52 protein-coding genes (2 of these 52 only partly in view) are annotated in these 55737 nt (G+C 71.7%); 21 read left to right on the plus strand and 31 right to left on the minus strand.

What is annotated here, in order from left to right; translation table 11 throughout:
• The 4 genes from ACWA7K_RS12330 to ACWA7K_RS12345 form a co-directional block, all read right to left on the minus strand.
• Positions 1-980: the 5' portion of a chlorophyllide a reductase iron protein subunit X gene (locus ACWA7K_RS12330; protein WP_456161701.1), read on the minus strand. Its footprint begins 43 nt before the window's first position; 980 of the gene's 1023 nt are visible here — the first part of the coding sequence; it begins with the start codon at positions 978-980; its stop codon lies off the left edge, out of view.
• Positions 977-1930 (minus strand): chlorophyll synthesis pathway protein BchC, encoded by a 954-nt coding sequence (bchC, locus tag ACWA7K_RS12335; protein WP_456161702.1) that lies wholly within the window; start codon positions 1928-1930, stop codon positions 977-979. Before bchC ends, ACWA7K_RS12330 begins: the two co-directional genes overlap by 4 nt.
• Before the next feature lie 142 nt (positions 1931-2072).
• Entirely contained in the window at positions 2073-3221 is a 1149-nt protein-coding gene (locus ACWA7K_RS12340) for a methyltransferase (RefSeq protein WP_456210125.1), read from the minus strand.
• Between the two features lie 21 nt (positions 3222-3242).
• Positions 3243-4148, minus strand: a complete 906-nt coding sequence (locus ACWA7K_RS12345; protein ID WP_456161704.1) for a polyprenyl synthetase family protein — start codon at positions 4146-4148, stop codon at positions 3243-3245.
• Positions 4149-4265: 117 nt separating this feature from the next.
• Between ACWA7K_RS12345 and crtD the strand changes: the two genes are divergently transcribed.
• A complete protein-coding gene (gene crtD / locus ACWA7K_RS12350; RefSeq protein ID WP_456161705.1) occupies positions 4266-5897 on the plus strand; it encodes a 1-hydroxycarotenoid 3,4-desaturase CrtD in 1632 nt (543 codons plus the stop codon).
• A gap of 212 nt (positions 5898-6109) precedes the next feature.
• Positions 6110-6808, plus strand: coding sequence for a carotenoid 1,2-hydratase (locus ACWA7K_RS12355; protein WP_456161706.1), 699 nt, complete (start codon positions 6110-6112; stop codon positions 6806-6808).
• Between the two features lie 265 nt (positions 6809-7073).
• Here the strand turns inward: ACWA7K_RS12355 and ACWA7K_RS12360 are convergent, their stop codons facing one another.
• From ACWA7K_RS12360 to ACWA7K_RS12380, 5 genes are read right to left on the minus strand one after another with little or no spacing between them, the layout of a single operon-like run.
• A complete protein-coding gene (locus tag ACWA7K_RS12360; RefSeq protein ID WP_456161707.1) occupies positions 7074-7202 on the minus strand; it encodes a hypothetical protein in 129 nt (42 codons plus the stop codon).
• 14 nt (positions 7203-7216) lie between these two features.
• Positions 7217-8263 carry an NAD(P)H-binding protein gene (locus ACWA7K_RS12365; RefSeq protein WP_456161708.1) on the minus strand — a complete coding sequence of 349 codons (1047 nt, stop codon included), beginning with the start codon at positions 8261-8263 and terminating at the stop codon, positions 7217-7219.
• A complete protein-coding gene (gene hemA / locus ACWA7K_RS12370; protein WP_456161709.1) occupies positions 8250-9596 on the minus strand; it encodes a glutamyl-tRNA reductase in 1347 nt (448 codons plus the stop codon). Before hemA ends, ACWA7K_RS12365 begins: the two co-directional genes overlap by 14 nt.
• Positions 9593-10645 carry a phytoene/squalene synthase family protein gene (locus tag ACWA7K_RS12375; protein ID WP_456161710.1) on the minus strand — a complete coding sequence of 351 codons (1053 nt, stop codon included), beginning with the start codon at positions 10643-10645 and terminating at the stop codon, positions 9593-9595. The genes hemA and ACWA7K_RS12375 overlap by 4 nt, the downstream gene beginning before the upstream one ends.
• Positions 10617-12230 carry a phytoene desaturase gene (locus ACWA7K_RS12380; protein ID WP_456210127.1) on the minus strand — a complete coding sequence of 538 codons (1614 nt, stop codon included), beginning with the start codon at positions 12228-12230 and terminating at the stop codon, positions 10617-10619. Before ACWA7K_RS12380 ends, ACWA7K_RS12375 begins: the two co-directional genes overlap by 29 nt.
• Before the next feature lie 49 nt (positions 12231-12279).
• Here ACWA7K_RS12380 and bchO point away from each other — a divergent pair, with 49 nt between their 5' ends.
• On the plus strand, positions 12280-13212 hold the full coding sequence (bchO, locus tag ACWA7K_RS12385) for an alpha/beta fold hydrolase BchO (RefSeq protein ID WP_456161712.1): 933 nt from the start codon (positions 12280-12282) through the stop codon (positions 13210-13212).
• Here the strand turns inward: bchO and ACWA7K_RS12390 are convergent.
• From ACWA7K_RS12390 to ACWA7K_RS12435, 10 genes are all read right to left on the minus strand, one after another.
• Positions 13149-14972, minus strand: a complete 1824-nt coding sequence (locus ACWA7K_RS12390) for a magnesium chelatase subunit D (RefSeq protein WP_456161713.1) — start codon at positions 14970-14972, stop codon at positions 13149-13151. The genes bchO and ACWA7K_RS12390 overlap by 64 nt on opposite strands.
• Positions 14973-15989, minus strand: a complete 1017-nt coding sequence (bchI, locus tag ACWA7K_RS12395) for a magnesium chelatase ATPase subunit I (RefSeq protein ID WP_456161714.1) — start codon at positions 15987-15989, stop codon at positions 14973-14975. It abuts the gene before it with no gap.
• Between the two features lie 62 nt (positions 15990-16051).
• Entirely contained in the window at positions 16052-16354 is a 303-nt protein-coding gene (locus tag ACWA7K_RS12400; RefSeq protein ID WP_456161715.1) for a high-potential iron-sulfur protein, read from the minus strand.
• A 13-nt stretch (positions 16355-16367) separates the two neighbouring features.
• Positions 16368-16703, minus strand: a complete 336-nt coding sequence (locus tag ACWA7K_RS12405) for a hypothetical protein (RefSeq protein WP_456210129.1) — start codon at positions 16701-16703, stop codon at positions 16368-16370.
• Between the two features lie 22 nt (positions 16704-16725).
• Complete coding sequence (locus ACWA7K_RS12410) at positions 16726-17214, minus strand: TspO/MBR family protein (protein ID WP_456161717.1); 489 nt, start codon at positions 17212-17214, stop codon at positions 16726-16728.
• Positions 17211-18419 (minus strand): geranylgeranyl diphosphate reductase, encoded by a 1209-nt coding sequence (locus ACWA7K_RS12415; protein WP_456161718.1) that lies wholly within the window; start codon positions 18417-18419, stop codon positions 17211-17213. The genes ACWA7K_RS12410 and ACWA7K_RS12415 overlap by 4 nt, the downstream gene beginning before the upstream one ends.
• The gene (locus ACWA7K_RS12420) at positions 18397-19794 is read right to left on the minus strand and encodes a BCD family MFS transporter (RefSeq protein WP_456161719.1); all 1398 of its coding nucleotides are present in this window, start codon (positions 19792-19794) and stop codon (positions 18397-18399) included. Before ACWA7K_RS12420 ends, ACWA7K_RS12415 begins: the two co-directional genes overlap by 23 nt.
• Positions 19795-19807: 13 nt before the next feature.
• Entirely contained in the window at positions 19808-20698 is an 891-nt protein-coding gene (chlG, locus tag ACWA7K_RS12425) for a chlorophyll synthase ChlG (protein WP_456161720.1), read from the minus strand.
• A 79-nt stretch (positions 20699-20777) separates the two neighbouring features.
• The gene (gene ppsR / locus ACWA7K_RS12430; RefSeq protein ID WP_456161721.1) at positions 20778-22268 is read right to left on the minus strand and encodes a transcriptional regulator PpsR; all 1491 of its coding nucleotides are present in this window, start codon (positions 22266-22268) and stop codon (positions 20778-20780) included.
• A 105-nt stretch (positions 22269-22373) separates the two neighbouring features.
• On the minus strand, positions 22374-23252 hold the full coding sequence (locus ACWA7K_RS12435; protein ID WP_456161722.1) for a cobalamin B12-binding domain-containing protein: 879 nt from the start codon (positions 23250-23252) through the stop codon (positions 22374-22376).
• A 419-nt stretch (positions 23253-23671) separates the two neighbouring features.
• On the opposite strand from ACWA7K_RS12435, the gene bchF reads away from it, so the two are divergent.
• Genes bchF through puhE form a run of 12 tightly spaced genes read left to right on the plus strand, consistent with a single transcriptional unit; the run spans position 23672 to position 37846 of the window.
• A complete protein-coding gene (gene bchF, locus ACWA7K_RS12440) occupies positions 23672-24184 on the plus strand; it encodes a 2-vinyl bacteriochlorophyllide hydratase (protein WP_456161723.1) in 513 nt (170 codons plus the stop codon).
• Positions 24181-25476, plus strand: coding sequence for a ferredoxin:protochlorophyllide reductase (ATP-dependent) subunit N (locus ACWA7K_RS12445; protein ID WP_456161724.1), 1296 nt, complete (start codon positions 24181-24183; stop codon positions 25474-25476). The genes bchF and ACWA7K_RS12445 overlap by 4 nt, the downstream gene beginning before the upstream one ends.
• Before the next feature lie 13 nt (positions 25477-25489).
• Positions 25490-27082: a ferredoxin:protochlorophyllide reductase (ATP-dependent) subunit B gene (gene bchB / locus ACWA7K_RS12450; RefSeq protein ID WP_456161725.1), complete on the plus strand. Its 1593-nt coding sequence runs from the start codon at positions 25490-25492 to the stop codon at positions 27080-27082.
• A gap of 13 nt (positions 27083-27095) precedes the next feature.
• Complete coding sequence (locus ACWA7K_RS12455) at positions 27096-30872, plus strand: magnesium chelatase subunit H (RefSeq protein WP_456161726.1); 3777 nt, start codon at positions 27096-27098, stop codon at positions 30870-30872.
• Positions 30869-31771: a ferredoxin:protochlorophyllide reductase (ATP-dependent) iron-sulfur ATP-binding protein gene (bchL, locus tag ACWA7K_RS12460; RefSeq protein ID WP_456161727.1), complete on the plus strand. Its 903-nt coding sequence runs from the start codon at positions 30869-30871 to the stop codon at positions 31769-31771. Before ACWA7K_RS12455 ends, bchL begins: the two co-directional genes overlap by 4 nt.
• A gap of 1 nt (position 31772) precedes the next feature.
• The gene (gene bchM / locus ACWA7K_RS12465; RefSeq protein WP_456161728.1) at positions 31773-32501 is read left to right on the plus strand and encodes a magnesium protoporphyrin IX methyltransferase; all 729 of its coding nucleotides are present in this window, start codon (positions 31773-31775) and stop codon (positions 32499-32501) included.
• On the plus strand, positions 32498-33988 hold the full coding sequence (locus ACWA7K_RS12470; protein WP_456161729.1) for a BCD family MFS transporter: 1491 nt from the start codon (positions 32498-32500) through the stop codon (positions 33986-33988). Before bchM ends, ACWA7K_RS12470 begins: the two co-directional genes overlap by 4 nt.
• A 31-nt stretch (positions 33989-34019) precedes the next feature.
• Positions 34020-34772: a photosynthetic reaction center subunit H gene (gene puhA / locus ACWA7K_RS12475; protein ID WP_456161730.1), complete on the plus strand. Its 753-nt coding sequence runs from the start codon at positions 34020-34022 to the stop codon at positions 34770-34772.
• Entirely contained in the window at positions 34769-35476 is a 708-nt protein-coding gene (gene puhB, locus ACWA7K_RS12480; protein WP_456161731.1) for a photosynthetic complex putative assembly protein PuhB, read from the plus strand. The genes puhA and puhB overlap by 4 nt, the downstream gene beginning before the upstream one ends.
• Positions 35477-35514: 38 nt before the next feature.
• Entirely contained in the window at positions 35515-35964 is a 450-nt protein-coding gene (gene puhC / locus ACWA7K_RS12485; protein WP_456161732.1) for a photosynthetic complex assembly protein PuhC, read from the plus strand.
• Between the two features lie 21 nt (positions 35965-35985).
• On the plus strand, positions 35986-37062 hold the full coding sequence (gene acsF, locus ACWA7K_RS12490) for a magnesium-protoporphyrin IX monomethyl ester (oxidative) cyclase (RefSeq protein ID WP_456161733.1): 1077 nt from the start codon (positions 35986-35988) through the stop codon (positions 37060-37062).
• Between the two features lie 7 nt (positions 37063-37069).
• A complete protein-coding gene (puhE, locus tag ACWA7K_RS12495) occupies positions 37070-37846 on the plus strand; it encodes a putative photosynthetic complex assembly protein PuhE (RefSeq protein ID WP_456161734.1) in 777 nt (258 codons plus the stop codon).
• 28 nt (positions 37847-37874) lie between these two features.
• Here the strand turns inward: puhE and ACWA7K_RS12500 are convergent, their stop codons facing one another.
• From ACWA7K_RS12500 to ACWA7K_RS12535, 8 genes are all read right to left on the minus strand, one after another.
• Complete coding sequence (locus tag ACWA7K_RS12500) at positions 37875-39257, minus strand: sigma-54-dependent transcriptional regulator (RefSeq protein WP_456161735.1); 1383 nt, start codon at positions 39255-39257, stop codon at positions 37875-37877.
• On the minus strand, positions 39254-41260 hold the full coding sequence (locus ACWA7K_RS12505; protein WP_456161736.1) for an ATP-binding protein: 2007 nt from the start codon (positions 41258-41260) through the stop codon (positions 39254-39256). Before ACWA7K_RS12505 ends, ACWA7K_RS12500 begins: the two co-directional genes overlap by 4 nt.
• Positions 41261-41314: 54 nt before the next feature.
• Positions 41315-42049, minus strand: a complete 735-nt coding sequence (locus ACWA7K_RS12510; protein ID WP_456161737.1) for an amino acid ABC transporter ATP-binding protein — start codon at positions 42047-42049, stop codon at positions 41315-41317.
• A 7-nt stretch (positions 42050-42056) separates the two neighbouring features.
• The gene (locus ACWA7K_RS12515) at positions 42057-42722 is read right to left on the minus strand and encodes an amino acid ABC transporter permease (RefSeq protein ID WP_456161738.1); all 666 of its coding nucleotides are present in this window, start codon (positions 42720-42722) and stop codon (positions 42057-42059) included.
• Positions 42719-43465 carry an amino acid ABC transporter permease gene (locus ACWA7K_RS12520; RefSeq protein ID WP_456161739.1) on the minus strand — a complete coding sequence of 249 codons (747 nt, stop codon included), beginning with the start codon at positions 43463-43465 and terminating at the stop codon, positions 42719-42721. Before ACWA7K_RS12520 ends, ACWA7K_RS12515 begins: the two co-directional genes overlap by 4 nt.
• Before the next feature lie 141 nt (positions 43466-43606).
• Entirely contained in the window at positions 43607-44503 is an 897-nt protein-coding gene (locus ACWA7K_RS12525) for a transporter substrate-binding domain-containing protein (RefSeq protein WP_456161740.1), read from the minus strand.
• An 80-nt stretch (positions 44504-44583) separates the two neighbouring features.
• Entirely contained in the window at positions 44584-45660 is a 1077-nt protein-coding gene (locus ACWA7K_RS12530; protein ID WP_456161741.1) for an asparaginase, read from the minus strand.
• Between the two features lie 100 nt (positions 45661-45760).
• Positions 45761-46687, minus strand: coding sequence for a transporter substrate-binding domain-containing protein (locus ACWA7K_RS12535; protein ID WP_456161742.1), 927 nt, complete (start codon positions 46685-46687; stop codon positions 45761-45763).
• A gap of 234 nt (positions 46688-46921) precedes the next feature.
• Here ACWA7K_RS12535 and ACWA7K_RS12540 point away from each other — a divergent pair, with 234 nt between their 5' ends.
• From ACWA7K_RS12540 to ACWA7K_RS12550, 3 genes are read left to right on the plus strand one after another with little or no spacing between them, the layout of a single operon-like run.
• Entirely contained in the window at positions 46922-47482 is a 561-nt protein-coding gene (locus tag ACWA7K_RS12540) for a DsbA family protein (RefSeq protein ID WP_456161743.1), read from the plus strand.
• Positions 47479-48864 carry a TolB family protein gene (locus ACWA7K_RS12545; protein WP_456161744.1) on the plus strand — a complete coding sequence of 462 codons (1386 nt, stop codon included), beginning with the start codon at positions 47479-47481 and terminating at the stop codon, positions 48862-48864. The genes ACWA7K_RS12540 and ACWA7K_RS12545 overlap by 4 nt, the downstream gene beginning before the upstream one ends.
• A gap of 34 nt (positions 48865-48898) precedes the next feature.
• Entirely contained in the window at positions 48899-50251 is a 1353-nt protein-coding gene (locus ACWA7K_RS12550) for an NAD(P)H-dependent oxidoreductase (protein WP_456161745.1), read from the plus strand.
• A gap of 11 nt (positions 50252-50262) precedes the next feature.
• Here the strand turns inward: ACWA7K_RS12550 and ACWA7K_RS12555 are convergent, their stop codons facing one another.
• Positions 50263-51264 carry a Bug family tripartite tricarboxylate transporter substrate binding protein gene (locus ACWA7K_RS12555; protein WP_456161746.1) on the minus strand — a complete coding sequence of 334 codons (1002 nt, stop codon included), beginning with the start codon at positions 51262-51264 and terminating at the stop codon, positions 50263-50265.
• Between the two features lie 107 nt (positions 51265-51371).
• On the opposite strand from ACWA7K_RS12555, the gene ACWA7K_RS12560 reads away from it, so the two are divergent.
• Genes ACWA7K_RS12560 through ACWA7K_RS12570 form a run of 3 tightly spaced genes read left to right on the plus strand, consistent with a single transcriptional unit; the run spans position 51372 to position 54461 of the window.
• Positions 51372-52055, plus strand: a complete 684-nt coding sequence (locus ACWA7K_RS12560; RefSeq protein ID WP_456161747.1) for a response regulator — start codon at positions 51372-51374, stop codon at positions 52053-52055.
• Positions 52056-52062: 7 nt separating this feature from the next.
• Positions 52063-53430, plus strand: coding sequence for a sensor histidine kinase (locus ACWA7K_RS12565; RefSeq protein ID WP_456210131.1), 1368 nt, complete (start codon positions 52063-52065; stop codon positions 53428-53430).
• Positions 53427-54461: a Bug family tripartite tricarboxylate transporter substrate binding protein gene (locus tag ACWA7K_RS12570; RefSeq protein WP_456161749.1), complete on the plus strand. Its 1035-nt coding sequence runs from the start codon at positions 53427-53429 to the stop codon at positions 54459-54461. Before ACWA7K_RS12565 ends, ACWA7K_RS12570 begins: the two co-directional genes overlap by 4 nt.
• A gap of 6 nt (positions 54462-54467) precedes the next feature.
• Here the strand turns inward: ACWA7K_RS12570 and ACWA7K_RS12575 are convergent, their stop codons facing one another.
• The 3 genes from ACWA7K_RS12575 to ACWA7K_RS12585 form a co-directional block, all read right to left on the minus strand.
• On the minus strand, positions 54468-54908 hold the full coding sequence (locus ACWA7K_RS12575; protein WP_456161750.1) for an H-NS histone family protein: 441 nt from the start codon (positions 54906-54908) through the stop codon (positions 54468-54470).
• A 127-nt stretch (positions 54909-55035) separates the two neighbouring features.
• The gene (locus tag ACWA7K_RS12580; protein WP_456161751.1) at positions 55036-55653 is read right to left on the minus strand and encodes an SCO family protein; all 618 of its coding nucleotides are present in this window, start codon (positions 55651-55653) and stop codon (positions 55036-55038) included.
• A 22-nt stretch (positions 55654-55675) separates the two neighbouring features.
• A protein-coding gene (locus ACWA7K_RS12585; RefSeq protein ID WP_456161752.1) for a formylglycine-generating enzyme family protein crosses the window boundary here: on the minus strand, positions 55676-55737 show its 3' portion. It continues 781 nt past the right edge of the window; 62 of the gene's 843 nt are visible here — the last part of the coding sequence; its start codon lies off the right edge, out of view; the stop codon is at positions 55676-55678.

Below are 55737 nucleotides of genomic sequence, written 5' to 3' on the forward strand. Positions count from 1 at the left end.
TCGTGGCGACCGACCATGTCGAAGGTCGTGGCCGGCTCCATCACGAAGTCGCGGCCGGTGGCCTCGGCCGAGAACAGGCTCAGCAGCTGATCCTGCGTCTGCGGCACCGGCCGCATCGGCGGGGCGCTGGCGACGTTGCTGGCGAGCGTCTCGAACAGCGGTGCCCAGGCGGTGCCGGGACGGCCGACGATCTCGTAGCTCGCGCTCTTGCGGCGGATGTCGTCGTTGGCCGGAATCGCGGCCAGCACGGGGATCCCGGCGTTCGCGGCGAAGGCCGCAGCCTCGCCGGTGCCGTCGTCCTTGTTGATCACCATGCCGGCGACGCCGACATTGCCGCCCAGTCGGCGGAAGTACTCGACCGCGCTGCAGACGTTGTTGGCCACGTACAGGCTCTGCAGGTCGTTGGAGCCGACGACGATGACCTTCTGGCACATGTCGCGGGCGATCGGCAGGCCGAAGCCGCCGCACACCACGTCGCCCAGGAAGTCGAGCAGCACGTAGTCGAAGCCCCAGTCGTGGAAGCCGAGCTTCTCCAGCGTCTCGAAGCCGTGGATGATCCCGCGCCCGCCGCAGCCGCGGCCGACCTCGGGGCCGCCGAGTTCCATCGCGAACACGCCGTCGCGCTTGAAGCAGACGTCGCCGATCGACACCGGCTCGCCGGCCAGCTTCTTGCGCGAGCTGGTCTCGATGATGGTCGGGCAGGCCTTGCCGCCGAACAGCAGGCTGGTCGTGTCGCTCTTCGGATCGCAGCCGATCAGCAGGACCTTCTTGCCCTGCTGGGCCATCATGTAGCTGAGGTTGGCGAGCGTGAAGCTCTTGCCGATGCCGCCCTTGCCGTAGATCGCGATGATCTGCGTGGCCTTGGTGACCGGCGCCCCGCTGGGCTGTTCGGGCTCGATCGCGGCTTCGGCGCGCAGCTCGTCGTGACGCAGCTGCACGAAGCGCACCGGCGCCTCGGCCGGAAGGGTCGGGTGGCTCATGAGGCGTGACTCCAGTCAAGGACCATCTTCAGGCAGCCGGCGTCCGTGAACGCCTGCTGGTAGGCCGACCCGGCGTGCGTGGCACGTTCCTGGTGGGTGATCAGGCCGCCCAGGTCCAGCCGGCCGTCCTGCAGCAGTTGCTGCACGGCGAGCAGGTCGGGACGCTTCCATTCGGCGGCGACGCGGATGCGGGCCTCGCGCATGAAGGCTGGCGGAAAGCTCAGGCTCAGCGGCGCGGCATAGAAGCCCGCCAGCACCACCTCGCCACCGGGCGCCAGGCGCGCCACCAGCGTGTCGAGCAGGCCGGCGTCACCGCTGACGTCGTAGATCGCGTGGTAGTCGCGCCGCGGATCGTCCTCGGGCGAGATGACCCGGTAGCCGTGGGCGCCGGACTGGCGCGCGGGCTGGGTCTCCCAGACCGTGAAATCGGTGTAGCCGGCGGCCACGTTCAGGCGCGCCAGCAGGCGGCCCAGCACGCCGTGGCCGACGATCAGGTCGGGGGGCGTGTGCGGCTCGCCGACACCGCCACCGGAGACGCTGTGATAGGCGGTGGCCGCCAGCGCGATCAGCACCGCATCGGCGCCCAGCGCATCGGCCACCGGCACGACCCGCTGGCCGGGCACGACCAGGCGGGAGGCGGAGGCGCCGAACAGGCCGCGGACCTCGCCGAAGCAGCGGGCACCCGGCACGAAGACACGCTGGCCAAGTCGCACGTCGCTGGCCGAGCCGACCTCGATGACGCGGCCGACCGCCTCGTAGCCCGGCACCAGCGGATAGCCCATGCCCGGGAACATCGGCATGCGGCCGGTCCAGATCAGGCGTTCGGTGCCGGTGGAGATGCCGCTCCATTCGACTTCGACGACGACATCTTCCGGCTCGGGCGACGGCAGGTGCAGACGTGCCAGCTGCAGATGCTCCGGGCGGTCGATCACGATGGCCTGGGTGTTCATGCGCCCGCTCCTCGGCGGTTCATGCCCGTCGGCCGGTTGGTGATCGATGTCTCGTCCATGTTTGTCATCGTAGGCTGACGTAACGCAACGTCAAGCCAAATTTACACTTGGTTTTCCCGGGGTATGAACCGCCGGGCCCGCCTCATTCAGGTAGCCCAGCCGACGGTTTCTCGGCGCTCAGGACCTGCACCAGCAGCGGCTGACGGGTCGCGATGCGGCGCACGCGCTGGAAACCGGCCTCGCGCAGCAGCGCTTCCAGGCGCTCGACCGGCCGGGGTCGGCCCTGCCCCATCGCCAGCAGATAGAAGCCGAAATAGGCATCGCCCATCGCATCGGCGCCGGGCGTGCCGGCCATCGGCTCGGCCAGCAGCAACCGGCCGCCCGGTGCCAGGCAGCGCCACACCGCCTGCAGCATCCGGACCACCGCCGCGTCGTCGTGGTCGTGGACGACCCGCAACAGCGTGACCAGATCGGCACCGGCCGGCAGCGGGTCGTGCAGGAAGCTGCCGGCCCAGACGCGGCTGCGCCCGGCCAGCCCGGCTCGCGCCAGACGGGCGCGGGCCCGTTCGGCGACTTCGGGCAGGTCGAACACCTCCACCTGCAGCGACGCCGCGACGGCCGCCGCCTGTTCGGCAAAGGCGCCCTCGCCGCCGCCGACATCCAGCAGACGCCGGTGGCGGCCGATCGGGCAGGCCTGCAGCACCTGCGCCGCGACCATCGGCTGGGTCGCGGCCATCAGCTCGGAATAGGCGCCGGCCGTCGCTTCACCGCCGTCGCGGCCGGGCCGTCCGGCATAGGGCCAGAAGCGCGCCAGTTCACCGGGCGGCGCCTCGCTGCGCAACAGCGCGACGGGGTCGTCCAGATCCCGGTAGAAGCCGGCGTGATGCCGCACCAGCGCGCGCAAGCCGGCATCGGTGGCCAGCGGCAGACCCAGCGGCCCGAGCCCCCAGCGTCCGCCCGAGCGGCGTTCCAGCAGCCCGAGCGAGCGGGCCGCCTGCAGCAGGCGCTCGCAGCCATCCGGCGGCAGGCCCAGCGCCGCGGTCAGCCGCTCGGTCGTCTGCGGCCCTTCGGCCAGCAGGCGTTCGAACAGCCCCAGCCGGACCCCCGCCAGCAGCACCTGCGAATAGACGAAGCCGGCCATCAGGTCGAACACCTGACGGGCGCGGCGGCGCGCGATCCAGCGTGTCAGCGGCAGCGCCTCGGCCCAGCGGCGCACGTCCGGCCGGGCCAGCAGGCGATCACGCCAGAGCGGCCAGGCGTCGCGCCACGGCGGCCACGGCCAGGTGGACATCGGCAGCGGTCCGTGACCGCGTCAGGCGGCGTGGACGCGCAGCACCGTCGTGCTGACTGGACGGCGGACCTCGGCCAGCCCGCTGGGCACCAGCCGGCGGGCCTCGTGGCGGATCAGCGCCCGGAAGCCGGCCGCGCCGGGACAGTCGGGCACGGCGGCCTCGGTCTCGTCCATCAGGCGGCGGAACTCGTCGAGCGCACCGTCGAGCCCCAGCTCGCGCGTCATGCTGGGCCGGTCCAGCGCGATGTCGCGGTGGACCGGCTTGCCCAGCGCCTGCGCATCACCGGCCACGTCGCGGATGTCGTCGGCGACCTGGTAGGCCTGGCCGAGACGCTCGCCCAGGCAGCGCCACGGGTCCGGCGTCGAGCCGGCCGACTGCGCGCCGGCCATCGTCGCCGCCGCGAACAGCGCACCGGTCTTGGCCTGCTGGTAGTCGCGCAGCGTCACCTGCGGCTCGCACTCCCAGGCCTGCCCGGCGACGATGCCCAGCGGCATCCCGACGCCCCGGCAGACCGTCGCCAGCAAGCCCGGCAGGCGGCTGACATGGCGTCCGCAGCTGCGGCCGATGACCTCGAATCCGGCCACGATCAGCGCATCCCCGGCCAGCACCGCCAGCCGTTCGCCGTAGGCCTTCTGGACCGAAGGGCGGCCGCGCCGGGTCGTCGCGTCGTCGAAACACGGCAGGTCATCGTGGACCAGCGACGCGCAGTGCAGCAGCTCGATCGCGACGGCTGCCGCATCGGTCAGCGCCGGGTCGTCCTCGCCGCAGGCATGGGCCACCGCCAGCACCAGCTGCGGCCGGATGCGCGCGCCGCCGGGAAAGACGGCGTGCTGCATCGCGGCGGCCAGACGAGGCGGTCGCCCGGCGCCCTCGAGCGCCTGAAGGCTGGCGTGCAGGGCACGCTCGATCCGGTCCAGATTCGGCATGACGACCTTTCAGGGGCCGGCCCTCCCCGGCACCCCCGACGGGCACCAGACAAAGTGTCAGCTTAGGCTTACATTAGTTTCTGACACCAAGAATAGACACAGGTCAGGAACCCGTCAATGCAGCCGAGCCCAGGGGCCCAGCGCCACACCGGCACCCGTCCCGCCCGCCACACCCCGCAGGTGCTGGTGATCGGTGCCGGCGTCGGCGGCCTGACCGCCGCCGCGCTGCTGGCGCGTCACGGGCTGCGGGTGCGGGTGCTGGAACAGGCCGCGTCGATCGGCGGCAAGCTTGGCGGCATCGAGGTGGGTTCGAGCCGGCCCGGCCCGGACGGCGGCCCGGGCCACGTCACGCTCGACGCCGGGCCGACCGTGCTGACGATGCGCTGGGTGTTCGACGCGCTGTTCGACACGCTCGGCCTGTCCTTCGATCGCAGCGTCTCGCTGCAGCGCTGCGAGGTGCTGGCCCGCCACGCCTGGGGCGAGCAGTGGCTGGATCTGCTGGCCGACCTGGACGCCAGCGTCGACGCCATCGCCCGGCTGGCCGGCCCGGCCGAGGCGGCCCGCTACCGGGTCTTCTGCCAGCGTTCGGAAACCGTCTTCCGGACCCTGGACGGCACCTTCCTGCAGGCCAGCCGCCCCAACCCGCTGTCGCTGACCGCACGGGTCGGCTGGCGCCACCTGCCCGAGCTGCTGGCCATCGCGCCGTTCCGCAGCCTGTGGGACGAACTCGGCCGCCACTTCCACGACCCGCGCCTGCGCCAGCTGTTCGGCCGCTACGCCACCTACTGCGGCAGTTCGCCGTTCACCGCGCCGGCCACGCTGATGCTGGTCGCGCACGTCGAACGCGCGGCGGTCTGGCAGCTGCCGGGCGGCATGCGGTCGCTCGGCCAGGCGCTGCTGCGCGCCGCGCAGTCGCAGGGCGTGCAGGTCAACTGCGGCCAGCGGGTCGCCGAGATCCGCGTCGAGCGCGGCCGTGTCTGCGGCGTGCGGCTGGCCAGCGGCGAACGCATCGACGCCGACGCGGTGCTGTTCAACGGCGACGCCGCCGCGCTGCAGGCCGGCCTGCTCGGCGAGGCGGTGCGCCACGCCACCGGCCACGGCCGGCCGCTGCCGCGTTCGCTGTCGGCGCTGACGTGGCACTTCGAGGGCACGGTCGACGGCGGCCCGCTGTCGCACCACAACGTCTTCTTCAGCCCGCCCGAGCACGACGGCTACCGGCGCGAGTTCGACGCCATCGCCGCCGGCCACCTGCCCGCCAGCCCGACGGTCTACGTCTGCGCCCAGGACCGCCGGGCCCGCGACGACGTCACCCCACCCGACGGCCCCGAACGGCTGATGTGCCTGGTCAACGCGCCCGCCGAAGGCGCCGGCCGGACCCTGGACGAACAGGAGATCTCCGCATGCGAACAGGCGATGTGGCAACAGCTGGCCCGGGCCGGCGTGACGATGACGCCGACCGGGGGCGCACCGCGGATCACCCGTCCGGCCGATCAGGCGCGGCGCCATCCGGGCAGCCAGGGCGCCCTCTACGGCCCGAGCAGCCAGGGCTGGCGCGCGAGCTTCCAGCGCCCGGCCCACAGGACCCGTCTGGCGGGCCTGTGGCTGGCGGGTGGCACGGTCCACCCGGGACCGGGCGTGCCGATGGCGGCGCTGTCCGGTCGACTTGCCGCCCAGCAGATGCTCGCGGACCTGGCTTCGACGTCGCGGTCCCACCCGGTGGTTATGCCTGGTGGTATGTCGACGCCCTGAGCGAGCCGCAGCCCGACGGCAGTCGCCTGGGACTGGCGCTGATCGCCTTCGTCGGCAGCGTCTTCTCGCCCTGGTACGCCGCCCGCCGCCGTCGCCTGGGCGCGGCCGGCGCACCGGCCGAGGCACATTGCGCGGTCAACCTGGCGCTCTACCGGATCGAGCCGCCGGACCGCATCACCCGTTCGCCCGGCCGCGTCCGCCGCCTCTGGAGCATGACCGAACGCAGCGAGCGCACGCTCCAGCGCGACGCCCGCCACCTGTCGATCGGCCCGAGCCGGCTGCGCTGGCAAGGCCCGGACCTGCTCGTCACGCTCGACGAATGGGCCGTGCCCTGGCCCCGCCAGCTGCGCGGCGAGCTGTGCCTGATGCCGGGCCACGGCCCGTCACGCGAGTTCGACCTCGACGCCGCCGGCCACCACCGCTGGCAACCCGTCGCCCCACGCGCGCGCATCGCCGTCCACCTGTCGTCCCCGGCCTGGCGCTGGCAGGGCGACGCCTACCTCGACCACAACCGCGGCGACCGCCCGCTCGAACACGATTTCGCCCACTGGCAATGGCAGCGCCAGCAGGCCCCCGACGGCCTCGGCAGCCGCATCGCCTACGTCACCCAACCCCGCGACGGCCCGCCACGCGCCCTGCACCTGTCGATCACCCGCGACGGCCGCCTGCAGACGCTGGACCCGCCGGCGACCCACGCCCTGCCGGCCACCGCCTGGGGCATCCCCCGCACCGGCCACGGCCCGCAACCCCTGTCGCTCGCCGGCACGCTGGAGAACGGCCCGTTCTACGCCCGCTCGCTGCTGCAGGACGGCGACGGCGGCCTGGCGGTCCACGAAAGCCTGTCACTGGACCGCTTCGACCGGCGCTGGGTGCAGGTGCTGTTGCCGTTCCGGATGCCGAGGTGGGGGTAGGCGGGGGGTGATGGGGCGGGGGAGCGCGCGTCGGAGGGAGCCCAAATCCCCCCTGCCCCCCCTTTTCCAAAGGGGGGGTTCCGAAGCACCGCGCGATGTTCCCGGTCGGGTTCCCCCCTTCTTGAACGGGGGTTCCGAAGCACCGCGCGACGTTGCCTGGCGGGTTCCCCCCTTCTGGAAGGGGGGTCAGGGGGGATTTGGGCTCCCACCCATCACACCCCCATCACACCCCCATCACACCCCTGATCACCCTCCGACGACACCCTCATTCGCGCTCCTGCCGCTCCCGCTCCTTCAGCCACTGCCGGTTCTTCCACCACTCGCGCAGCGCCCAGGCCATCACGACGCCGAAGACCAGCAGCAGTTCCAGCAGGGCGGCCAGGTCAGACGACATCGTGTGATGCGCGTTCAGCGTGCCGCCGTGCGGGGCGTGTCGGTGCCGGATGCGGCCGGATCGGCGGCGGCGAGCAGCCGGCGATAGTGGTCGGCCAGCGTGTCGCGGCCGGTGGCGGGCGTGAGGTCGTCGCGGTAGCGCGCGCTCACCTCGTCCCAGACCAGCATCGATTCGCTGGCGTAGTAGCGGCCGATGCGGGCGTATTCGGCGCGCGCCTCGACCGCCGCGCGCCAGCGGCGTGGGGTGCAGCGGGCGATGGCGTCCAGCAGCGTGGCGATGCCGTCCAGCAGGCCGACCGGCACGGACTTCACGCGCAGCGGCTGGCCGGTCAGTTCGGCCAGCAGCAGGGCCTGGTCCAGCGGCGTCAGCGCGGGGCCGGGGCCGCCGATCGGCAGGATGCGGCGTTGGCGGGACGGGTCGTCCAGGCAGGCGACCAGGTAGGCGGCCAGATCGGCGTCGCTGATCGGCCGGCAGGCGGTGCCGGTGCCGTCGCCGAAGACGCGGAAGGCGCCACCGCGGCGGACCCGGTCGACCTGGCCGGACAGCGACTTGAAGTAGGCCGTCGGCCGCACGATGACCCAGTCCAGCGTGCTGGCCTGCAGCTCGGCCTCGAAAGCCAGCTTGGCGTGCTGGAAGGCCAGCCGGGGCCGCTGCAGGCAGATCGCCGACAGCAGCACGAACTGGGGCACGCCGGCCGCCTGGGCGGCCTGCAGCGCGTGCCGGTGCGCGAGGTGGTCGATCGCCTGCGCCTCGGCCGCCACGCCGGTGCGCGAGGCCAGGCAGCTGAGCACCGTGCGGACCGGCCCGATGCGCGAAAGAACATCAGCGACGACGCCCGGCTCGGCCACGTCGCCCCAGACCAGCGTGACGCCGGGCAAGGCTGCGGCAACCTTGGCCGGGGCGCGATCCGCTGGACGGCGCACCAGCACGACGACGTCATGCCCGGCCAGCCGCAGGGCCCGGGCGGTGGCCCGGCCGATGGTGCCGGTGGCGCCCAGCAGCAGCACCCGGCCGCCGCGCGACCGGGGTGATACGCGGGCGCTCAGGTCAGCCGGCGCCATGGGCATCGCTGCGCAGGAAACACCGTTGCGCCGCATCGGCCCAGGCGGCGTGTTCCTCGCCCTTGCTGTGATGCAGGCCGGCCAGCGCGCCATGCAGCAGCTTGCGGGTCAGCGTGGCCGACAGCAGCTGCAGCACCTCGTCGACCGGCGCGCCCCGGGCCAGCGCGCGGCGGGCGCGTTGCAGTTCCTGCTCGCGCCAGGACTCGCCCCGCGCCAGCACCGACTGCACCAGCGGCACGCTGGCGCGGCGGGCCAGCCAGAGGCGGAAATGGTCGACGCCGGCGTCGACCAGCGACTCGGCGGCCTGGACGGCAGCCAGCCGGCGTTCACCACCCTCGGCAGCCCGGCTGGCCAGGTCGTCGACGGTGTAGAGGTAGACATCGTCCAGCTCGCCGACCTCGGCCTCGATGTCGCGGGGCACGGCCAGGTCGAACATCAGCATCGGACGGCGGCGGCGCAGCCGCAGGGCCCGCTGCACGGCACCCAGGCCGACCAGCGGCAGGCTGCTGGCGGTGCAGCTGACGATCAGGTCGAACTCGTGCAGGCGGCGGTCCAGCCCGACCAGCGGCAGCGCCGTGCCGCCGAGCCGGCCGGCCAGCGCCTCGGCGCGTTCGAGGCTGCGGTTGGCCACGGCGATGGCGGCGGGCGATCGGGCGGCCAGGTGGGTCGCGACGAGGTCGATCATCTCGCCCGCCCCGATGAACAGCACACGTTGCTGGCTCAGGTCGCCGAACAGCTGCACGGCGATGCGCACGGCGGCTGCCGCCAGCGAGACCGGGTGCGCGCCGATCTCGGTGCCGCTGCGCACGGCCTTGGCGACCGCGAAGCTGCGCTGGAACAGCTGCTGCAGCGTGCCGCCCAACATGCCGGCCTCGTCGGCCGTGCGCACCGCCGTCTTGAGCTGGCCGAGGATCTGCGGCTCGCCCAGCACGGCCGAATCCAGCCCGGCGGCGACGCGGAAGGCGTGGCGCGCCACGTCGGCGTCCTGGTGGACATAGCGGTGCGGGCGCAGGTCTTCCGGGCCGGCGCCGCCCTGGGCCGCGAACCACGTCTCGACCGGCGCCAGCAGCTCGGCCGCATCGGGCCCGCCGAGGTAGAGCTCGGTGCGGTTGCAGGTCGACAGCAGCGTCAGCCCGGTGGCCGGCGCGCCACGCGCCAGCAGGTGGTCGCGCAGGTCCTGCAGCGTGGCGGCCAGCCGGTCGACCGGCACCGCGTAGCGGCCACGCAGATCGAGCGGCGCGCTGGCGTGGTTCAGGCCGACGGCGAGCAGGCTGGCCGGCAGGCTGGTGGGCATCGAGGACATCGTCGGGGCGGTCAGGGCCTGGGCGGTCATGCCGTCCTCCGTCTGCTGGAAAGCCGATCGAACAGGTTGATGACGAACTCGGCCGCGCCTTGCGGTGCCGGTCCGGGCTGCTGCGCCACGGCGTCCAGCAGCGGCTGGTTGGCCGGCAATGGCGGCTCGCGCAGCGCGGCGGTCGATGGCCGCAGCGCCACGCTGCCGCGCAGCACCAGCGCCAGCTTGTGGTGGCCGCTGACACGCGCACGCCGGCTCAGGCCATCGCCCCCGGCGGCGCGGACGCGGTGGCCGATGGCGGCGTACATCAGCCGCGCCGCGTTGATGCCGGGCCGGCAGGCCAGCGGCAGGCTGGCGATGCCGGCGGTGGCGCGGGCGTAGAGCCGGTCGGCCTCGTCAAGAAGTCGCAGCACGACAGCCTCGACCCGCGCGTCGCGGCGCGGTGCGGCGCGCCAGGCGGCGATGGCGGCGTCGTCCATGCCGGCCTCGCGCAGCCAGGCCTTGGGCAGGTAGAGGCGGCCCAGCCGCAGGTCGTCGCCGACGTCGCGGGCGATGTTCGACAGCTGCATCGCCACGCCCAGGTCGCAGGCGCGGGCCAGGGCATCGGGCGAGCGGGTCTCCATCAGCAGGCTCATCATGGCGCCGACCGATCCGGCGACCCGCGCGGCATAGGCCTGCAGCTCGGGCCAGGTCTCGTACTCGCGGCCATCGGCATCCCAGGCCAGGCCGTCGAGCAGGAACTCGGGCAGCGCCTTCGGGATGGCGTAGGCGACCACCACGCCAGCGAGCGCACGGTCGGCCGCATGCGGCTCGGGCTGGGCGGCGTAGAGGCGATCGAGCCGGTGCTGCAGGCGTGCGACGGCGGCGCGTTCGGCATGGGCAGAGCCGCTCTCGTCGACGGCGTCGTCGGCCAACCGGCAGAAGCCGTACAGCGCGCTGGCAGGGGCCCGGACCCTTGCAGGCAACAGCAGCGAGGCGGCGTGGAAGGTGCGGCTGTTGTGGCGCAGCAGCGTGCGGCAGGCGGCCACGTCGGACCACCAGTGCTGGGCCAGCGCCGGCTCAAGCGAGGCGATGGGCGGGGTGGCCATGCGGGCTTTCGTGACGGTCATCGCCGCTGGCGGCATCGGGGCGGCGCAGCGCATCGGCGTGCGGCACGATGCGGTCAAGCACCTTGGCCGAACTGAGCACGCCCGGCACGCCCGCACCGGGATGGGTGCCGGCGCCGACGAGGTAGAGCCGGTCGACCTCCTCGCTGCGGTTGTGCGGCCGGAACCACGCGCTCTGCGTCAGCACCGGCTCGAACGAGAAGGCCGCACCGTGAACGCTGCCGAGCCGGTCCTGGAAGTCCTGCGGCGTCATCACCCGCGAGGTGGCGATCTGCGCGCCCAGGCCCGGCAACAGCGTCTCTTCCAGCCGCTGCTGGATCAACTGGCGATAGGGCTCGGCGCGCTGCTGCCAATCGACCTTCGCGCCCAGGTGCGGCACGGGGGCCAGCACGTAGAAGGCATCGCAGCCGGCCGGCGCGAGGCTCGGGTCGGTGGCGGTCGGGCGGTGCAGGTAGAGGCTGAAGTCGTCGGCCAGGTGGCGACGCCGGAAGATGTCGTCCAGCAGCGGCCGGTAGCGCGGCCCGAGCACGATCGAGTGGTGCGCCACGTCCGGGTACTGGCAGCGGGTGCCGAAATACCAGACGAACAGGCTCATCGAATAACGCGCGCGGCTCAGCTTGCGGTCGGTCCAGCGGCGCCGGTGCTGCGCCGGCAGCAGGTCGCGATACGTCGCGGCGGCATCGGCGTTGGAGACGACCACGTCGGCCGCCAGCCGCTCGCCGCTGGCCAGCCGCACGCCGCAGGCCGCGCCGTTCTCGACCAGGATCTCGCGCACCGATTCCTGACAGCGCAGCGCCCCGCCCTGCCCCTCGATCAGGCCGACGAGACCGCGCACCAGCGCGCCGGTGCCGCCCATCGCGAAATGCACGCCCCAGCGCCGCTCCAGGTAGGCGATCAGGCAGTAGACGGCCGTCGTGCTGTAGGGGTTGCCGCCCACCAGCAGCGACTGGAAGGTCAGGATGACGCGCAGCTTCTCGCTGCGGACGTGTTTGGCGGCCAGGCCGTGCACGGTGCGCCAGCCTTCGAGCTTGAGCAGGTCGGGCAGAACCCGCGCCATGTCGCTCCAGCGGTCGAAGGGCACGTCGGCGAGCTGCTCGAAGCCGACCTTGAAGATCGCCTCGCTGGCGCGCACGAAGGCCTCGTAGCCGGCGACGTCGTCGGGCGCGATGCGGGCGACCTCGCGGCGCATCGTCTCGGCGTCGCCGCAGTGGTCGAACACGGTGCCGTCGTCGAAACGGATGCGGTAGAACGGCGTGACCGGCCGCAGCTCGACGTCGTCGGCCAGACGGCGGCCGCACAGCGTCCACAGTTCCTCGAACAGGAAGGGCGCGGTGATGACGGTCGGGCCGGCGTCGAAGGTGTAGCCGTCCTGCCGGTGCACGTAGGCCCGGCCGCCGGGGGCGTCGAGCTGTTCCAGCACGGTGACGCGGTAGCCCCGGGCACCCAGCCGAACGGCGGCGGCCAGACCGCCGAAGCCGCTGCCGATGACGACCGCATGCGGGCGCCGGTCAACGGCCGGGGGTGGCACCGAAGGTGTCGTCGAAGGTGGCACCGCATCTGTCAACATGAATTGATCATATGAATGTAAAGTCAAGTTGACAATGCCGGATCGACCCTTGCTTCCACCCGTTCAGACGGTCCACGCCGCCGGCCTGCGCTGGGGCCTGCGCCGGCTTGGCCGCGGCCCGCGTGTGCTGCTGCTGCACGGCACCGGCTCGTCGGGCGATTCCTGGCTGGCAGTCGCCCAGCGGCTGGCCACCCGCCATGAGGTCTGGTTGCCCGACCTGCCTGGCCACGGCCGCACCGACGCCTTCGCCGACCGCCACGCCAGCCTGCCACGCATGGCCGACGCGCTGGCAAGCCTGCTGACGAGCCACGACGGCGCGCCCGAGTGGGTGGCGGCCCATTCGGCCGGCGCGGCGGTGATGCTGCAGATGGTGCTGGACCGCCGCATCGCGCCGCGCGGCCTGGTGTCGGTCAACGGCGCGCTGGCGCCGCTGCCCGGGCTGGCGGCTGCCGTGTTCCCGCCCCTCGCCCGGCTGATCGGCGCGAGCGACTGGCTGCCGCGCCTGGCTGCCCGTCAGGCCGCCCGGCCGGCCGCACTGGCGCGGCTGATCGCGTCGACCGGCTCGCGCCTCGGCCCGGCGGACGTCGAGCGCTACCGCGCGCTGCTGACCCAGCACAGCCATGTGCGGGGGGCCCTGGACATGATGGGCGCCTGGCAGCTGGACGCGTTGCTGGCCGGCCTGCCGCGTCTGCGGGTGCCCCTGTGGCTGGCCGCCGGCACGCGTGACGGCACGGTGCCGTGCAGCCAGTCGGCCCGGCTGGCCACGCGCATCCCCGTCGCGCGCTACGTGCCGCTGCACGGCCTGGGCCACCTCGCGCACGAGGAAGCGCCCGAGCGCATCGCCGAGCTGCTGCTGGACCTGACGTTGTCCGCGATCGACCCTGACCTTCAGGCCAACGACCGTCAACCCAACGACCTTCAGCCCAGGGACTGCACCGCCGCCGACAGCGCCCGCGCCCGACCCAGCGGCAAGGCCAGGTAGTGCCCGGCCATGGCCTGCGCCAGCGCCCGGGCCGGCGGTTGCGGGCGCGGCGAGGTATCGATCAGCAGGCTGCGCACCCCCGTCTGCGCCAGCTGGCGGGCGGCGTTCAGGGCGTCCTGCATGGCCTGTTCGCGGCCGGGCTGGCCGGCGTGGTCGATGTTGGCGCGGGCGTCGGTCAGGAAGACCAGTTGCGCCTGGCCGGCCTGCCCGGAGGACCCCGCCTGCAGCCGCAGCGCCAGCTCGGTCGCCGCCGCGATGCCTTGCGACAGCGGTGTGCCGCCGCCGCCCGGCAGCGCCGACAGGGCCCGGCGGGCGCGCACCAGCGATCGGGTCGGCGCCAGCAGCGTCTCCGCGCCGGTGCCCCGGAAGGCGATCAGCGCGACCTGGTCGCGCCGCACATAACAGTCGGCCAGCAGCAGCTCGACGGCGCCCTTGGCCTCGGCCAGCCGGTGCAGCGCCTGCGAGCCGGAGGCATCGACGACGAAGACCGTCGTGGTCGGCTGCGGGCGGCGCAGGCGGCGCACGTGCAGGTCGTCGCGGCGCAGCAGCAGGCGGGTCGATGGCGGTGGCAATGCCGCCTGTTCGCGTGCCTCGCGCCGCAGCCGCTGCCACGGCACGGCGGCGCGCAGGGTGGCCAGCAGGTCCAGCCGGGCACCGTCACGCGGCAGGCCGCGCCGCGCGCCGACCGGCCGGCCGCCGCTGCGGCTGGCGACCGACACGCCCTTGCGGCCGGCACCGGCACCGCCACGTCGGCCCTTGCCGGCGGCCAGTCGGGCCAGCAGGTCCGGCGGCAAGGCGGCCAGCGCGGCGGCGATGAGCTGGTCAGGCTGGATGGCGGCGGTCGCGGGTTCGTTCTGCTCGGTCGGCTCCGAAGGCGGTGCCGGATCGGGCTCCGGCGCGTCCAGGTTCTCGGGCGGCGGTGTGTCGGGCGGCGGGGCCTCGGCCGGTTCGCCGGACGGCGGCGGATCTGCCTGGGCGTCCTCGGCCGGCATCTGCGGCAAGGCTCTGGCGCGGGGCGCCAGCACCAGCCGGGCGGCGAACTCGGCATCGTCCTGGCCGACCCGCTCGCGGCCGTCGCAGGCGGCCGACAGGCAGGCCACGCGCCAGGCCTGCCAGGCCGGCCGCATCGAGTCGAGCCCGAGCGCCTGGGCGGCCGTGCACAACGCCTCGACCGCGTCGGCATCGAAGGGGATGCGGGCCAGCGCGGCGCGGGCGTCGGCGGCGTCGAAGGGCTCGTCCGATGCAACGGGATCGGCGGGATCGGACGGGCTGCCCGCCCGTTCGTCCAGCACCTGCTCCAGCACCTGCTCCAACACCAGCACCAGCGCCAGACGTTCGGCCAGCGGGCGGGCCAGCGCCTCGTCGTGAGAGCCGGCGTCCTGGCCTTCATCCAGCGCGATCAGCACGCTGCCCGCTTCGAGCGACGCGGCCAGCCGCGACACCAGCGTCGGGCTGGCGCGTTCGGCCATCGGCAGCAGCATCACGCCGCCCCGGGCCTGCTCGATCAGGCCGATGCCGTGGACCAGCCGGCCGGCGGACAGGCTGGCGGCCAGGTCCAGGCCGCCCAGCAGGCGCTCGTCGTCGATCTGCAGCGGCAGGCGTCGCCACGGTGCATCGGCCGGCCAGGCGGCGCGCAGGCGGGCCAGCACGGCGTCGCGCGCCTCGCCGGCCGGACCACGCAGCCAGACGCCGCCCAGGCCGGACGGGTCGACCGCCAGCAACCGGGCGATGCGGTCCAGGTCCTCGGCCGGCGTGGACATTCAGGCCGGCTCGAACAGTTCGCCGATGGCCCGCTCGATGCGGTCGGCCGAGCCGGTGTCGTCCAGCGGATTGCGGCGCAAGCGGTGGCGCAGCGCAGGCGCGGCGACCTGGCGCAGGTGGGCGTCGGTGACGTGTTCGGCGCCGTCGAGTGCGGCGGCGGCGCGGGCTGCGCGCATCAGGGTCAGCTCGCCGCGCAGGCCGTCGCTGCCGACGGCCTGGCACAGCCGCGCGGCGCGTTCGAGCACCGCGTCGGGCACGGCCAGTTCGGCCAGCCGGGCACGGCCACGTTCGATGCGGCGGCGCACGGCCGCGTCCTCGCGCGACCACTTCGACGCGAAGGCCTCGGGGTCGCGCTCGTAGGCATCGCGGCGCTTGATGATCTCGACCCGCTCGGCGATCGCGGTGGGCGTGCGCACCTCCACCGACAGGCCGAAGCGGTCCAGCAGCTGCGGGCGCAGCTCGCCCTCTTCCGGGTTGCCGCTGCCGACCAGCACGAAGCGGGCGGGGTGGCGCACGCTCAGGCCCTCGCGCTCGACCACGTTCTCGCCGGAGGCGGCGACGTCGATCAGCAGGTCGACCAGGTGGTCCTCCAGCAGGTTGACCTCGTCGATGTAGAGGAAGCCCCGGTTGGCGCGCGCCAGCAGGCCAGGCTCGAAGGCCTTGATGCCCTGGCCGAGCGCCCGTTCGAGGTCGAGCGCCCCGACCACGCGGTCCTCGCTGGCGCCCAGCGGCAGGTCGACCACGGGGACCGGCACACGCTCGACCCGTGCGGGGCGCAGGCGGGCGCAGTCCGTGCAGATCATCCGGCCGGCCGGATCGCAGTGGTAGGCGCAGCCGCGCACCGCACGCATGGTCGGCAGCAGCGCGGCCAGGCCGCGCACCGCCGTCGACTTGCCGGTGCCGCGGTCACCCAGCACCAGCACGCCGCCGATGGCCGGCTCGATCGCGGCGATCAGGATCGCCAGCTTCATCTCCTGCTGGCCGACGATGGCGGAGAACGGATAGGGCACGGACATGGTGTGGGGCCTCGGGCGCGGTCGTGGAAGCTGAGGTGAAAGCTGGCGTCGCAGCGGAACGTTCAGGCCTTCTTGACGAAGGCGCTGCACCAGCCCTTCGCCGAGACCTGCTTGCCGGCGAACAGCGGGCACGGGCCGGACGGTGCGCCGGCCTTGCCCTGGTAGAGCTGGCAGCCGCCGCAGGCCGAGCCGGCGACGTACTTGGGTTGCTTGGCCTTGTCGACCTTGCCGGCATCGGACTGGTAGCCCAGCGACGCGGCGGTGGCGTCCTTCTCGTCGACCATGGCCTGGGCCTGGGCTTGTCCGGCCAGCACGGCGGTGCCCAGCCACGGTACGAGGCGGATGAATTGGCGGCGGTTGTTCATGGCGAGAGTCCTTTCAGGGCATCGGATTCCGTGCCGACCGGGCAGGGGGCGGGCCGGCAGCAAGCCGCAGGCGGACATCGATCAGGTGGGCCAGGCCGGCCACGCCCAGGCAGGCCAGCACGGCCCAGGCGGTCGGCCCGGACGGGTCGCCCGGGCCGGACAGGCTCAGGCGCAGGCCCAGCATCAGGCCCAGGCCGGCGGCCAGGTTGGCCAGCACGGCGCGGCGCGCCGGGCCGGACGGCGCGCGCCACAGCGACCACAGCAGCTCGGCCACGCTGATGGCCAGCGCGACATCGACCAGCAGGCGCAGCGTGGGCGCGTCGATCAGGCTGTTCAGCATGTCGGGCATCCCGTCGGCAGCCGGTGCGGGCTCATCGGTTGAGCCACACCACGCCGGCATTGATGCTCGACGCGTACAGCACCCAGGCGAGGTAGGGCGCCAGCAGCACGCCCGCGCGCCAGGTCGGCGCCTGCCGGACCAGGGCGGCCACGGACAGCGCCAGCAGCGCCACCTCGGCCAGGGCCCAGTCGGGCCGCTTCAACGTGAAGAACAGCAGGCTCCAGCCCAGGTTCAGCGCGGCGTTCAGGCCCAGGCCGATCAGCCAGCGTCGACGCGGCGCACCGGGTGCGGCGGCCTGCCAGCCGAGCACGGCCGACCAGGCCGCGAGCGTGAAGATCAGCGTCCAGGCCGGGCCGAACCAGATATCGGGCGGCTTCCAGGCCGGCTGGCGCAGGGCCGCATACCAGGGGCCGAGATCGGTCGCCAGACCGCCCAGGGCGGCCAGCGTGACGGCCCCCAGCCCCGCCAGCACGCAGGCGCGGCGGTCGGTCGGCAGCCAGGCGCGCCAAGACGACCTCACGCCCGCACGAGACCGAGCCAATGGGCCAGGTCCTTGAAGAAGATGCGCACATGGGCCATCGGACGGCTGCGCACCAGGCGCTTGTTCATGTAGGCGTCGAAGGTGAGCTGCTGCACGTCGCGGTCGCGGCAGATGCTGACGAAGCGTTCGCGGCGGCGGTCGTTGGCATACCAGACCCGCTGCATCAGCCCGAGCACCCAGAACACGCGGCCGTGTTCGCGCATGAAGCGGCGGCGCGCGCGGGCCAGCACGCGCGTGTCGCCGGTGGCGATCAGTTCGTCGATCGACAGGGCGGCCAGCCGCCCGCCCAGCATCGCGTAGTAGATGCCCTCGCCCGAGGCCGGTGCGACGACACCGGCGGCATCGCCGGCCAACACGACATCGCGGCCGTTGTCCCAGCGCGGCAGGGGCTTCATCGGGATCGGCGCGCCTTCGCGGCGCAGCGTGACGGCATCGGCCAGGCCGGCGCGCTGGCGCAGCTCGTCGGTCGCGCGGCGCAGCGAGAAGCCCTTGTCGGCGCTGCCGGTGCCGATGCTGGCGGTGGCGCCGTGCGGGAACACCCAGCCGTAGAAGTCGGGCGACAGCCGGCCGTCGTAGTGGATCTCGCAGCGGCTGCCCAGGTAGCCCGCCGGCCGCTGCTCGGGCACGGCGATGACCTCGTGATAGGCGAACACCCAGCGGCCCCGGTCGGCACCCGGCACGGCCTGCGCGGCGACCTGCGAACGGGCGCCGTCGGCACCGACGACGCTGTGGGTGCGCAGGCGTTGCTCGGGTCCGCCGTGCTCGCCGTGGTCGGCATGTTCGGCACGCCAGACCACCACGGCGACGCCGTCCGGATCGCGTTCGAGCCGCACGAAACGGCCTTCGATCAGGATGGCCCCGGCATCGACCGCGCGGTGGCGCAGCCAGGCGTCGAAGTGTTCGCGGTCGACCATGCCGACGTGGCCGCGCTCGATCGGGATGTCGACCTGCGCGCCCTTGGGCGAGACCATGCGGGCCGAGGTGGCCCGCGCGACGATCTGCTCGGCGGGGATGTCGAAGTCGCGGATCAGCCGCGGCGGGATCGCACCGCCACACGGCTTGATGCGCCCGGCGCGGTCCAGCAGGACGACCTGCCGGCCGGCCTGCGCGAGTTCATGCGCGGCGGTCGCGCCGGCAGGGCCGCCGCCGACGACGACGCAGTCAGGACAGGACAGCGGCTTCATGGGCGGACCTCCGGGTGGCGGGACGCCGCTCGGGCGCCGGGCTGGGATGGGTCGCCGTGGCGGGGTCGTCGTGCTGCACCAGCCGGGCGGCCCAGACGAACATCACGGCTTCAAGCAGGAACACCACCGCGTAGGCCTGGGCGGGGCTGCCAAGGCCCCAGCGCGCCAGGTCGCTCAGGCCGGTGCCGACGACGCCGCCGAGCGCGAAGGCCATCGACTGCGCGGCGCCCCACAGGCCCATGCGCAGGCCTTCGCGGCCGGGGCCGCTGGCGCCGGCCAGCCGCATCATCGAGCCGATCGCGGCGATCGAGAACGCGCCGGTCGCGAGGCCGAGCAGGAACACGTTGGCCTTCAGCGGCCAGCCCGGTCCGACCCAGGCCGACAGGCCGAGGCCAAGCAGCGTCAGCGCGCTGGCCAGGCATCCGCCCCGGGTCCAGCTGCGCAGGCTGCCCCAGTCGCGACCGCCGAAGCGGCTGCCTGCGGCGGCGGCCAGCAACATGCCCACCAGCGTGCCGGCATGCTGGACGCCCGACAGCCGCGTCGAGCCACCCGGCGTCAGGCCGAAGATCAGGCCGACATACGGTTCGAGGATCAGGTCCTGCGCGCTGTAGGCCAGCATCGAGACGAACACGAAGACGGTGAAGCGGCGCGCGACCGGCTCGGACCAGAGCTGGCGCAGCGCGGCGCGGAAGTCGTCCCGGCCGGTGTCCTGCGTCTCAGCCGCCGTCGACCGAGTTGCCGGAATAGCCGATCGCGACGGGCCGGACGCCCGCCCTTCGAGTCCGGCCAGCGCCAGCACGGTCAACGTCAGAGCCGCCGCGCAGACACAGGCGGCGACCTGCAGCAGCCGCAGCGGCGAGTAGGGGTCGAGGAAGTGACCGGCCGTCCCGGCCGTCACGACGAAGCCCGCGATCATCATGATCCAGACGGTGGTGGCCGCCGCCGCGCGGCGTTCGGCCACGACGCGTTGTGCCAGCAGGGCCAGCAGCGAGGTGCCGGCCGCCGCCACGCCCAGCCCGATCAGCACGAAGGCCAGCATCGCCAGCGCGACACCGGCCGCGCGCTGGCTGGCCATCCAGACGGTGGCCAGCGCGGCCAGCACGCCACCGCTCGACAGCATCAGCATGCCGCCCAGGATCCACGGCGTGCGGCGCGGGCTGGCGTCGGAGCCGTGGCCCATGCGCGGGCGGCTGATCTGCACGACGTGGTGCAGCGCCAGCAGCAGGCCGGGCAGCAGCGCCGGCAAGGCCAGCTCGACGACCATCACGCGGTTCAGCGTCGAGGTGGTCAGCACGACGATCGCGCCGATCGCCGCCTGCACCAGGCCGAGCCGCGCAATCGCGCCCCAGCCGAAGGACTTGCCGGTGGTGCTCATGCGCGCCGCTCCTTCATGTGGTCAGCCGTTGCGCCAGTTCACGCAGGGCCAGTGCGCTGGTCAGCATGCCCAGCACGAAGGGCAGCACGCCGGTTGCGCTGTACCAGGTCGCGCGGGCCAGCGGGTCGGCCAGGAAGCGCCGCATCAGCACCAGCTGGATGCCCAGCAGGATGGCCACGACCCCCGCATGTCCGGGCGCCTGCCAGTCCAGCAACAGGCCGACGACGATGGCCTGCGGCGCGGCCATCGCCAGACAGGCCACGCGCGCCGCACCGGTCACGCCCAGGCGCACCGGCAGCGAGCCGATGCCCATGCGGCGGTCGCCCTCGATGGACTTGAAGTCATTGAGCGTCATGATCCCGTGCGCCCCGGCGCTGTAGAGCAGTGCCAGCGCGATCGAGCGGCCCTCGGGCAGGCCGCCCAGGCTCATCACCGCCGCACCGGTCAGCCAGGCCAGACCCTCGTAGCAGAGCGCGCAGGCGCTGTTGCCCCACCAGCCATTACGCTTGAGCCGCACCGGCGGCGCGCTGTAGGCCCAGGCCAGCAGCAGGCCGAACCCGGCGGCGGCCAGCGCGACGCTGCCCAGCGCGGTGGCGAGCAGCAGCGACAGCAAGGTCCAGAACACCGCGATGCCCAGGCCCCAGCGGCCCGGCAGGCGGCCCGACGGGATCGGGCGTTGCGGTTCGTTGATCGCGTCGACATGGCGGTCGAACCAGTCGTTGACCGCCTGGCTGGTGGCGCAGACGAAGGGCCCTGCCAGCAGCACGCCCGCGATGATCAGCGGCCAGCGCCCCTGCGCCGGCAGGCCGGAGGCCACGACGCCGCAGGCAAAGGCCCACATCGGCGGGAACCAGGTGATGGGCTTGAGCAGTTCGGCGATGGCCGAGAAGGCGGGGCGCTGCATGGAACCATTCTGGTCCTCGCCCCTGCCTTGTCAATCAAAATTTACACCGTGGTCTGTCAAGCAAACAGACCCGGATGTTTCAGGCGTCGGGCTCCGTGCCCGCACCCGGTCCTGCGTCCTGGATGCCGTAGCGGCGCAGCTTGACGTAGAGGCTCTGGCGCGAGAGGCCCAGCATCTCGGCGGCCGACGCGCGGTTGTCGCGGGTCAGTTCGAGGGCGGCCTCGATGCACAGGCGCTCGATCAGCTCGGCGGTCTCGCCGACGATGTCCTTCAGCGGCATGCGCCCGACCAGGTTGGTCAGCTGGTCGGCCGAACGGGGCAGCTGGCGGTTGCTGCGGCCGTCGTTCGACAGGCGGCGAGAGACGTCGCGGATCGAGAAGCCCAGGCACGGCGGCTGGGTGTCGGTCACCGCGACGGCCGAGATCTCGATCTGGCCGGGTTCGCCGTAGGTGCTGCGCAGCGTGGTCGGGAACAGGCGCAGCACGCCGTGCTGGCGCAGGTTGCTGATCAGCACGTTCAGGTCGACCGACGAGCGGCCGAGCCAGCGGTCCAGCGGCTGGCCGACGAGGCTCTCGCCAGCGGGCAGCTGCAGCATGTTCGAGAACGCCGGGTTGGCGGCCAGCACGCGGCCCTGCATGTCGGTCAGCACGAAGGCATCGGGCATCGCGTCGACGACCTGGCTGAGCGTCGGGCCGTCGGCCGCACGGGCATCGGCCGCCGCCGGGCTGGCGTCGAGCTGGATCAGGCGCAGCAGCAGCAGCGAGGCGTTGTCCTGCCGGAACAGCGAGGCCACCAGCCGCATCGGCGTGGCCTTGCCGGCCAGCCGCAGCTCGTCGCTCTCGCCACGACCGGCGCTGCGCGCCAGCGTCATCAACGCCTGGGCACCGGCCTGGCTGGGCACGGCGAGGAAGTCGATCACCGGCCGGCCGATGATGCGGCGCGTGCTCTCGCCCAGCAGGCGGGCGGCGGCGGCGTTGTGCTCGAACACGTTCAGCGTCGTCGCGTCGACCACCAGCAGGGCCTCGTCGACGGCCTCGAACAGCAGCCGGTAGCGGGCCTCGGTGTGACGCAGCCGCAGGTAGTCGCGTTCCATCGACTGCTGCGCATCGACCAGGCGCTGCTGCACGGCGGCGATGGCGCCGAGGTTGCGGCCCAGCGCCAGCAGCCGGCCCTGTCGACCCAGCGGCACGACGCGGTAGCTGACCGGCAGTTCGTGTCCACCCGACAGCGGATGGTTGACCTGGCGCTCGACCGGCGCGGGCGATGCGTCGCCGGCGGCCTCGTCCCGGGCGGCGAGGCCGGCGGCATCGATCATCGCGGTGATCTTGCTGCGGCTCTCGACCGAGACGGTCTCGATCCAGCGACGCCCGATCCACAGCCGCAGATCAGCCAGTTCGACCTGTTGCGGTCCGTGGACCGTCAGGTCACGGATGACGCCCAGTCCGTCGATCACCAGCGCGAGATCGGCCGACGCTGCGACGACCGCAGCCATCACGTCGGCTTCCAGGTCTGCAAAGTACAGCTGGGGGTTCTCGGACCAGTGTTCGATCGATGTGCCGACGTTGTGCATCGAGCGCCCTGTGTGAGCTTCGCTGACGTGACCACCGGGCCACGTCCCTGGAGTGGGGGGAGCGAGACGACCAGCTTCCCTGACGTCAGGTCCTGCTGAAAGTCTTCACTGTTCTTGCCGCAAGGACCCGAGCCACTGGTTGGCGGTCGACACGGCCGAGGTGGCATCGCTGGCCATCGCATCGGCGCCGCAGCGCTCGGAAAGGTCCGGAATCCTGGCCATCGCGGGCCCTCCGACCATGACAAACAGGTTCGGGTTCCGGCTGGCGCGACGCAGTTCGAGGATAGCAGAGGCCACTGCAGGGACCGATGTGTCCACGCCTACGGACAAACCGAACATGTCATACCAATCTGACGCCAGGGCTACGCCCAGATCGGACCAGTCCGACTTCGGTTCGTACTGGACAAACCAGCCGTCGCGGGCGAAGAACTCGCTCAGCATCGCGACGCCGAAGGTGTGCTGCGAACCGGGTTCGGCGGCCAGCAGCGCGCGCCGACCCGGCGTCGGGTGACCGCCCAGCCGGAAGCCGCTGCTGTGTTCGTGCAGCACCTGCTGCAGCCGCCACAGGCCGATCGTGACCTCGGAGAAGCTGTAGACGTCGTCGGCCCAGAACTCGCCCATCAGGCGGGCGGCCGGCGACAGCAGCTGCAGGAAGATCTGTTCGAGCGACGCCCCGGCGGCGATCAGCGCCTGGACGAACTGGGCCGTCCGGTCCGGGTCACCGACGACGGCGACATGCGCCAGCGTCTCGACGTGCGCCGCCGTGATCGCGAAGTCCGCCCGCGACGGTGCGCGCGGCGCGGCGACGTCGCCATGCAGCAGCATCAGCCGGGGAATGATCTCGAACTCGACGATGCGCGAGAGCTGCAGCTCGGGCGAGCCGTTGCCGGCCACCAGATGCGGCACGCCGCCCACGGGGCGCGCCGGATCCGGCGCGGTGCGCCAGCGCTGGCGCAGCAGGTCTCTTCCGACACGGGCCATCATGTCTCCCAGCGTCGGTGCCACTTCCCGCAACACGGCGGGATCGAGTTCGGCGCAATGCTCGTCCACAGGCAAGCTCCGAGAGCGACGAATGCCTTGAAGTCGATGTAGGTTCCAGCCTGCCACCTCGGTCTCCTCGGGGGCAGATATACAGCGGCGGCAGTCTTGACGGTCGAGGGTCACAGGCCCCTGGTCGCCACGCCCGTCACGCGTCGGCCGTAGCCGCTGCTTATCAGGTTGTCAACAACATCCGGTGCCAGGTTCTTGTCGTTCGTCAGCTCCAGATCACCTACTGTCGGCTTGACGCTGATGCACGTCAAGCCAAGCGAGTTACTCGTTAACCCCGGGGGCAGGCTGAATGTTCGAAAAAGATGACGTCAACCTCGATTGACACTTCTGGAGGGCGGGCCTAGATTCGTGTCATGCCCAGCGCCCAACCCACCGCGACCTCCGTCGGCGTCCTGATCCGGCAGCGGACCCCGCTGTACACGCCCGAGCAGCGGGTGCGGCGCGACCGGACGCGCTGGACCTGGGTGCAGGGCGTGCTGGCTCCCGTGCAGTTCCTGGCCTTCGCGGTCAGCACGCTGCTGGTGCTGCGTTTCCTGGCGACCGGCGAAGGCGAGACCGCCGCAGTCGTGTCGGTGCTGATCAAGACCGCCCTGCTCTACACGATCATGCTGACCGGCTGCCTGTGGGAGAAGGCGGTGTTCGGCCGCTACCTGTTCGCCCCGGCCTTCTACTGGGAGGACATGGTCAGCATGGCGGTGCTCGCGCTGCACACCGCCTACCTGGCGGCCTGGTGGAACGGCTGGCTCGACGTGCGCCAGCAGATGCTGCTGGCCCTGGCCGCCTACCTGACCTACGCGGTCAACGCCGCCCAGTTCCTGCTGAAGCTGCGCGCGGCCCGGCTCGACCTGAACGGAGCCCGGCGATGAACGCGCGCATCCCCATCCACGCGCTGTCGGGCGACGCCACCTGCGCCGAGCCGCCAGTGCTGCGCGAACGTGGCCAGCGCGAGGTCTTCTGCGGCCTGACCGGCATCGTCTGGCTGCACCGCAAGATGCAGGACGCCTTCTTCCTGGTGGTCGGCTCGCGCACCTGCGCCCACCTGCTGCAGTCGGCGGCCGGCGTGATGATCTTTGCCGAGCCGCGTTTCGCGACCGCCATCATCGACGAGCGTGATCTGGCCGGCCTGGCCGATGTCCACGAGGAACTCGACGGCGTCGTGCAGCGCCTGCTGGCGCGCCGGCCGGACATCCGCGTGCTGTTCCTGGTCGGCTCCTGCCCGTCCGAGGTCATCAAGCTGGACCTGTCGCGGGCGGCCGAACGCCTGAGCCAGATCCACTCGCCGGCCGTGCGGGTGCTGAACTACTCCGGCAGCGGCATCGAGACCACCTTCACCGAGGGCGAGGACGCCTGCCTGGCCGCGCTGGTGCCGCAGATGACCCCCGTCGGCGCGCGCTGCGACGAGCCGGACCTGCTGGTCGTCGGCAGCCTGGCCGACGTGGTCGAGGACCAGTTCCGCCGCCTGTTCGCCGCGATGGGCATCGCCCGGGTCGACTTCCTGCCGTCGCGGCGCGCCAGCGAACTGCCGGCCGTCGGCCCGAACACCCGGATGCTGCTGGCCCAGCCCTTCCTGGCCGCGACCGCCAAGGCGCTGGAAGACCGGGGCGCGCGCCGCATCCCGGCCCCCTACCCGCTCGGCGTCGAAGGCACGCAGGCCTGGCTGATGGCGGCGGCCGAGACGATGGGCGTCGACCCGGCCCGTGCCGAAGCCGCCCTCGCACCGGCCCGCCAGCGCGCCACGCAGGCGCTGGCGGCCGCCCGCACGCGACTGGCCGGCAAGCGGATCTTTTTCTTCCCCGACTCGCAGCTGGAGGTGCCGCTGGCGCGCTTCGTCGCCCGCGAGCTGGGCATGGTGCTGACGGAGGTCGGCAGTCCCTACCTGCACGCCACCCACCTGGACGAGGAACGCGCGCTGCTGCCCCAGGGCACGCAGCTCAGCGAGGGTCAGGACGTCGAACGCCAGCTCGACCGCTGCCGCGCCGCCGCGCCGGACCTGGTGGTCTGCGGACTGGGTCTGGCCAATCCGCTGGAGGCCGAGGGCTACGCGACCAAGTGGTCGATCGAGCTGGTCTTCACCCCCATCCAGGGCTTCGAGCAGGCGGGCGACCTGGCCGCCCTGTTCGACCGTCCGCTGCAGCGCCGCGCGCGGCTGGCGGCCTAGGGAACGACGCACCATGCAGCTCACGCTCTGGACCTACGAAGGCCCGCCGCACGTCGGCGCGATGCGCGTGGCCACGGGCATGCGCTCGCTGCACTACGTGCTGCACGCACCGCAGGGCGACACCTACGCCGACCTGCTGTTCACGATGATCGAGCGGCGCGGCGAACGCCCGCCGGTCACCTACACGACCTTCCAGGCGCGTGACCTGGGCGGCGACACCGCCGAGCGCTTCAAGCAGTCGGTCGCCGAGGCCCACGAGCGCTTCCGCCCGCAGGCCATGATCGTCGGCGCGTCCTGCACGGCCGAGCTGATCCAGGACGATCCGGGCGGACTGGCTCAGGCACTGAGCCTGCCGATCCCGGTGATCCCGCTGGAGCTGCCGGCCTACCAGCGCAAGGAGAACTGGGGCGCGGCCGAGACCTTCTACCAGCTGGTGCGCCGGCTGGCGGTGCGGCCCGACAAGCTGGCCCAGCCGCGTGCGCCGCTGGACGGCAGCCGCCGCGCGCGCTGCAACCTGCTGGGCCCGACCGCCCTGGGCTTCCGCCACCGCGACGACGTGCAGGAGATCACCCGGCTGCTCGACCGCATCGGCGTGGATGTCGCGCTGGTCGCGCCGATGGGGGCCTCGCCGGCCGACCTGGCCCGTCTGGCCGAGGCCGACTTCAACGTCATGCTCTACCCGGAAGTGGCGCAGACCGCCGCCAGCTGGATGAGCCGCCAGCTCGGCCTGCCCTGCACCCGCACCGTGCCGATCGGCGTGGGCGCGACACGCGACTTCATCCGCGAGGTCGCAGCACTGGCCGGCCTCGATGCCGACGCGGCACTCGAAGCCGCCGAACAAGGCTCACGCGCGCCGTGGTACGCCCGCTCGGTCGACAGCAACTACCTGACCGGCAAGCGCGTGTTCATCTTCGGCGATGCGACCCACGCCATCGCGGCGGCCCGCATCGCCTCGCGCGAGCTGGGCTTCGAGGTGGTCGGACTGGGCAGCTACAGCCGCGAGTTCAGCCGTGAGTTGCAGGACGCGGCCAAGGCGCTGGGCCTGACCGCGCTGATCTGCGACGACTACCTGGAGGTCGAGGCCGCCATCGCCGCCGCGACGCCCGAGCTGGTGCTGGGCACGCAGATGGAACGCCATGTCGCCAAGCGCCTGGGCCTGCCCTGCGCGGTGATCTCCGCGCCGGTCCACGTGCAGGACTTCCCGGCGCGGACCTCGCCGCAGATGGGCTTCGAAGGCGCCAACGTGCTGTTCGACACCTGGGTCCAGCCGCTGATGATGGGCCTGGAAGAACACCTGCTGGGCATGTTCCGCGGCGACTTCGAGTTCCATGAGGACGCCGCGCCGTCGCACCTTGGCCGCAGCCAGCCGGGCACCGTGGCGACGCCATCGAGCCGCGCCGCCGAGCCAATCACCGTTCAGACCCCCCTGCCGGCCGCACCGCTGGCCACCACCTGGACCGCCGATGCCGAGCGCGAGCTCGGCAAGGTGCCCTTCTTCGTGCGGGGCAAGGCGCGCCGCAACACCGAACGTTATGCGCTGGACCACGGCCTGAGCGCGATCACCGTGGAGACCCTCTACGATGCCAAGGCCCACTTCAGCCGCTGACCCCGGCGTGCCGATGCGCGTCGTGCTCGTCACGATGGATGCGCACTTGAGCTCGGCCGCCGCGCGCGCCCAGCAGCAGCTGAACCGCCTGCTGCCCGGCGTGCGGCTGGTAGTCCACGCGGCGGCCGACTGGGACAGCCAGCCCGATGCCCTGGCGCGTTGCCGCGCCGACATCGCCAGCGCCGACCTGGTGATCGCGACGATGCTCTTCATGGAAGAGCACTTCCTGCCGGTGATCGACGCCCTGCAGGCTCGCCGCGAGGCCTGCGACGCGATGGTCTGCGCGATGTGCGCCGCACCGGTCATGAAGCTGACCCGCATGGGCCGCTTCTCGATGGACGGCAAGTCCGGCGGCCCGCTGGCGATGCTGCGCAAGCTGCGCGGCAAGGGCGATGCCGACAAGGACGCCGACGGCGAGAAGTCCAAGGCCGGCGCGGGCGCGCAGCAGATGAAGATGCTGCGCCGCCTGCCCAAGATCCTGCGCTTCATCCCCGGCACGGCCCAGGACGTGCGCATCTACCTGCTGGTGCTGCAGTACTGGCTGGCCGGCTCGCAGGAGAACCTGGCCGGCATGGTCCACCTGCTGGTCGACCGCTATGCCGCCGGCCCGCGTGCCGTGCTGCGCGGGCGTTCGACGCCGGCCGCGCCGGTCGAGTACCCCGAACTGGGCCTCTACCACCCGATGCTGGCCGCGCGCATCACCACCGAGGTGGCCGACCTGCCCGCCCGTGGCGGCCCGGCCACCGTCGGCCTGCTGCTGATGCGGTCCTACCTGCTGGCGGGCAACACGGCCCACTACGACGGCGTGATCGCGGCGCTCGAAGCGCGTGGCCTGCGCGTGCTGCCGGCGTTCGCGACGGGGCTGGACGCGCGTCCGGCGGTCGAGCGATTCTTCCTGCGCGACGGCCGTGCGGCGGTCGACGCGGTGGTCTCGCTGACCGGCTTCTCGCTGGTCGGCGGGCCGGCCTACAACGACGCCCATGCGGCCGAGACGCTGCTGGCGCGGCTGGACGTGCCCTACCTGTCGGTGCTGCCGGTCGAGTTCCAGACGCTCGAACAGTGGGGCGGCTCGGACCGCGGCCTGCTGCCGCTGGAGGCCACGATGATGGTCGCCCTGCCCGAGCTGGACGGCGCGACCAGCCCGATGGTCTACGGCGGTCGCAGCGACGGCGCCGGCAAGGCCTGCACCGGCTGTGCCCGCGGCTGCGCCTTCACGGCCAGCGCCAGCGCGCACGACATGCACGGCTGCCCCGACCGCGCCGAGATGCTGGCCGGCCGGGTCGACCGCCTGGTGCAGCTGCGCCGCAGCGAACGGGCCGAACGGCGTGTCGGCCTGGTGCTGTTCAACTTCCCGCCCAATGCCGGCAACACCGGCACCGCCGCGCACCTGAGCGTGTTCGATTCGCTGTACCAGACGCTCGCGCGGCTGCAGCGCGAGGGCTACCGGGTCGAGCTGCCCGCCAGCGTCGACGCGCTGCGCGACCGGCTGCTGGTCGGCAACGCCGCCCGGCTCGGCGCCTGCGCCAACGTGCACGCGCGCATCCCCGTCGGCGAGCATGTCCGGCGCGAACGCTGGCTGCGCGAGATCGAGGCCCACTGGGGTCCGGCACCGGGTCGCCAGCAGAGCGACGGCCAGACGCTGCATGTGCTGGGCGAACGCTTCGGCAATGTCTTCGTCGGCATCCAGCCGGCCTTCGGGCACGAGGGCGATCCGATGAAGCTGCTGTTCGAGCGCGGCTTCGCGCCGACCCATGCCTTCTCGGCCTTCTACCGCTGGCTGCGCGAGGACTTCGGCGCCCATGCGGTGCTGCACTTCGGCACCCACGGCGCGCTCGAGTTCATGCCCGGCAAGCAGGCCGGCCTGTCGGGCGCCTGCTGGCCGGACCGGCTGATCGGCGACCTGCCCAACCTCTACCTGTACGCGGCCAACAACCCGTCCGAAGGCCTGCTGGCCAAGCGCCGCAGCGCCGCCACGCTGATCAGCTACCTGACGCCGCCGCTGTCGCAGGCCGGCCTCTACAAGGGCCTGGTCGAGCTCAAGGACGCGCTGAACCGCTGGCGTGGCCTGGCACCGGGCTGGACGCTCGAACACGCCGCGCTGGCCACGCTGATCCAGGCCCAGGCGCAGGTGCTCGAACTGGTCGGCGCCGATGCCGCCGCCTGGACCGCCGACAACGCGCTGCCCGCCATCGAGCGGCTGCAGGGCGAGCTGCTGGAGCTGGAGCAGACGCTGATCCCCAACGGCCTGCACGTGCTCGGCCGCATCCACACGCAGGCTCAGCGACTGAGCCTGCTGGAAGCCGCCGCCGCTGCGCAGTTCCCGGCCGGACAGGCGCCGAGCGCCGCCGCGCTGCAGGCACTCGCCGAAGGCCGCAGCGCCGCCGAGGCGCTGATGGTCGAGGGCCGTTCGGCCGAACGCGACCGCCTCGCGCCGCTGGAAGCGCTGGCCCGCACCGTGCGCCTGCTGGGCCAGAACCCCGAGCTGGACGCGATCGTGCACGCGCTGGACGGCGGCTACCTGGCGCCCGCCCCCGGTGGCGACCTGCTGCGCAACCCGGACATCCTGCCGACCGGCCGCAACCTGCACGGCTTCGACCCGTCACGCCTGCCCAGCGCCTATGCGGTGCAGGACGGCGCGCGGCAGGCCGAGCGGCTGCTCGAACGCCATCAGGCCGAGGGCTACCGCCTGCCCGAGTCGATCGCGCTGGTGCTGTGGGGCACCGACAACCTCAAGAGCGAAGGCGCGCCGATCGCGCAGGCGCTGGCGCTGCTGGGCGCACGTCCGCGCTTCGACGGCTACGGCCGGCTGGCCGGCGCGACGCTGGTGCCGCTGGCCGAGCTGGGCCGGCCGCGCATCGACGTGATGGTCACGCTGTCGGGCATCTTCCGCGACCTGCTGCCGATGCAGATCCGGCTGCTGGCCGAGGCCGCCTTCCTGGCCGCCAGCGCCGACGAGCCCGAGCACCTGAACTTCGTGCGCAAGCACGCCCTGGCCCATCAGCGCGAACATGGCGGCGACCTGGAGACGGCCGCGCTGCGTGTCTTCGGCAATGCCGAGAGCGCCTACGGGGCCAACCTGGGCAGCCTGATCGACAACGGCGCCTGGGCCGAGACCGACGAGCTGGCCGAGACCTTCGTGCGCCGCAAGGGCTTTGCCTACGGCCGCAGCGGCCGGCCGGTGCAGAAGGCCGCGCTGCTGGCCAGCGTGCTGCAGCAGGTCGAGCTGGCCTACCAGAACCTCGATTCGGTCGAGCTGGGCGTCACCACGGTCGACACCTACTTCGACACCCTCGGCGGCGTCAGCCGCGCGGTGCAGCGCGCCAAGGGCCCGCGCAGCGTGGTGGCGCCGGTCTACATCGGTGACCAGACCGACGGCCAGCACGCGGTGGTGCGCACGCTCGGCGAACAGGTCGCGCTGGAGACCCGCACGCGCATGCTCAACCCGACCTGGTACGAGGGCATGCTCGAACACGGCTACGAGGGCGTGCGCCAGATCGAGGCCCACCTGACCCACACGCTGGGCTGGTCGGCCACCACCGGGCAGGTCGCCCCGTGGGTCTACCGCCAGCTCAGCGAGACCTTCGTGCTCGATGCCGCGATGCGCGAGCGCCTGGCCCGCCTGAACCCCACCGCCTCGGCCCGCATGGCGCAACGCCTGCTCGAAGCGAGCGAACGCGATTACTGGCAACCCGACGAGGCCACCCTCGCCGCGTTGCAACACGCCAGCGACGAGCTGGAAGACCGCCTCGAAGGCGTCACGACCGTCACGACCGAAAAGGCCGCCGCATGAACAGCGTCATCGATCTCCCCGCCAGCATGCGTCGCCGTCTCGACGGCGAAGGCAGCGTCCAGGTCGGGCTCGACCCGGGCGACCGCATCGACACCGCCAAGGTGTTCGCGATCTACGGCAAGGGCGGCATCGGCAAGAGCACGACCTCCAGCAACCTGTCGGCGGCGTTCTCGCGGCTGGGCAAGCGGGTGCTGCAGATCGGCTGCGACCCGAAGCACGACTCCACCTTCACGCTGACCAAGAAGATGCTGCCCACCGTCATCGACGTGCTGGAGACGGTCGACTTCCACGCCGAGGCGCTGCGGCCCGAGGACTTCATGTTCGAGGGCTACAACGGCGTGATGTGCGTCGAGGCCGGCGGCCCGCCCGCCGGCACCGGCTGCGGCGGCTACGTGGTCGGCCAGACCGTCAAGCTGCTGAAGGAACACCACCTGCTCGAAGACACCGACGTGGTGATCTTCGACGTGCTGGGCGACGTCGTCTGCGGCGGTTTCGCCGCGCCGCTGCAGCATGCCGAGCGGGCCATGATCGTCACGGCCAACGACTTCGACTCGATCTTCGCGATGAACCGCATCGTGCAGGCGATCGGCGCGAAGGCCAAGAACTACAAGGTCCGGCTCGGCGGCGTCATCGCCAACCGCAGCGCCGCGACCGACCAGATCGACCGCTACAACGAGCGCATCGGCCTGAAGCTGTCGGCCCATTTCCCCGACCTGGACGTGATCCGCCGCAGCCGGCTGAAGAAGTCCACGCTGTTCGAGATGGAGCCCTCGCCCGAGCTGGAGCGGGTGCAGCAGGAGTACCTGCGCCTGGCCGCCTCGATGTGGCTGGGCGGTGACCCGTGCGAGGCGGTGCCGATGAAGGACCGCGACCTGTTCGACCTGCTGGGCTATGACTGACATGCAAGCCACCGCCACGCCGGGCACCGACACGACCCGCCGCTACGAACGCCGCCGCGACGAGGTCGAGACCTACTTCGACCGCACGGCGGTGCAGGCCTGGGAACGCCTGACCTCGGACGCGCCGGTCGGCCGCATCCGCGCCAGCGTGCGCGCCGGCCGCGACCAGATGCGCGCGACGCTGCTGTCCTGGCTGCCGGCCGACCTGCGCGGCAAGCGCGTGCTCGATGCCGGCTGCGGCACCGGCGCACTGGCGGTCGAGGCGGCCCGGCGCGGTGCCGAGGTCGTCGCGATCGACCTGTCGCCAACGCTGATCGAGCTGGCGCGTTCGCGCGCCCCGGCCATCGACGGCCCCGGCCACATCGACTTCCGCTCCGGCGACATGCTGGACGCGGCCCACGGCCGCTTCGATCACGTCGTCTGCATGGACTCGCTGATCCACTACGAGGCCCGCGACGCGCTGGCCGCGCTGGCCCGGCTGGCGCCGCGCTGCCGCGGCTCGGTGCTGTTCACCTACGCGCCAAGCTCGCCGGTGCTGGTCGCCTTCAAGGCCGTCGGCAAGCTGTTCCCGCGGGGCAACCGCTCACCGTCCATCGTGCCGGTGGCCGGTGCGGCGCTGCACCGCAGCCTGGCCGCCGATCCGGTGCTGGGCGAGCTGCCGGCCGGCCGCACGCGCCGCATCGCCAGCGGCTTCTACACGTCCCAGGCGCTGGAGCTGGTCCGCGCATGAACACGACCGGTGCGCCCACCCCCGCCGGGCTGAATGCCCGGCTGGCACGGCAATGGTCGCGCCTGTCGCCGCACATGCTGCCGTTCGCCGACGCGGTCAGCCCGAACCTGCCGCTGGCCCGGCTGCTGCGGCTGGCGCTGTTCCAGGTCAGCGTGGGCATGGCCGCCGCGCTGCTGGTGGGCACGCTCAACCGCGTGATGATCATCGAGCTGGGCGTGCCGGCCTGGCTGGTTGCGCTGATGGTCGCGCTGCCGCTGCTGGCCGCGCCGTTCCGCGCGCTGATCGGCCATCGCAGCGACACCCACCGCTCGCTGCTGGGCTGGCGCCGCGTGCCCTACCTGTGGATGGGCACGCTGCTGCAGTTCGGCGGGCTGGCGATCCTGCCCTTCAGCCTGCTGCTGCTGTCGCACGACGCCGGCGTGGCCGACGCCGCCCGCTGGACCGGCCTGGCCGCCGCGCTGCTGGCCTTCGTGATGGTCGGCGCGGGCATGCAGACGACCCAGACCGCCGGCCTTGCGCTGGCCACCGACCAGGCCACGCCGGAGACCCGGCCGCGCGTGGTCGCGCTGATGTACGTGATGCTGCTGCTGGGCATGGTCGGCGCCAGCGCGCTGTTCAGCGTCGTGCTGGCCGGCTACACGCCGACGCGGCTGGTCGGCGCGGTGCAGGGCGCGGCCAGCGCCACGCTGCTGCTCAACCTGATCGCGCTGTGGAAGCAGGAGCCGCGCGGCGCCTCGGTGCCACGCGCCGCGCCGGACGCCAAGGCCGACGCCCGCGAGCCCTTCCGCACGGTCTGGCGCCGTTATGCCGACCGGCCGCAGACGCTGCGTTTCCTGGTCACGCTGGCACTCGGCACGGCCGCCTTCAGCATGCAGGACATCGTGCTGGAGCCCTATGGCGCCGAGATCCTGCACCTGAGCGTGTCGGCCACCAGCCTGCTGACGGCCATGATGGCGCTGGGCTCGGTCTGCGCCTTCGCGCTGGCCACCCGCTGGCTGCCGCGTGGCACCGACCCGCACCGCCTGGCCGCCACCGGACTGCTGATCGGCATCGTCGCCTTCTCGGCCGTGGTGTTCGCCGCGCCGCTGGGCTCGGGCGCGCTGTTCCGCATCGGCAACGTGCTGATCGGCCTGGGCAGCGGCCTGTTCTCGGTCTGCACGCTGGTCATCGCGATGGGCATGGCCCGCGACGACGGCGCCGGCCTGGCGCTGGGCGCCTGGGGTGCCGTGCAGGCGACGGCCGGCGGCGTCGCGGTCGCCCTGGGCGGCACGCTGCGCGATGCCGTCCACCTGCTGGCCAGCCAGGGCTGGCTGGGCGAGGCGATGTCCGAGCCGCAGGTCGCCTACAGCGTCGTCTATCACACCGAGCTGGCGTTGCTGTTCGCCACGCTCATCGCCATCGGCCCCCTGGTGCGGCAGTCCGCGCACCAGTCCGATCCGTTGCCCCTCCCGCACCAGCGCCTCGGGCTGGCCGAGTTCCCGGGCTGATCCCAACAGACTCAACAAGTCGGAGACTTCCATGCAAACCGGTGCCATCACGGGCTACATCGACGTGGCGCAGCTCGCGCTCTACGCGTTCTGGATCTTCTTCGCGGGCCTGATCATCTACCTGCATCGCGAGAACAAGCGCGAGGGCTATCCGCTCGAATCGGATCGCTCGGGCTCGATCAAGGTCCAGGGCTTCCCCGCCGTACCCGACCCGGTCAGCTACCGGCTGGCCGACGGCCGCACGGTGCAGGCCCCCAGCGCCCGCCGCGACAACCAGCCGCCGCTGCACGACGGCGCCTGGCGCGGCATGCCGCTGACGCCGACCGGCAACCCGCTGCGCGCCGGCGTCGGTCCGGGCAGCTGGGCTGACCGCGCCGACGTGCCCGACACCCAGGTCGACGGCACGCCGCGCATCGTGCCGCTGCGGGTCGCCGCCGGCTTCGGCGTGGCCAGCCAGGACACCGATCCGCGTGGCCTGCCGGTGCTGGGTGCCGACGGTGTCGAAGGCGGTCGTGTCGTCGACCTGTGGGTTGACCGCGCCGAGATGCTGTTCCGCTACCTCGAGGTCGACGTGGCCGGCACCCGCGTGCTGCTGCCGATGAACTTCGCCCGCATCCAGACGCGCGCCGTGCGGGTCCAGTCGCTGCTGGGCCGCCAGCTGCGCGAGGTGCCCGCCACGCGCCACCCCGAGCAGGTCACGCTGCTGGAGGAGGAAAAGATCATGGCCTGCTACGGCGCCGGAACGCTCTACGCGACGCCGCAACGCCAGGAGCCGCTGCTGTGAAGGCGGTCGACCGGCTGGCGCCCGAGCACGAACACGAGTTCGAGGCCACGCCCGGCCTGCCCGAGCCGCTGCCGGCCGGCGAGACGGTGCTGTGGCAGGGTCGGCCGGCCACCTGGCCGCTGGCCCGGCGCGCGCTCTGGCTCGACCGCATCGCCGTGTACTTCGCCGCGCTGCTGGCCTGGCGCCTGGTCGCCGGCCAGCTCGACGGCGAGGACGCCACGACGACCGCGCTGGCGCTGGCCCGCATGCTGATGCCGATGTCGCTGGCCGGTGGCCTGCTGGCCGGCTTCGGCTGGCTGATGGCGCGCAGCACGCTCTACACGATCACCAGCCGGCGCGTGGTCATGCGCATCGGCGTCGTGCTGGGCATCACCTTCAACCTGCCGCTGGCCCGCATCGCCACCGCCCGCCTGAAGCCGCACCGCGACGGCAGTGGCGACCTCGCGCTGGTGCTGTCCGGCGGTGACCGCATCGCCTACCTGCACCTGTGGCCGCACGTGCGGCCCTGGCACCTGAAGTCGACCGAGCCGATGCTGCGCGGCCTGCCCGACGCCGAGCTGGCCGCCGAACGGCTGACGCAGGCCTGGCAGGCGGTGCAAGCCGGATCGGCGATGTCGGCGGTCGCGTCGACGGTGCGTGTGCCGTCCGGCGTGTCGACGGCACCGGACGTGGTGCATGACGGCCACGGTCTGCTGACCACCTGACGACGCACGTCCGTCAACCGCCACCACCAGGAACGCCGATGTCGACCGATGCCACGCCCTCGATGGGCCACGCCCCCCGGCTGCCGCTGGCCGCCATCGGCGTGCTGCTGCTGAGTGCCGTGCTCGGCACGGCCGCCGTGCGCTGGTCGGGCACCAGCCCGGTCCAGCAGGCCGATGCGGCCACGGTGCGCACGGTCAACCTGCGCTTCGAGGACCGCGACGACGGCGCGATCGTGATCCGCGACGCCGACAGCGGCGCCGTGCGCGGCACCGTCGCACCGGGCACGCAGGGCTTCCTGCGCAGCACGATGCGCGGCCTGGTGCGCGAGCGCCGTCGCCAGGGCCTCGGCCCGGCGACCCCCTTCCAGCTGCTCGGCCGGGCCGACGGACGGCTGACGCTGTTCGATCCGGGCACCGGCCGGCGCATCGACCTTGAATCCTTCGGACCGACCCACGCGGCCGTGTTCGCCCAGCTCATCACGCCCTGACCAGGGCCACGGGAGACGACGATGGAACAGGCACTTGATCTCAGCAGTCCCGAGGACGCCGCCGCACTGGCCAAGCGCAAGAGCCTGCTGACGCCGCGCTTCTACACGACCGACCATGCCGCGATGGACGCGCTCGACGTGTCCGTGCTGCGCCGCGAGTGGGACACGATGCTGGCCGAGTACGAGGGTGACAACAACCACGACCACTTCCAGCGCACGCCCGACTTCGCCGCCGAGGTCGCCACGCTGTCGGCCCGCTGGACACCGCAGCTGCGGCGCGATTTCCACGAGTTCCTGGTCAGCTCGCTGACCAGCGAGTACTCGGGCTGCGTGCTCTACAACGAGATCCAGAAGAACATCCAGAACCCCGACATCAAGACGCTGATGCGCTACATGACGCGCGACGAGTCGCGCCATGCGAGCTTCATCAACCAGTCGCTGAAGGACTTCGGGCTCGGCGTGGACCTGCTGGCGCTGAAGAAGACCAAGGCCTACACCTACTTCAAGCCCAAGTACATCTTCTACGCGACCTACCTGTCCGAGAAGATCGGCTACGCCCGCTACATCACGATCTACCGCCAGCTGGAGCGCCACCCCGAGCTGCGCTTCCATCCGATCTTCCGGTGGTTCGAACGCTGGTGCAACGACGAGTTCCGGCACGGCGAATCGTTCGCGCTGATCCTGCGTTCGCAGCCCCACCTGCTGCGTGGCGGCAACCTGCTGTGGATCCGCTTCTTCCTGCTGGCCGTCTACGCGACGATGTACGTGCGCGACCACACGCGGCCCTGGCTGTGCGAGGCGCTGGGCATGGACGCGACCGAATACGACCACCGCGTCTTCGAGATCACGACGACGATCTCGAAGCAGGTCTTCCCGATCAGCCTGGCCACCGAGGCGCCGGCCTTCCGCGCCGGCCTCGACCGGCTGCTGCACTGGTCGCTGAAGGCCGATGCGGCCAAGGCCCGCGGCGGGCTGATCGGCAAGCTGCAGCAGGGGCTGTGCGCGGTCGCTGCGGCCGCGACCTTCGTCAAGCTCTACCTCCACCCGGTCCATCGCCACGCGCTGCCGGCCGAGATCCGCGTCGCCCCGAGCTGGTGAGCCGGCGATGACGCTGTTCGCCGCTGCCCTCTACACCGTGCTGGTGTGGTGGCTCAGCACGGGCGTCATCCTCTACCTCAACGGCCTGCCGCGCGAACGGCATCCAGCGCTGATGGCGGTGGCCACGCTGCTGCTGGGGGTCGCGCTGGCCGGCATCGCCGCCAGTGCCGGCGACACCGGCGTGGCCGATGCCTACCTCGCCTTCAGCGCCACGATCGCCGTCTGGGGCTGGCAGGAGCTGGGTTTCCTGCTCGGCTACGTGACCGGCCCGCGCCGCATCGCCTGTCCGCCCGAGGCACGCGGCTGGCTGCGGCTGCGCCATGCCCTGGCCGCCATCCTGTACCACGAGCTGGCGCTGCTGCTGCTGGGCGCCTGCGTGCTGGCGCTGACCTGGCAGCAGCCCAACCCGGTCGCGCTGTGGACCTTCATGGTGCTGTGGGTCATGCGGACCTCCGCCAAGCTCAACGTCTACCTGGGCGTGCGCAACCTGTCGGAAAGCTTCCTGCCGGCCCACCTGCGCTACCTCCACAGCTACTTCCGCCAGCGCCCGGGCAACGCGCTGTTCGCCAGCAGCGTGATCGCCTCGACAGCCGCCGCCGTGGCGGTCTGGGACGTCGCCGTCTCGCCCGCCGCGACGCCCTACCAGGCCTGCGGCGCCGCCCTCGTCGCGACGCTGCTGAGCCTGGCCGTGCTCGAACACTGGTTCATGGTGCTGCCGCTGCCCAGCGAATGGCTGTGGCGCTGGGGCCTGCGTTCGCGCGAAGGCCGGACGCCGTCCGCCTGAACATGTCCGCCTGATCAGCTCGGGCGGCTCATTCCCCGCCCGACAAGCCGTGCTTGCGCATCTTGTCGAGCAGCGTGGTCTTGGCCATGCGCAGCGCCTTCGCGGTGCGGGTGACGTGGTGATCCTGGCGGCGCAGCTCGTCGGCGATCAGGCCACGTTCGAAGGCCTCGACCCGTTCGGCCAGTGACGCGCCCTCGGCCACCGATGCGCCGGAAACCCCGTCTGCCACGGCCATCCCGGCCGCCCCCACCGGCTCGTCCGCCAGCAGCGGCTCCTTGATCACGCCCAGCACGAGACACTCGGCCACGTTGCGCAGCTCGCGCACGTTGCCGGGCCAGTCGTGCGCCATCAGGCGGTGCAGCTGCGCGGTGGTCGGGCTGGGCTGCGGGCGGCCGTAGCGGCTGGCGGCCAGCAGCATGAAGTGTTCGAGCAGCAGGGGGATGTCCTCGCGCCGCTCGCGCAGCGGCGGCAGGTCGATCGTGACGACGTTCAGGCGGTAGTACAGGTCGGCGCGGAAGGTGCCCTCGCGGGCCCGCTGCATCAGGTCGTCCTTGGTCGCGGCGACCACGCGCACGTCGACCGGCTGGCCCTGGTTGGCGCCCAGGCGCTCGACCACGCGGTCCTGCAGCACGCGCAGCAGCTTGACCTGCACGGCCAGCGGCATGCTCTCCAGCTCGTCGAGGAACAGCGTGCCGCCGTTGGCGTGTTCGATCTTGCCGATGCGGCGCTTCTGCGCGCCGGTGAAGGCGCCGGCCTCGTGGCCGAACAGCTCGCTGTCGATCAGGTTGTCGGGCAGGCCGCCGCAGTTCAGCGCCACCTGCGGCGCGGCCTTGCGGCGCGAGTGCTCGTGCAGCGCACGCGCCACCACTTCCTTGCCGGTGCCGGTCTCGCCGCGGATCAGCACGTCGACCGGCGTGTCGGCCACCTCCAGCACCATCTGCCGCACCCGCATGATCTGCGGCGAGCGGCCGACCAGCTGGCCGGCCAGGCCCTCGCGCACGCCCAGCGCACGGCGCAGCGCGGCCACTTCCAGCGTCAGCCGGCGCTTGTCCAGCGCACGCTTGACGACCTCGACGAAGACCTCGGGCGAGAACGGCTTCGGGATGAAGTCGTAGGCGCCGCTGCGCATCGCCTCGACCGCCAGGCTGACGTCGCCGTGGCCTGTGATCATGATGACCGGCAGCTCGGCATCGAGCGCATGGCAGTCGCGCACCAGGCTCAGGCCGTCGGCACCGGGCAGGCGCATGTCGGTGACGACCACGCCGGCGAACTCGCCACCCAGTCGCGGCCGCGCCGCCTCGACGCTCGCGACCGCCTGCACCCGCAGGCCGGCCAGTTGCAGGGCCTGGACGCAACCCAGCTGCACATGCGGGTCGTCCTCGATCAGCAGGACGGTCAGCTCGGAACTCATGGGGCGGTGTCGTCGACGGGGTTGGAGGGAGCGGTGGAAGGTGAGGCAGCTGGTGAGGCAGCTGGTGAGGCAGAAGGTGATGCGGCAGACGCCAGCGGCAGGCGGATCACGAAGCAGGCCCCGCCGGCCTCTGGCAGCTGTGCATCGGCAGGGCTGTGCGCCTCGATCTCGCCCCCGCACTCTCGCACGATGTCGCGCGAGATGGCCAGCCCCAGGCCCAGGCCCGCGCCGGCCGGCTTGGTCGTGTAGAACGGCTCGAACAGGTGTTCGGCGGTCGTCGCATCGAAGCCCGGGCCGCTGTCGACGACCTGCAGCAGCAGTTCGGTGCCAACCGCTTCGGCCTCGATGCGCAGCCGGCGCTGATCGCGCGCGGTGTGTTCCTGCATCGCATCCACCGCATTGCCAACCAGGTTGACCAGCACCTGTTCAAGCCGGTTCGGGTCGCACCAGACCGCCGGCAGACCGGCCTCGGGCGTGCAGCGGTTGTCGAGCAGGACACCTTCCTTGCGCAGCCGCTGGTCGTAGAGGAACAGCGCATGGCGCACGGCCACCGACACGTCGGTGGCGGCCGGCTGGGCGGCCGACTTGCGGCCGAAGCTCTTGAGCGGATGGATGATCCCGCCCATCTGGTCGGCCAGTCGCGCGACGATGTCCAGGTTGCCGCCAACGGCGTCCAGATCCCCCCGGCGCAGGAACTCGCTGGCATTGCCCGACAGCGTGCGGATCGCGCCCAGCGGCTGTGTCAGCTCATGGGTGATGCCGGTGGCGAGCTGGCCCAGCACGGCCATCTTGGCGGCGTGCACCAGCTCGTCCTGCGCGGCCCGCAGCGTCTGCTCGGCCTGCTCGCGTTCGGCCACTTCCTTGCGCAGCCGCGTGTTGGTCTCGCTGAGCGCGCGGGTGCGTTTGGCGACCTTCTGCTCCAGCTCGGCATTGACCCGTTCGAGCATCTGCTTGGCCTCCAGCTTCTGACGCAGCAGCCGGCGGCGTTGCAGCAGGTAGAGCAGCAGCAGCTGAACGAAGGCCGCCGCGACGCCGCACAGCAGGCCGTAGCGCATGGCCTGCATGCGCACGCCGCGCAGGTCCGAGAAGATCAGCACGCGCCAGTCCATGCCGTCGAGCGTGCGGCCCAGCACCAGCATCTCGGCACTGCCGCGTGGCAGCACCGCATGGGCGGCCGGCAGCACGCCTTCGACCACCTGGCTTTCCTCGTCGACCGACAGCTGCACCGGCAGCGGGAAACGCTCGATGCGCAGGTCGTCATAGAGGCGGTTGATCTGCAGGTCGACCCTGCGCTCCAGCGGCAGTTCGGCCAGCGCCGTGTAGCGCCATTCGCGCTGCGACGACAGGATCACGACCTGGTTGGTGTCGGCCAGCAGCGCGGGCGCGCCCAGCATCTCCCAGATCTGCTCAATCGGTTCGAGGCTGATCTTGATGGCCGCGACGCCGACCACGCGGGCGCCGTCGCGGATCGGGTGCGAGACGAAATATCCCGGATCGCCACGCCGCGCGCCGATGGCGAAATGGCGCCCGACCCGGCCGGCCAGCGCTTCCAGGAAATAGGGTCGATAGGCCAAATCCGAGCCAACCAGGCTGTCGTCGTTGCGCTCGCCATTGCTGGACGCCAGCACGACGCCGCGCTCGTCCAGCACGAAGACCGCGAGGCTGCCCAGGTGCGCGTTCAGACGCCGCAGGTAGCCGCTGGCATCGGCCACGCGGCGTGGCTCGTCGGGCGCACGCAGCAGCGCCAGCACGTCGGCACTGAGCTGCACCGTGGCGGGCACGTGTTCAAGCCGGCGGATGCGGCCTTCGACCACGGCGGCGAACAGGTCGAGCCGGTGATTGGACTCCTGCCGCAGCGCCGCCATGCCCTGGCGTTCGCTGAGCGTGTAGCCGAGCCAGCAGCCCAGCACGATGGCCGCAACCGCCAGCAGCACCAGCAGCAGGCGCGCGAACGGCCGCCACCACGGCCGTGGCGGTCCGAAACTGGTCGAATCAAGGGGCATGCGCCATTCTCGCGACCCGGGCGGTGATCGCGGGCATCGCTCGGTGTTGAAGGATCAGTGTTGAAGGATCTTCGACAGGAAGTCCTTCGCCCGCGGCGAACGCGCGTCCGGGTTGCCGAAGAACTCGTCCTTGCGGCAGTCCTCGACGATCTTGCCGGCGTCCATGAAGATGACCCGGTGGCTGACCTTCTTGGCGAAGCCCATCTCGTGCGTGACGCACATCATCGTCATGCCCTCGTTGGCCAGCTGCACCATGACGTCGAGCACCTCGCCGACCATCTCGGGGTCGAGCGCGCTGGTCGGCTCGTCGAACAGCATCACGATCGGGTCCATGCTCAGCGCCCGGGCGATCGCCACGCGCTGCTGCTGGCCGCCCGAGAGCTGGCCGGGGAACTTGTCCTTGTGGGCGGAAAGGCCGACGCGATCGAGCATCTTCAGGCCCCGCGCCAGCGCGTCGTCCTTGCTGCGCCCGAGCACCTTGATCTGCGCCAGCGTCAGGTTCTCGGTCACCGACAGGTGCGGGAACAGCTCGAAGTGCTGGAACACCATGCCCACGCGCGAACGCAGCTTGGGCAGGTCGGTGGTCGGCGCGCTGATGCTGATGCCGTCGACGACGATGTCGCCCTTCTGGATCGGCTCCAGCGCGTTGACCGTCTTGATCAGCGTGGACTTGCCCGAGCCCGACGGCCCGCACACGACCACCACTTCGCCCTTCTGGATCTTCGTGGTGCAGTCGGTCAGGACCTGGAAGCTGCCATACCACTTGCTGACGTTCTGGATGTCGATCATGTCGTTCTCAACGGATGATTTGGATCTTGGCCTGCAGACGCTTGACCAACATGGAAAGGCTGAAGCAGATGACGAAGTAGACCCCGGCGGCGACCAGGTAGGTCTCGACCGGACGGTTGAAGTTCTTGCCCGCCACCTCGAAGCCCTTGAGCAGGTCGTAGGCGCCGATCGCGTAGACCAGCGAGGTGTCCTGGAACAGGATGATGGTCTGCGTCAGCAGCACCGGCAGCATGTTGCGGAAGGCCTGCGGCAGCACGATCAGCTGCATGGTCTGGCGGTAGGTCATGCCCACCGCGTAGCCCGCATGAACCTGCCCGCGCGACACGCTCTGGATGCCCGCACGCATGATCTCCGAGTAGTAGGCCGCCTCGAACAGCGTGAAGGTCACGATGGCCGACAGCTCCGCACCCATCGGCCGCCCGATCAGCAGCGGGATCAGCAGGAAGAACCACAGGATGACCATCACCAGCGGCACGCTGCGCATGGTGTTGACGTAGGCCGCCGCGGGCATCACCAGCCAGGGCTTGCCCGACAGGCGCATCAGCGCCAGCAGCGTGCCCAGCACGATGCCGCCGACCATCGCCACCAGCGTCAGCTGGATCGAGAACAGCAGGCCCTTGAGGACGAAGCTGCTGATGACGTCGGACGTGAAGAAGGAGAAGTCGAGGTTCACTTGCCACCTCCGCCGACCATGCCGGGCACGCGCACACGCTGCTCGATGAACTGCGCGATGCGGTTGATCGTGAAGGCGGAGACGAAGTACAGCGCCGTCACCGCGAGGTAGATCTCGATGCCGCGCGAGGTCTCTTCCTGCGCCTGCATCGCGAACATCGTCAGCTCGGCGATGCTGACCGCAAACGCCACCGACGAGTTCTTGATGATGTTCATGCTCTCGCTGGTCAGCGGCGGGATGACGATGCGGAACGCCATCGGCAGGATCACGTGGCGGTAGGTCTGGCCCAGCGTCAGGCCGAGCGCCAGACCGGCATAACGTTGTCCGCGCGGCAGCGTCTGGATGCCGGCCTTGACCTGTTCGGCGATGCGCGCCGAGGTGAAGAAGCCCAGCCCGACGACGACCAGCAGGAAGCTGGGAACGCCCTTGAGCACGGGGAAGATCTGCGGCAGCACGTGGTACCAGAGGAAGATCTGGACCAGCAGCGGGATGTTGCGGAACAGCTCCGTCCAGGCATTGCCGAAGAAGGCCCAGCCCTTGTGCGGGAGGGTGCGCAGGATGCCGATCAAGGACCCCACCACCAGCGCGACCACCAGCGCCAGCAGGGCGACCGACAGCGTCCAGCCCCAGGCGCTCAGCAGCCAGTCGAGGTAGGTGATGTCGCCATCACGGCCAAAGCAGCCGGCGATGACCTCGCCTTCGAGGGTGCTCTTGCAGAAGACTTGCCAATCCCAGTTGGACACTGGTGGCTCCTATGAAAATCGTTTCGGCGCCACCGGCACCGCATGACTCGGTCCAACCCAGCACATCCCGTGGATCCGGCTCTGCCGGTCCACCGGGATGGCCCCCTTGAGGGGGACGCGCGTGAGCGCGTCGGGGGTGGGTCACTTCTTCGCGTAGTCTTCCATCGGCTTGTCGTTCGGGTTCGCCCACGCGGCCTTGGTGGCCTCCGACATCGGCAGGCCGACCTTCGTGTTGGTCGGCGGGATCGGCTGCATGAACCACTTGTCGTAGAGCTTGGCCAGCTCGCCCGACTTGATCTGCGCCTTGATGCTGTCGTCGACGGCCTTCTTGAAGGCGGCGTCATCCTTGCGCAGCATGCAGGCGATCGGCTCGACCGACAGCACGTCGCCGACGATCTTGTAATCGGCCGGGTTCTTCGACTTGCTGATGTTGCCGGCCAGGATCTGGCCGTCCATCACGAAGGCATCGGCACGGCCCGATTCGAGCAGCAGGAAGCTGTCGGCGTGGTCCTTGCCGAAGACTTCCTTGAAGTCGACGCCGGCGGCGCGCTCGTGCTTGCGCAGCGTCTGCACCGAGGTCGTGCCGGTGGTGGTCGCCACCGACTTGCCGTTGAGCTGGTCGATGTTGGTGATGCCCGAGTTGGCCTTCACCGCGATGCGCACTTCCTCGACATAGGTCGTGACCGCGAAGGCCACGTCCTTCTGGCGCGTGGCGTTGTTGGTGGTCGAACCACATTCGAGGTCGACGGTGCCGTTCTGGACCAGCGGGATGCGGTTCTGCGAGGTCACCGGCTGGGTCTTCACCTCCAGCTTGGCGAGTCCCAGCTGCTTTTGCAGGTCGGCCGCGATGCGGTAGGCCATCTCGGTGTGGAAGCCGACGTACTTGCCGTCGCCCAGCGTGTAGGCGAGTGCGCCCGACGACTCGCGCACACCCAGCGTGATGCTGGCGCTGTCCTTGATCTTCTTGAGCGTGTCGGACTGGGCTTGCGCCGCGCCGACGGCCAGCAGGGCGGCGGTCAGGATCAGGGTCTTCTTCATGATGTCTCCAGTGTTCAGGTGGGTCGGGTCGATCGGGTGGTCCATCGGGATGGCCGGTGTTCGCTGAGCTTTCGAGCGGCTCAGTACTCCATGAAGACGCGTTGCAGCGTCTTGCTGTCGGCGCCCTTGGCGAGGGCGACCATGGTCAGGATGCGGGCCTTCTGCGGGTTCAGGTCGTGCGCCACCACCCAGTCGTACTGGTCATCGGGCTGCTCGGCATTGCGCAGCACGAAGCCGCCGCCGACGACACGCGCCGAACGCACGATCTGCAGGCCCTGGGCGCGCAGTTCACGCAGCGCCGGGACGACCTGGCCGGCGACCGAGCCGTTGCCGGTGCCGGCATGCACGATGGCCTTGGCGCCCTTGGCGGCGAAGGCGCGATAGGCCGTGTCGCTGGCATTGCCCGAGCCATAGGCGATGTCGACCTGCGGCAGTGCGGTGATCTGCTCGATGTCGAACTCGGAGTTCACCGTGTGGCGCTTGGCCGGCGCGCGGAACCAGTAGGTCTTGCCCTCGACGACCATGCCCAGCGGGCCCCACGGGCTCTTGAAGGCCTCGGTCTTGATGTTGATGGTCTTGGTGACGTCGCGACCGGTGTGGATCTCGTCGTTCATCACGACCAGCACGCCCTTGCCGCGGCTGGACTTGTCGGCCGCGGTGGTGACCGCGTTCAGCAGGTTCAGCGTGCCGTCGGCCGACAGCGCGGTGCTCGGCCGCATCGAGCCGACCACGACGATCGGCTTGTCGGTGCGCACGGTGAGGTTCAGGAAGTAGGCCGTCTCCTCCAGCGTGTCGGTGCCGTGCGTGATGACGATGCCGTCGACATCGGGCTGCTTGACCAGCGCGGCCACACGCTTGCCCAGCGTCAGCAGGTGCTCGTTGGTGAAGCTCTCGGAGGCGATCTGGAAGACCTGCTCACCGCGCACCTGGGCGACCGCCGACAGCTCGGGCACGCCGGCGATCAGCTTGTCGACCGGCACCTTGGCGGCCTGGTAGGTGGCGCTGTTGGCGGCGCTGGCGCCGGCACCGGCGATGGTGCCGCCGGTGGCCAGCAGGACGACCTGCGGCTTGGCGGTCTGGGCCTGCACGGTGGCGGCCAGGGCCAGCGCGGCCAGACCGGTCGAGAGCTTGACGAGGAAGGACTTCACGGAAGACATCGGAGAGAAAACAGACACGGGAACTCCATCAGACAGATTGCCGCGAGCGGCAGGACAGCGGTGGGACGGGACATCAGGCACGGTGGCCTGGCCGGCGCGTCTAGTCGCGCGGCCGGTCGTTGGGGGATCGGTAGAGCGCGAGCAGCGCCTCGCTGGGCGGCCACGTCAGGTTCAGGCCATTCGGCGGGATCGGGCGCTGGAACCAGCGCTGGTAGATCTTCAGCGCCTCGCCCGACTGCATCAGGCGCGCAAGCCCGTCGTCGACGACGCGCTTGAAGGCAACATCGCCGCGCCGCATCGCGCAGGCGTAGACCTCGGTCGACATCGGCTGGCCGACGACCTCCCAGTCGTCCGGCCGCAGCGCGCGGGCCCGCACGCCGTGCAGCAGCGCGTCGTCCATCATGTAGGCGTCGGCCTCGCCGGTCTCCAGGCGCCGGAACGAGGCGTCGTGGTCCTTGGTGGCCTCGATCGTCAGGGCCATGCCGCGCCGTTCGGCATAGGTGCGCAGCAGGCGCTCGGAGGTCGTGCCGGCGGTCAGCACGACACGCTTGCCGACCAGGTCGGGGAAGTCGCGCACGCGGCTGCCGCGCGGGACCATCAGCCGGGTGCCGATCACGAAGATCGAGTTCGAGAACGCCACCTCGCGTTCGCGGGCGACGTTGTGGGTGGTCGAGCCGCACTCCAGGTCGACGGTGCCGTTCTGCAGCAGGGGGATGCGGTTCTGCGCCGTCACCGGCACCAGCTTGATCGTCAGCGCCGGCAGCTTCAGCTCGGCCTTGATGCTGTCGAGCAAGCGCAGCATCAGCTCATGCGAATAGCCCACCACCTGGCGCCGCGCGTCGTAGTACGAGAACGGCACCGAAGCCTCGCGGTGACCCAGGCTGATCGTGCCGGTCTGGGCGATGCGGTCGAGCGTGCGGTCGGCGTCGGATGCGGCCCGGGACACGATCGGCAGGCACGCCAGCGCGCCGGCCAGCAGGGCGGACGCGGCACGGCGCAACAGGGATCGGGGAGTCGGGCGACACATGTCCGAAGACATTGCACGGCCCGTGCCAGCGGGAATCTGTCCACGTTTCATCGCCAAGTCCTTGATTCGTCTGGAGGGGTCGATGCGGCCCGCGTCCATCCCGGTCGGGAACCCGACCACGGCGACCGCACGGAGCGTTGCGGGCATCCGGATTTCCGACCACGCACGCGTCACGAGTCGCGGCCAGAATCGACCATCTTCAACCGGCCGCCAGCGCCTTCCCCCGGAATCGACATGACGAGCCCCTACTCCGCCCCCGCCCCGCTGTCCTGGGGCCACGGCCCGAAGACGCTGGAAGCCTTCCTGGAGCCGACCTGCCCGTTCTCGGGACGGGCCTTCGGCAAGTTCGACGAGTTGCTGGCGCGTGCCGGGGAAGACCGGCTGACGCTGCACATCCGGCTGCAGTCACAGCCCTGGCACCTGTTCTCGCCGGTGGTGACCCGTGCGGTGGTGGCGGCCTCGACGCTGCCGGGCGGCAAGGCCGATGCGAAGGCCGTGCTGGCCGCCGTCTACGCCCACCGCGACGAGTTCGACCATGTCGACCATGCCAGCGGTCCGAACCTGGACCTGTCGCTGCGCCAGGTCATCGCCCGCATCGAGGGCCACAGCGGCCTGGCGCTGGCCGCCGCGTTCGAGCAGCCGGGCCTGGACCGCGAGCTCAAGCGCCATGCGCGGTACGCGCGCCAGAACGGCATCCACGTCACGCCGACCTTCATGGTCGACGGCCTGGTCGCCAACGACTTCAGCAGCGGCGACAGCGTCGACGCCTGGCTCGACAAGCTGGGGCTGGCATGAGCGGCGCCGACAAGCCCACCCGCGTGCCCGGCTCGCCGCTGGTGATCCAGGCCGACCTCGGCACGCCGGCCACGCCCGGTCAGGCCGGCTCGACCCGCTGCGAAGGCGCTGCGCTGCGCCACACGCTGACCTCGGCCGGCGCGGTGCCGCACTTCGCCGGTCGCGTGCTGACGGGCGACTTCATCGTGACGGCGCGGGTCGCGTCGATCGAGGGTGACGGGAACGTGATGCTCGGCTGGACCGCCCGAGAAGGCCTGCTGGCCGATGCGGCCGGGTTCATTGCCGGTTTCGCCGCCCTGGAGCTGACCGCGCTGGACAGCATCCAGCTGATCCGGCAGGGCGACACCTGGACGGTCTCCTGCGCCGCGCACGGCCAGTCGCTGCAGACCCGGTCGGTCACGGATCTCGCGCTGCCCGACACCCTGCACGTCGGCCTGTTCGTGGCCGGTGGCCGCGCCACCTTCGACAACGTGCGCATCGTGCGCCCGCTGCCGCGCCTGCCCGGCCTCTATCTGCAGCGGCCGATCTGCAGCCGGCTGGAACTGCTGGACGTCGACAGCGGCGTGCGCACCGTCATCCACGAGGACACGCAGCTGTTCGAGGCCCCGAACTGGAGCCGCGACGGCCGCTTCCTGGTGATCAACCAGAACGGCCGGCTGCAGCGTGTCGACCTGGTCGACCGGCTGCTGTCGACCATCGACACCGGCGACGAGGTGCGCAACAACAACGACCACGTGCTGTCGTTCGACGGCCGCCAGATCGCCATCAGCAGCCAGGATCCGGGCGACGGCGAGTCGCGCATCCACGTGCTGCCGATCGACGGCGGCCGGCCGCGCCGCGTCACGCGCCAGGGGCCGTCCTACCTGCACGGCTGGTCGCCGGACGGCGCGCACCTGGTCTACACCGCGCTGCGGCCGGGCAACGATGCCTACGACATCTACCGCATCGACCTGGACGGCCGCAACGAGCTGCGCCTGACCCACACGCCCCGCCTCGACGACGGCCCGGAGTACGCGCCCGACGGTGCCTCGATCTGGTTCTGCTCGGCCCGCGACGGCCACATGCAGGTCTGGCAGATGGGCCCGCTGGGCGAGGATCCGCGCCAGCGCACCGACGACGGCCACGACGACTGGTTCCCGCATGTCAGCCCCGACGGCAGCCGGGTGATCTTTGTGAGCTACCTGCCCGGCGAGGTCGATCCGCAGGAACATCCCGGCGGCCGCCACGTGGCGCTGCGCATGATCCCTGCCGCTGGCGACGGCCCGGTCGAACCGACCGTGTTGGCGCACCTGCACGGCGGCCAGGGCAGCCTGAACGTGCACTCGTGGTCGCCGGACGGCCGCCGCGTCGCCTTCGTCAGCCACACGCTGCCGCTGGACTGAAGAACCCGCGAACGACCCGCAAGGAGACCCGCCGATGTCGCTGATCCGTCAACTCAAGGCCCGCGCTGCGGCTGGTCGTCCGGTCCGGGTGGCCGTGATCGGTGCCGGCAAGTTCGGCTCGATGTACCTGTCGCAGGCGCCGCGCACGCCCGGCATCCACCTGGTCGCCGTGGCCGACCTGTCGCCCGACCGCGCCCGCGCCGCGCTGGCCCGGGTCGGCTGGGAGGCCGCGCGCTACGCCGCCCGCACGCTGGCCGAGGCGGCCCGCGACGGCAGTGCCTGCATCACCGACGACGCGGCGGCGGTGATCGCCAGCGAGCACGTCGACATCGTCATCGACGCGACCGGCAGCCCGGCCGCCGGCATCCGCCACGCGCTGCTGTGCTGCGAGCACCGCAAGCACATCGTGATGGTCAACGTCGAGGCCGACGTGCTGGCCGGCCCGCTGCTGGCACGGCGTGCGGCCGAGGCCGGCATCCTGTACTCGATGGCCTCGGGCGACCAGCCCGCGCTGATCGCCGAGCTGGTCGACTGGGCCCGCACCATCGGCCTGGACGTGGTCTGTGCCGGCAAGGGCACCAAGTACCTGCCGGTCTACCACCAGAGCACGCCCGACACGGTCTGGGGCCACTACGGCTTCAGCGAGGCCCAGGTGGCCGGCGGCGACTTCAACGCGCAGATGTTCAACAGCTTCCTGGACGGCACCAAGTCCGCGCTGGAGATGGCCGCCGTGGCCAACGGCTGCGAGCTCGATCCGCCCGCCGACGGCCTGGCCTTCCCGCCCTGCGGCGTCGATGACCTGCCGCACATCCTGCGGCCGCTGGCCGACGGCGGCACGCTCGCGCGCAAGGGCATGGTCGAGGTGGTGTCGTCGATCGAGCGCGACGGCCGGCCCGTCTTCCGTGACCTGCGCTGGGGCGTCTACGCGGTCTTCGAGGCCTCCAGCGACTACGTGCGCGACTGCTTCGCCCAGTACGGCCTGAAGACCGACGCCAGCGGGCGCTACGCCGCGATGTACAAGCCCTATCACCTGATCGGGCTGGAGCTGGGCATCTCGGTGGCCAGCATCGCCGTGCGCCACGAGGCCACCGGCGCGACCGGCGAATGGCGCGGCGACGTCGCCGCCACGGCCAAGCGCGCGCTCAAGGCCGGCGAGAAGCTCGACGGCGAGGGCGGCTACACCGTCTACGGCCGCCTGATGCCCACGGCCGACTCGCTGCGCCGCCGAGCCCTGCCGATCGGCCTGGCCCACAACATGGTCCTGCTGCGCGACATCGCCGCCGGCGAGGTGGTCAGCTGGGACGACGTGCGCCACGACGCCACGCTGCAGGCCGTGCAAGTGCGGCGCGAACAGGAAGCGCTATTCGGCCGCGAACTGGGGCTCTGAGCCGGCGGATTTCAGTCCGGCTTGATCTTCGCCCGCGCCACGACCGCCTTCCAGCGCTTCTGCTCCAGCTCGATGAAGCGGGCGAACTCGGCCGGCGTGCCGCCCACGCCCAGTGCCGCATCGGCGGCCAGCTTCTCCTGCGACGCCGGCTCGTGCATGGCGGCCGCGCTGGCCTTGGCCAGCCGATCGGCGGCGGCCTGCGGCAGGGTCGACGGCGCCAGCAGGCCGTACCACTGCGTCATCTCGAAGCCCGGGTAACCCTGTTCGGCGACGGTCGGCACGTCCGGCAGCTGCGGGATGCGCTGGCTCGTGCCGGTGGCCAGGCAACGCAGCTTGCCGGCCTTGATGAACTGCATGACCGCCGGTGCGCCGACCGAGGCCAGCTCAAGCCGGCCGGCCAGCAGGTCGGTCAGCTGCGGCCCGGTGCCGCGATAGGGCACGTGCAGCATGAAGGTCTCGCTGGCCATCTTCAGGTACTCCATCGCCAGATGCCCGGCACTGCCGTTGCCGGCCGAGCCGTAGTTCAGCTTGCCCGGGTTCTTCCTCGCGTACGCGATGAGTTCCTTCAGGCTGTTGAACGGCAGGTCCGGGCGGACCAGGTAGAGGCTGGGCACCTTGGCCAGCAGCGAGATCGGCCGGAAGTCCTTGTTCGGGTCGTAGGGCAGCTTGTCGAAGATGTACGGGTTGACCGCCAGCGTGCCGATGTGGCCGAGGATCAGCGTGTGCTGGTCATCGGCACGGGCGACCTCCTGCATCGCGACATTGCCGGCGCCACCGGGCTTGTTCTCGACATAGACCGACTGGCCGAGCTGACGGCCCAGTTCGACGGCGGTGGTGCGGGCCACGATCTCGCTGCTGCCGCCGGGCGCGAAGGGCACGACGAAACGGATCGGCTTGCTCGGCCAGGCCGACGCCGATGCGGTCTGCGCCAGCAGCCCCGGCGCGGTGCAGGCGGCCGAGGCGCCCAGGCCAAGCTGCAGCAGGCGGCGGCGGTCGAGGGTCGAATGGGTCATGTCGAGTCTCCAGGTCTTGTCGGTGCAGGAACAGGCCGCGATGGTGCCGGCCGCAACCTCTCAAATACCTTTCAACGTGGCCACCGGCCGACTTCACAATGCCGGCCATGCGCATCCTGCTGGCAGAAGACGAACACGGCCTGGGCGAGTGGCTCAGCAAGGCCCTGGCGCAGTCGGGCTTCCGGGTCGACTGGGTCGACGACGGCCGGCTGGCCGAACGGGCGCTCGAACAGGTCGACGACTTCGACGCGCTGGTGCTGGACCTGGGCCTGCCGGGCCGCAGCGGCCACCAGCTGCTGCGTGACCTGCGCGCCCGTGCCAGCGGCCTGCCGGTGCTGGTGCTGACGGCACGCGATTCGCTCGCCGAGCGGGTCGGCACGCTCAACGAGGGCGCCGACGACTTCCTGCCCAAGCCCTTCGCGCTGGCCGAGCTGGAGGCGCGCCTGACCGCGCTGATCCGGCGCTCGCGCGGCATCGAGCGCCCCCGGCTGGCCTGCGGTCCGCTGCAGTTCGACACCGTGCTGCGCCAGTTCACCTGCGGCGACGAGCTGATGCAGCTGCCGCCACGCGAACACGTGCTGCTGCGCGCGCTGATCGCCCGCAGCGGCGAGCCGATGTCGCGCCAGCAGCTGACCGAGCGTGTCTTCGCCGACGAGGAGGACATCCAGCCCGGCGCGCTGGACGTCGTCATGCACCGGCTGCGCAAGCGGCTCGACGGCAGCGGCGTGCACATCCAGACCTATCGAGGACTCGGCTATGCGCTGGAACCCCTGGCCCCGCCGAACGCTTAGCGGCCGATTGCTGGGCCTGGTCCTGCCGGGCATGGTGCTGGTGCTGGCGGTCAGCCTTTGGAACACCCGAAACGACGCGATCGCGGCGGCCAACGCGGCCTTCGACCGGTCGCTGCTGGGCGCCCTGAAGGGTCTCGACCTGAACGTGTCGACCGCCTCCGGCGGCCTGGCCGTCGAGCAGCCATACCGCCTGTTCGAGTTCTTCCAGCTGTCCTCAGGCGGCGACGTCCACTACCGCGTCGCCACCGATGACGGACTGGTCGAGATCGGCTCGCCCGACCTGCCGCTGCCCGACCGGCCGTTGCGCGACGGTGAACCGAGCTTCTACGACGCCGTCTACTTCGGCGAACCGGTGCGCGTCGGCGCCTTGCGACGGGACCTGTTGCCGCCGGTGGGCGATGCACGGCAGGTGCTGATCCAGGTCGCCGAAGGGACCGCCTCGCGTGAACGCTTCGCACGCGCCTTCGTGCAGCAGGCGTTGTGGCGCGACGCCTCGGTACTGGGCCTGCTGGCCCTGGCCGTGGCTGGCGTGACGGCCTGGGCGCTGCGACCGGTGCAGCGTCTGGCCGCCGCCACGCGGGCACGCGATGCCGAGGACCTGCGCCCGCTGCAGGCCGATGGCCTGCCCGAGGACCTGCTGCCGCTGGTCGAGGCGATCAACCAGCAGCTGGCGCGCACGCAGGCGCTGGTCGAGCAGCGGCGCCAGTTCCTCGACGACGCCTCGCACCAGCTGCGCACGCCGCTGACCACCTTGCGGGCGCAGCTGGACTACGCCCGGCGCGAGTCCGACGCGACGCGCCTGCACGAGGCGCTGACCGCCTTGTCGACCGAGCTGGACCTGGCCAGCCGCGCAACCAACCAGCTGCTGCAGCTCGCCCGGGCCGATGCGGGGCCGCTGCAGCGCCAGCCCTTCGACCTGGCAGAGCTGGCCCGCGAGGTCGCGCTGCAGCTGCTGCCGCAGGCGCGTGCGCTGGGCGTGGACTTCGGCGTCGACCTGCAACGCTCGCCCGATGACGCCACCGCGCTGCAGGCCGAAGGCGATCGGCTGCTGCTGCGTGAAGCCTGGTTCAACCTGGCCCACAACGCGCTGGTGCACGGCTGCGGCACGGCGGCTGGCGGGCGACGGGTCACCCTCGAGGCCGGACGCCTGGCCGACGGCTGGCGGCTGGGCGTGGTTGATGACGGTGCCGGACTCGATCCGGCGCTGGCCGACCGCATCGGCGAACGCTTCGCGAAAGGCCGCGGCAGCCGGGGGGCCGGGCTGGGGCTGGCGATGGCCCGATCGGTGATCGAGCGGCACGGCGGGCGGCTCGCGGTCGGCCCCGGCGACGATGGACGCGGCCTGCGCGCCGAACTGATCTGGGAGCCGGCATGACGACAAGACGACGCCTGGCACTGCGCCGGCTGCTGCTGCCGCTGGCCGCCGCGATGCCGGCGGTCCGGGCCCAGGGCCTGTCCGGACCCAGCACACCGCAGCCCACCGCCTGCATCGTGCCGGCCAAGCCGGGCGGCGGCTTCGACCTGACCTGCCAGTTCGCGCGACGGGCCTGGCAGGCGGTCGGCGACGAGTTGCCGCTGACGTATCAGCCGGGCGGGATCGGGGCCTGGGTCTACCGCTCGCTGATGCGCGACGGAATGCGCGACACCGGTGCGCACGAACCCGCCGGGCCCGCCGCGAAGGCGCTGGTCGCCTGGTCCAGCGGCACGCTGCTGAACCTGGCGCAGGGCCGCTTCGGGCGCTACGAGCCGGGCAGCCTGCACTGGGTCGCCAGCCTGGCGCTGGATCACGGCGTGGTCGCCGTGCACCGCGATTCGCCGTGGCGGCACCTGGGTGAGCTGCTGCAGGCATTGAAGGCCAGCCCGGCCTCGATCGGCTTCGCGGCCGGCGGCACGATCGGCAGCCAGGACTGGATGAAGGCCGCCCTGCTGGCACGCGCCGCAGGGGTCAGCCACAAGGCCATCCGGGTGGTGGCCTTCGAGGGCGGCGGCGATGCCGTGCAGGCGCTGCGCGGCCGCCATGTGCAGGTGCTGTGTGGCGATGCGGCTGAGCTGACGCAGCAGTTGCGCGACGGCGCGCCGCTGCGGGTCCTGGCCGTGCTTGCACGGCAGCGCCTGGGCGGCGCCCTGGCGTCCGTGCCGACGGCGCGCGAACAGGGTGTCGAGCTGGACTGGCCAATCCTGCGCGGGGTCTATGCCGGACCGGCAACACCGGTCGCGACGGCCACTGCCTGGGGCCAGCGGCTGCTGGCGGGTGCGATGCGCGAGGACGCGGTCATCGCACTGCGCCAGCTGGGCCTGGACCCGCAGCCGCTGGCGGGTGCGGCGCTGGCCACGCGGGTCGAGGACGAGATCGTGCGGTGGCGCCAGCTGGCGCGCGAATTCGGCCTCGTGGCGACGACGCCCTGAGGCGACTCAGGCCGCCGGTGCGGCCACGCGCAGGTCGTCGGCCGTCTTGCCCGCCGCAATCGCGGCCAGGAACCAGTTCGGGCGCTTGCCCACGCCGGTCCAGGTGTGGCCCTGGTCGTCGGCGTACTTGATGACGGACGGGCGCGCGGCCTTGGCCGGCTTGGCGGCCTTGGCGGCCTTTGCGGCCTTCTCCGGCTTGGCCGCCTGGACCGGCGCGGCCTTCTTCGTCGACGTCTTGCGAACGGCCTTGTCGGCCGCCTTGCGGACCGGGACGCGTCGGGCGGCGTTGCCGTCCAGACCGAGGTCGGCGGCGGTCAGGCCGTAGTGCGCGATGGCTTCCTGGATGCGCCCGATGACGTCGGCGACCTCACGCGCCCGGATGGCCTCGGCCTCCTTCTGCAGCTTGTCGATCTGGGCCTGGATCTGGGAGAGCGTCTTCTTGGTCATCGGCGAGTTCTCTGCTGAAGCGATGGAAGTGGACGGTGGCGGCATCGTCCGTTCTGCACGAGGTTCGGGAAGCCGATCACCAGGAGTCCGAAGCATACGGCCAGACCATCGCCGCACCGCTACGGGTTCACCGTGACGTCGCCTGCAGCAGACGGGTCGCCGCCTGCACGAAGGCCGGGTCGGCACTGCCCAGCCGGTTCGAGCGCGCGGCGATGCGGCCGTCGGCATCGAGCAGCAGCAGCACCGTGCTGTGGTTGAACTCGCCATCGGGCAAGGCACGGTACTGGATGCCCAGCGCGGCGGCCAGCCGGCGCACGCTGCGCGCATCGGTGCGGGCCAGCGTCCAGACGGCAGGGTCGAGCCGGCGCTGCTCGGCCGTGCGCTGCAACGCGGCCACGCTGTCACGTGCCGGATCGAAGCTGACGATGGTGACCGGCAGGCGCGCGCGATCCTCGGGCGAGAGCTTCGCGCGGGTGTCGGCCAGCGCCTCGATCAGCATCGGGCAGACGTACTGGCACGAGGTGTAGAACATGCTGACCAGCATCGGCTGGCCGCGCTGGTGGCCCCACGGCTGCGAGCGGCCGTCCTGGCCGGTCAGCACGAGGTCGAGCTGATAGACCGAATCGCCGGGAAGGTCGATGGCCACGGGGTTCGCGGCCGATGCGGCGTGGGCGGACAGCAGCGGCATGAACAGGGCCAGCAGCAGGGCCAGGCGCCGGGCGAACGTCGAGATCGGGATAGTCATGGTGTGCTCCGGAGATTCGGGTTCAGGGCAACGTCACCGGGCGCACGCAGCGAAAGCCGAGGCTGCCGGTGCTGTCCGATGCCT

This window comes from Leptothrix mechoopdaensis (SeqCode), assembly GCF_053893855.1.

What these genes read in the sequence shown, in the direction of transcription:
- ACWA7K_RS12560 (WP_456161747.1), top strand. Translation starts at nt 51,372, where the DNA reads ATGCGCATCCTGCTGGCAGAAGACGAACACGGCCTGGGCGAGTGGCTC.
- acsF (WP_456161733.1), top strand. Translation starts at nt 35,986, where the DNA reads ATGGAACAGGCACTTGATCTCAGCAGTCCCGAGGACGCCGCCGCACTG.
- ACWA7K_RS12375 (WP_456161710.1), bottom strand. Translation starts at nt 10,645, where the DNA reads ATGGCCACCCCGCCCATCGCCTCGCTTGAGCCGGCGCTGGCCCAGCAC.
- ACWA7K_RS12500 (WP_456161735.1), bottom strand. Translation starts at nt 39,257, where the DNA reads ATGAGTTCCGAGCTGACCGTCCTGCTGATCGAGGACGACCCGCATGTG.
- ACWA7K_RS12540 (WP_456161743.1), top strand. Translation starts at nt 46,922, where the DNA reads ATGACGAGCCCCTACTCCGCCCCCGCCCCGCTGTCCTGGGGCCACGGC.
- ACWA7K_RS12360 (WP_456161707.1), bottom strand. Translation starts at nt 7,202, where the DNA reads ATGTCGTCTGACCTGGCCGCCCTGCTGGAACTGCTGCTGGTCTTCGGC.
- ACWA7K_RS12345 (WP_456161704.1), bottom strand. Translation starts at nt 4,148, where the DNA reads ATGCCGAATCTGGACCGGATCGAGCGTGCCCTGCACGCCAGCCTTCAG.
- puhA (WP_456161730.1), top strand. Translation starts at nt 34,020, where the DNA reads ATGCAAACCGGTGCCATCACGGGCTACATCGACGTGGCGCAGCTCGCG.
- ppsR (WP_456161721.1), bottom strand. Translation starts at nt 22,268, where the DNA reads ATGCACAACGTCGGCACATCGATCGAACACTGGTCCGAGAACCCCCAG.
- bchL (WP_456161727.1), top strand. Translation starts at nt 30,869, where the DNA reads ATGAACAGCGTCATCGATCTCCCCGCCAGCATGCGTCGCCGTCTCGAC.
- chlG (WP_456161720.1), bottom strand. Translation starts at nt 20,698, where the DNA reads ATGCAGCGCCCCGCCTTCTCGGCCATCGCCGAACTGCTCAAGCCCATC.
- ACWA7K_RS12580 (WP_456161751.1), bottom strand. Translation starts at nt 55,653, where the DNA reads ATGACTATCCCGATCTCGACGTTCGCCCGGCGCCTGGCCCTGCTGCTG.
- bchC (WP_456161702.1), bottom strand. Translation starts at nt 1,930, where the DNA reads ATGAACACCCAGGCCATCGTGATCGACCGCCCGGAGCATCTGCAGCTG.
- ACWA7K_RS12545 (WP_456161744.1), top strand. Translation starts at nt 47,479, where the DNA reads ATGAGCGGCGCCGACAAGCCCACCCGCGTGCCCGGCTCGCCGCTGGTG.
- ACWA7K_RS12470 (WP_456161729.1), top strand. Translation starts at nt 32,498, where the DNA reads ATGAACACGACCGGTGCGCCCACCCCCGCCGGGCTGAATGCCCGGCTG.
- bchF (WP_456161723.1), top strand. Translation starts at nt 23,672, where the DNA reads ATGCCCAGCGCCCAACCCACCGCGACCTCCGTCGGCGTCCTGATCCGG.
- ACWA7K_RS12445 (WP_456161724.1), top strand. Translation starts at nt 24,181, where the DNA reads ATGAACGCGCGCATCCCCATCCACGCGCTGTCGGGCGACGCCACCTGC.
- ACWA7K_RS12555 (WP_456161746.1), bottom strand. Translation starts at nt 51,264, where the DNA reads ATGACCCATTCGACCCTCGACCGCCGCCGCCTGCTGCAGCTTGGCCTG.
- ACWA7K_RS12365 (WP_456161708.1), bottom strand. Translation starts at nt 8,263, where the DNA reads ATGGCGCCGGCTGACCTGAGCGCCCGCGTATCACCCCGGTCGCGCGGC.
- ACWA7K_RS12570 (WP_456161749.1), top strand. Translation starts at nt 53,427, where the DNA reads ATGACGACAAGACGACGCCTGGCACTGCGCCGGCTGCTGCTGCCGCTG.
- ACWA7K_RS12530 (WP_456161741.1), bottom strand. Translation starts at nt 45,660, where the DNA reads ATGTCTTCCGTGAAGTCCTTCCTCGTCAAGCTCTCGACCGGTCTGGCC.
- ACWA7K_RS12355 (WP_456161706.1), top strand. Translation starts at nt 6,110, where the DNA reads ATGACCGAACGCAGCGAGCGCACGCTCCAGCGCGACGCCCGCCACCTG.
- ACWA7K_RS12415 (WP_456161718.1), bottom strand. Translation starts at nt 18,419, where the DNA reads ATGAAGCCGCTGTCCTGTCCTGACTGCGTCGTCGTCGGCGGCGGCCCT.
- ACWA7K_RS12525 (WP_456161740.1), bottom strand. Translation starts at nt 44,503, where the DNA reads ATGAAGAAGACCCTGATCCTGACCGCCGCCCTGCTGGCCGTCGGCGCG.
- ACWA7K_RS12390 (WP_456161713.1), bottom strand. Translation starts at nt 14,972, where the DNA reads ATGTCCACGCCGGCCGAGGACCTGGACCGCATCGCCCGGTTGCTGGCG.
- ACWA7K_RS12505 (WP_456161736.1), bottom strand. Translation starts at nt 41,260, where the DNA reads ATGCCCCTTGATTCGACCAGTTTCGGACCGCCACGGCCGTGGTGGCGG.
- bchI (WP_456161714.1), bottom strand. Translation starts at nt 15,989, where the DNA reads ATGTCCGTGCCCTATCCGTTCTCCGCCATCGTCGGCCAGCAGGAGATG.
- ACWA7K_RS12455 (WP_456161726.1), top strand. Translation starts at nt 27,096, where the DNA reads ATGCGCGTCGTGCTCGTCACGATGGATGCGCACTTGAGCTCGGCCGCC.
- puhE (WP_456161734.1), top strand. Translation starts at nt 37,070, where the DNA reads ATGACGCTGTTCGCCGCTGCCCTCTACACCGTGCTGGTGTGGTGGCTC.
- ACWA7K_RS12575 (WP_456161750.1), bottom strand. Translation starts at nt 54,908, where the DNA reads ATGACCAAGAAGACGCTCTCCCAGATCCAGGCCCAGATCGACAAGCTG.
- ACWA7K_RS12340 (WP_456210125.1), bottom strand. Translation starts at nt 3,221, where the DNA reads ATGTCCACCTGGCCGTGGCCGCCGTGGCGCGACGCCTGGCCGCTCTGG.
- bchB (WP_456161725.1), top strand. Translation starts at nt 25,490, where the DNA reads ATGCAGCTCACGCTCTGGACCTACGAAGGCCCGCCGCACGTCGGCGCG.
- ACWA7K_RS12405 (WP_456210129.1), bottom strand. Translation starts at nt 16,703, where the DNA reads ATGCCCGACATGCTGAACAGCCTGATCGACGCGCCCACGCTGCGCCTG.
- ACWA7K_RS12550 (WP_456161745.1), top strand. Translation starts at nt 48,899, where the DNA reads ATGTCGCTGATCCGTCAACTCAAGGCCCGCGCTGCGGCTGGTCGTCCG.
- ACWA7K_RS12435 (WP_456161722.1), bottom strand. Translation starts at nt 23,252, where the DNA reads ATGATGGCCCGTGTCGGAAGAGACCTGCTGCGCCAGCGCTGGCGCACC.
- ACWA7K_RS12380 (WP_456210127.1), bottom strand. Translation starts at nt 12,230, where the DNA reads ATGTTGACAGATGCGGTGCCACCTTCGACGACACCTTCGGTGCCACCC.
- bchM (WP_456161728.1), top strand. Translation starts at nt 31,773, where the DNA reads ATGCAAGCCACCGCCACGCCGGGCACCGACACGACCCGCCGCTACGAA.
- crtD (WP_456161705.1), top strand. Translation starts at nt 4,266, where the DNA reads ATGCAGCCGAGCCCAGGGGCCCAGCGCCACACCGGCACCCGTCCCGCC.
- puhC (WP_456161732.1), top strand. Translation starts at nt 35,515, where the DNA reads ATGTCGACCGATGCCACGCCCTCGATGGGCCACGCCCCCCGGCTGCCG.
- ACWA7K_RS12400 (WP_456161715.1), bottom strand. Translation starts at nt 16,354, where the DNA reads ATGAACAACCGCCGCCAATTCATCCGCCTCGTACCGTGGCTGGGCACC.
- hemA (WP_456161709.1), bottom strand. Translation starts at nt 9,596, where the DNA reads ATGACCGCCCAGGCCCTGACCGCCCCGACGATGTCCTCGATGCCCACC.
- ACWA7K_RS12420 (WP_456161719.1), bottom strand. Translation starts at nt 19,794, where the DNA reads ATGAGCACCACCGGCAAGTCCTTCGGCTGGGGCGCGATTGCGCGGCTC.
- ACWA7K_RS12535 (WP_456161742.1), bottom strand. Translation starts at nt 46,687, where the DNA reads ATGTGTCGCCCGACTCCCCGATCCCTGTTGCGCCGTGCCGCGTCCGCC.
- ACWA7K_RS12510 (WP_456161737.1), bottom strand. Translation starts at nt 42,049, where the DNA reads ATGATCGACATCCAGAACGTCAGCAAGTGGTATGGCAGCTTCCAGGTC.